Source organism: Ideonella oryzae, from assembly GCF_024055665.1.
GTDB lineage: Bacteria > Pseudomonadota > Gammaproteobacteria > Burkholderiales > Burkholderiaceae_C > Ideonella > Ideonella oryzae.
This window is the reverse complement of record NZ_JAMXMC010000006.1, coordinates 219,919-277,079: the sequence shown is the minus strand read 5'-3', so window position 1 is coordinate 277,079 and position 57,161 is coordinate 219,919. Positions and strand designations below refer to the sequence as shown.

Here is a 57,161-nt window from a genome sequence, read left to right as displayed (position 1 = left end):
GCGGTGGCGCCGGATGGCGGCGTCGCGCTCTTGCTTGATGGCCACCTCCATCAGGTCGCGGATGATGGTGTCCACATCCTTGCCCACATAGCCCACCTCGGTGAACTTGGTGGCCTCCACCTTGATGAAGGGGGCGTCGGCCAGTTGGGCCAGGCGGCGGGCGATCTCGGTCTTGCCCACGCCGGTGGGGCCGATCATCAGGATGTTCTTGGGCGTGATCTCGGCGCGCAGCTTGGGCTCGACCTGTTGGCGCCGCCAGCGGTTGCGCAGCGCGATGGCCACCGCGCGCTTGGCGGCGTTCTGGCCGACGATGTGGCGGTCGAGTTCGGAGACGATCTCCTGCGGCGTCATCATCGAGGGGGTGTCGGTGCTCGTGTCCGTGCTCATTCCAGCACCTCGATCGTGTGGTTCTGGTTGGTGTAGATGCAGATGTCGCCGGCAATCTCCAGCGACTTCTTGATGATGGTCGGGGCGTCCAGTTCGGAGTTCAGCAGCAGCGCCTTGGCGGCGGCCTGGGCATAAGCCCCACCCGAGCCGATGGCCACCAGGCCCAGTTCCGGCTCCAGCACGTCGCCATTGCCGGTGATGATCAGCGAAGCCTCGCGGTCGGCCACCGCCAGCATGGCCTCCAGGTTGCGCAGGACCTTGTCGGTGCGCCAGTCGCGCGTGAGCTCGATGGCTGCGCGCACCAGGTGGCCGGAGTGCTTCTCCAGCTTGGCCTCGAAGCGCTCGAACAGGGTGAAGGCGTCGGCCGTGGCGCCGGCAAAGCCGGCCAGCACCTGGTCATGGTGGAGCTTGCGGACCTTGCGCGCGCTGGACTTGACGACGGTGTGGCCGAGGGTGACCTGGCCATCGCCGCCCAGGGCCACCTGCCAGCGCCCGTCGGGCAACTGGCGGCGCACGCTGAGGATGGTGGTGCCGTGGTAGGTGTGCATAGGTGGCCGTAGGTAGGGATGACTCTCCCAAACACAAGGGGGGTCCAGGCCGAGATGTCACTGCGATGTGGGATTCCCCCGAAAGGGGGACCCGGAACAATGCCGGACACCTTATTGCAGGGAGTTCCTTTTGATACCCCAACAGCGTTCTTTCCGAACCCGGTGCCGGGTGCGTGGGGCCTGGGCCGGCCTGGGCGGGCTGGTGCTCGGCGCCCTGGGCAGCACCCCGGCATTCGCCACCCCGCCACTGAACGACACCGGCTACACGACTTGTGTCGTCAATGGACAGTACACCACCCAGTGCGCGGGCACCGGGCAGGATGCGGAATACGGCCGGGATGCCACCGCCCCCAACAACCGCGATGGCGTGGCGGGTTTCTCCTTCACCAAGGTCTGCCGCAGCGGCGAGGTGGCGGGGCAGGGCAGCTGCCCTGCCGATCCTCCGCGCGGCAGCGGGGAGAACGAATGGGCCTGCACCCTGGACAACGTGACCCATCTGCTGTGGCAGTTGGATGTGGGCACTCAGGTGACCCACTATCCGACCGGTCCCTACAACTACCGTGACTATGTCAAGCAGGTGAATGCCACCGGGCTGTGCGGCTACTCGGACTGGAACCTGCCGGCCACGGCCCAGCTCGAGACCTTGCTGCTGTACACCACGACCTACCCCGGTCCGGCCATCGACACCCGGTGGTTCCCGTCCACCGTGAGCAGCAGGCTGTACTGGGCCCGGGAGGCCCGCATCGACAAGCCTGACGAGTTCTGGGCGGTGAACTTCATGGATGGCACCGTGTATCCCATGAATCGCCAGTACAAGGAATATGCCCGCCTGGTGCACAAGAACCCATGACGAGGAACCTCTCGATGCGAATCCGAACCCTCTGGCCGTTGCTGGGCCTGTGTGCCCTGACCACGCTGCCCGCCGCGGCGGCCCCTTTCGCGCGCCTGCCCTCGGTCAACGGCGTGCCCGAGGTGCTGGACACGGCCACCGGCCTGGTCTGGCGCCGCTGCGCGGAAGGCCAGGCCTGGACGGGCAGCACCTGCGGCGGCACGCCCGTGACCCTCACCTGGCAGGCCGCGCTGGACCACGCGAAGCAGCAGGCCTCGGCCACGCATGCGGCCTGGCGGCTGCCCAACATCAAGGAGTTGTCCAGTCTGGTGGACCGCCAGCACACCTGGCCGGCGCTGGATCCGGTGGTGTTTCCGGGGGCGACCTCGGACAACTACCAGAGCTCCACCACGATGCGTTGGGACAATGACCCGTTCGGGGTGAACTTTGTCAACTTTGCCCTGGGCGAGATCCAGCCCTGGGACTTCCTGGATCTGGCCGCCGTGCGGCTGGTGCGCAACGCACGCTGAGCGGTCTCCGCCCGGGATATCCCATCCCGGGCGCCGGCCAGGCCAGGTCAGATCAGACCTGGCGCAGCTGCACCGGGGCGTGCTCGATGATGCCCATGGCGCGGAACATCAGCGCCACCAGGCGGTGCACCTCGGTGAAGCGGATCTGCCGACCCTCGGCCCGCTTGGCAATGACCCAGTTGAGCAGGTCACCGGCGGCGATGAAATCCACCCGGATCAGCAGCGCACAGGAGATGTGGATCAGCTTGGCTTCACCCAGGCGGCTGTCCAGCACACCCAGCAAAGCGCTGATATCGCCCGAGAGCTGGCCTGAGAGCTCCAGGGTGGTCAGGCTCTGGCTGCCCTCGCCCTCGCCCAGCTCCTGCAGGGTGGTGACGGCCTCGCCGATCACCGACAGCGGAGCGGCCTGGGTGCTGGCGCCAGCCCCATCCAGTCGCACCGCGCAGCGGGTGTTTTCCCAGCTGGGCGGCGAGACCTCGTAGGTGACGCAGTAGTCGATGGCCACCTCGTCGAACTGGTCGGGGCGGTTCACCAGGCGCAAGGCCTCCATGCGCGTCATCCAGTAGGCCGGGTCGGCGTCGCGCATGCCCACCGGGGCGGCATCCTGCAGCACCTGGAACAGCTGGTCCGTGCCCAGCCAGCGCATCTGCAGCGATTGCCGGGCCCAGCCTTGCATCAGTCGGTACAAGCGGGCCGCGGCGTCGGCGTCCAGATGCGCGAGCCGGCTCCAATCCAGCGCCCAGGGCTGGGGCAGTTGCAGGGTCTGGGAATCGAGTTGCCCCACCCCGTCCACATCCAGGTTGGCGGGGCAGACCCAGGCCACCTGAACCTCGCTGGCTTGGCCCCGCGCAGGCACGGCCGTGGCTTCGGCCACCAGCTGGGGCAGCGAATACCACTGCGGCGCCGAGCGCTGCAGCTGCATCACGTAGTCGTTGGTCAGCGTGTCGAAACTGGCCTGCTGGCCGGTGGCGCGGTAGAAATCGAACAGCACCAGCCAGGTGTCGTTGTGGGCGTGACGGATGCCGTGGCTGCCGGTCAGCTGACGCAGTGCCCGCTCGCACAGGGTGAAATCCGCATTGGCAAACGCGATCACCGCCTCGTCCAGCTCCTGGTCGTGGGAGATCTCGCTGACCTCGATGTCCGGCCCTTCCCCCAGGCTGATCGGGGATGTGGCGAGGACAGGGGCCGGCGTCGCGGAGGGCATGGCGGGTGCCGTCGCCTGGCTTGCGGCGCGGGCCGGCGCGGGCTCCAGCGGGGGCGGCAGGGTGTCGTGCAGCACGGGCACGGTGATGCCGGGTGGCAAGCCGGGCGGCAGCTGCTCGCCGCCGCGGGGCAGGCCGGTTTCCTGCCATTCCACCATCGGACGGGTGGCGTCGTCGTTGTGCGTCGGGATGGGGGCCGGTGTGGCCAGCTGCCGCACCGGCGGGCTGGGGGGCGGCAGGGGCGTGTTGAGGGTCGGCGGCGGGGTCACCCCCTTGGGCATGCGGGCCCCCGCGCTGCCGGCGATGCCCACCATCTGGCGCTCGATGGCGTCGATCTTGGCCTTGACGCTGCGGTCGGGGCCGCCGGGCAGCAAGGTGGCCTTGACGTCGCTGTCGTCGATGCGCGAAGACGCGCTCAGGGCCTGGGCCTGCTCGGCATTGAGCCCTTCGCGGCGGATGCGGCGCAGCATGTCCAGCTCGCGCTTGCGGACGAAATCGTTGCGCCGCTTGCGCTCGATCATGGCCTTGAGCTCGGCCTTCTCGATGTCGGCAAACTGGCTGGAGGCCGCCTCGGGCGGTCGGCTGATCAGCTCGCGCGCCGGATGGGCGACCAGCTTGACCATGCGGCGAAACACGCCGTCTCCGTTACCGCTGGCCATGGGTCCTGCCTTGCTGCTGGAGAAAAGGGGACATCAGTCCCCGAACATCTTCTGCTTCATCTCACGGCGTTGCTGGGCTTCCAGCGACAGCGTGGCGGTCGGGCGGGCCAGCAGGCGACCCAGGCCGATGGGCTCGCCCGTCTCGTCACAGAAGCCGTATTCGCCGGATTCGATGCGGGCCAGCGACTGGGAGATCTTCTTGAGCAGCTTGCGCTCGCGGTCGCGGGTGCGCAGTTCCAGCGCGTGCTCTTCCTCGATCGTGGCGCGGTCGGCCGGATCGGGGACGATGGACGTGTCTTCGCGCAGGTTTTCGGTGGTCTGGCCGGCGTTGGACAGCAGGTCGTCCTTCAGGGCCTGCAGCTTGGTGCGGAAGAACTCCAGCTGCTTGTCGTTCATGTACTCCGCATCCGGCATGGCCAGAAGCTCGGCTTCGGTGAGCTCGCCGCCCGCCTTGGTCTTCCAGGCGTTGGCGAGCTTCGGGTCGGCCTTCGTGGCGGTCTTCACTGCATTCATGGGTTCGTGTTCAGGTCGGGCCGGGGGAGGCGCTGGGGAAAAACGGTCGTTGAAACTGGCCGTGGATGCCATGGGCGCGGCAGCGGGACGCGGGGCGGCCGATTTCGCAGCGGCCCCCCGGGCGGAAGGCTTCTTGGCGGTGTCGTCGGCCTCGGGGTCGATGCTCCGGGGCGCCGTTTTGGCCGGTGTCTTGCTCACGGTCGGTCTCCTCACCATTGCGCGAGTGAAAGGGCTTTATACCCTTGCCGAACATGCTGGATGTGGTTCTGCCACCACTTCCACCACGGTCGGGCGCGCGGATTGTAGCCAGCCTGACCGTGCGCGCGGCTTTCACACCGCGCGTCGCTCAGGCGATGCAGCCTTCCAGGCCCTGCAGCAGGATTTCCTTGGGCAGGTCGATGCCGATGAACACCATCTTGCTCTCCTTGGCCTCGCCCGGGGCCCACTTCGGGCCCAGGTCGCTGCCCATGAGCTGGTGCACGCCCTGGAAGATCACCTTGCGGTCGCTGCCCTTGAGGCACAGCACGCCCTTGTAGCGCAGCATCTTGGGGCCGTACACCTGCACGATGGCGCCCAGGAAGTCCTCCAGCTTGGCCGGCGACAGCGGCTTGCTGGTGCGGAAGACGAAGGACTTCACATCGTCGTCGTGATGGTGGTGGTGCGGGTGGTCGCAGTGCTCGCCATGTTCATGGTCGTGATCATGGTCATGGTCATGGTGGTCGTGACCCTCGTCCGCCTTCAGGAAGTCGGGGTCGATGTCCAGCTTGGCGTTGAGGTTGAAGCCCTTGAGGTCGAACACCTCGGCGATGGGCACCTCCCCGAAGTGCACCCGGCGTTGCGGGGCGCGCGGGTTCATGTGCTTGAGGCGGTGCGACAGGGCCTCGATGGCCTCGTCCTTCACCAGGTCGGTCTTGCTGATGAAGATCTGGTCGGCGAAGCCCACCTGGCGGCGCGCTTCCTGGCGGGTGTCGAGCTGCTCGTTGGCGTGCACCGCGTCGACCAGGGTCAGGATGGAGTCGAGCTGGAAGCTCTCGGCCACCTCGTCATCCATGAAGAAGGTCTGGGCGACCGGGCCTGGATCGGCCAGACCGGTGGTTTCGATCACGATCCGCTCGAAGTCGAGCTCGCCCTTGCGGCGGCGCTGGGCCAGGTCCGACAGCGTGCTGCGCAGGTCCTCGCGGATGGTGCAGCAGACGCAGCCGTTGCTCAGCTGGATGATCTGTTCCTGGGTGTCGGACACCAGGATGTCGTTGTCGATGTTCTCCGCGCCGAACTCGTTTTCGATCACGGCGATTTTCTGGCCGTGGGCTTCGGACAGCACCCGCTTGAGCAGCGTGGTCTTGCCGGAGCCGAGAAAACCGGTGAGGATGGTGGCGGGGATGAGGGACATGGAAACAGGACTCCGTGAAGGGGCCGTCGGCAGGGTGTCTGCCTGGGGCCCGCCGTCGATCTTTCGACAATGTTCTGCGGTGATTTCCGCCGTGACGGCACCGCAGAAGGCCGGACACTCTCGGCCATGCCTCAAGACCTGTCAAGTGAATCGAGTATTCTTCGCCTTCCTCCACTGCCGGCACAAGCGACGTGTCCGAACCTCAGCCTAGTCGACCGCCCCGTGGCGGTTCCCACCGGGGTCACCGCCCCGGGATGTCCCATGGCGGCGACCGCCGCACCCTGCTGGAACGGGTGATCGAGTTCATCTCGCCCGGTCCCGATTCCAAGGACGAACTGATCGAGACGCTGGCCGAGGCCGAGCACCGCGAGCTGATCGAACCCCAGTCGCGGGCCATGCTCGAGGGCGTGCTGCGCATGGCCGACCTGGTGGCTGGCGACGTGATGGTGGCCGAGCCCCGCATGGACATGCTCGACATCGATGCGCCCTATGACGAGATCCTGGCCGCCGTGATCGACACCGGGCACTCCCGCTTTCCGGTCACCGAGGGCGACCGGGCCAACATCATCGGCATCCTGCTGGCCAAGGACCTGCTCAAGCTGCAGCGCGCGCCCGAGCTGAACCTGCGCACCCTGCTGCGGCCGGCCGTCTTCGTGCCCGAGTCCAAGGGCCTGAACGAGCTGCTGCGGGACTTCCGCAGCAACCGCAACCACCTGGCCGTGGTGATCGACGAGTTCGGCAACACCGCCGGCCTGATCACCATCGAGGATGTGCTCGAGGAGATCGTCGGCGAGATCGAGGACGAGTTCGACGATGCCGACGCCGAGAGCGGTGTCTACACCCTGGCCGATGGCAGCTACCGCGTGGCCGGCGACGCCAACATTCCCGAGGTCAACCAGGCCCTGGCGGTGCAGTTGCCCGAGGCCGACTTCGACACCGTGGGCGGGCTGGTGGCCCATGAGCTGGGCCGCGTGCCTCGCCGCGGGGAGGCCGTGCAGCTCCATGGCCTGGAGTTCAACGTGATGCTGGCCCGCGGCGGCGCCGTGCGCTGGTTCAAGGTCCATCGTCTGGCACCGGGCGAGACCGCCGCGTGAAGCCCGTGTCGAGTGAAGCCTCCGGGCGCTGGCCGGCCTGGGGCTGGGCCCTGCTGCCGGCCGCGGGGGCCCTGCTGACGGCCTCCACCGCGCCGCTGGGGGCCTGGTTCCTGCAGCTTCCCGCCCTGGCGGTCCTGGCCTGTGCCGTGGGCCGGCTGGCGCCTCGGCGCGCGGCGCTGGCGGGCTGGCTGTTCGGCCTGGGCTGGCTGGTGTCCTCGCTCTGGTGGCTCTACATCAGCATGCACGACTTCGGCGGCCTGGCGCCGCCGCTGGCCGGGGCCGCCGTGCTGCTGCTGGCGGCCTTCCTGTCGCTCTACCTGGCGGCCGCGATGGCGGCGGTGGCCCGCTGGCGCACGGGTCGCCATGCGGTGGACGCACTGCTTTACACCGGCGCCTGGTTGCTGGCCGAACTGGCCCGGGCCAGCTGGTTCACCGGTTTCCCCTGGGCCGCGCCCGGCTATGCCCACACCGACGGCCTGCTGGCGCCGCTGGCGCCCTGGCTGGGGGTCTATGGGTTGACGGCCGTGGCCGCCCTGTGGGGCGGTCTGTGGGGCCAGGGCCGGGCGCTGTGGCGCACATCCGGTGGGCGCGCGCTCGCGGTCCTGGCCGTGGCCCTGCCGCTGGCGGCCGCACTGGCGCCGTCGGACTTCACCCGCCCGACCGGGCAGATCTCGGTCAGCCTGCTGCAGCCCAATGTGCCGCAGGACATCAAGTTCGATCCCAACCGCCTGGCGGGCAACATGCTGGCGCTGCGCGAGCAGGTGCTGGCTGCGCCGGGGCAGCTGGTGCTCACGCCCGAGTCGGTGCTGGCCGTGCCCCAGAGCGACCTGGACCCGGTCTACTGGCAGAGCCTCATCCAGCCCTTCACCCGGGGCGACCGGGCGGTGCTGATGGGCACCTTCCTGGGCGACAACGACCGGGGCTATGTCAATTCGATGATCGGCGTGTCCGCCGCCACGCTGCAGGCCGGGCAGGCCTACAGCTACGGCAAGCGCCACCTGCTGCCCTTTGGCGAATTCATCCCGCCGGGTTTCCGCTGGTTCGTCGACCTGATGCACATCCCGCTGGCCGACCAGGCCCGGGGCCAAAGCGAGGCGCCGTTCGAGGTGGGTGGTCAGCGGGTGCGGCCGCTGATCTGCTACGAGGACCTGTTCGGCGAGGACTTCGCCGACAGCCTGGCCGGGCCGCAGTCGCCCACCGTGCTGGCCAATGCCAGCAACCTGGCCTGGTTCGGCCGCTGGATGATGCAGGACCAGCACCTGCAGTTTTCGCGCATGCGGGCGATGGAGTTCCAGCGTCCGCTGGTGCGCTCCACCAACACCGGTGCCACCGCGGCCATCGACCACCGCGGCGTGGTGACCGCCCGTCTGCCCGCCTGGACGCCCGGGCGGCTGGACGTGATCGTCGAGGGGCGCGAAGGGGTCACGCCCTATGCCGCCTGGCTGGCCCGCTGGCACCTGCTGCCGCTGTGGCTGACGGGCCTGCTGTGTGCCTTGCCCGCCCTGCTGACGCGGCAGCGGCAGTCCAACCGGCTCCCGCAACCCTAAAATGAACGGTTCGCTTCCCTGTTCCGGCTTCGGCCGGGGCGGCCGGAGGCGCCGTTCCAGCCCCTGAATGCCGGCGCAACGACCGGCCTGACGTGATGCTCACCTTCCAGCAACTGATTCTCCGCCTGCAGGACTACTGGGGCAGCCAGGGCTGCGCCCTGCTGCAGCCCTACGACATGGAGGTGGGTGCCGGCACCAGCCACACCGCCACCTTCCTGCGCGCCATCGGGCCGGAGCCCTGGAAGGCCGCCTATGTGCAGCCCAGCCGCCGCCCCAAGGACGGCCGCTACGGCCAGAACCCCAACCGCCTGCAGCACTACTACCAGTTCCAGGTGGTCCTGAAGCCGGCGCCGGCCAACATCCTGGAGCTCTACCTGGGCAGCCTGGAGGCCCTGGGCTTCGACCTGAAGAAGAACGACGTGCGCTTCGTCGAGGACGACTGGGAGAACCCGACGCTGGGCGCCTGGGGCCTGGGCTGGGAGGTCTGGCTCAACGGCATGGAGGTGACCCAGTTCACCTACTTCCAGCAGGTCGGCGGTATCGACTGCAAGCCCATCACCGGCGAGATCACCTACGGTCTGGAACGCCTGGCCATGTACCTGCAGGGCGTGGAGAACGTCTACGACCTGGTCTACACCGATGGGCCCGAGCAGGCGCCGGGCCGCTCCCAAGCCCGCGAGACCCCCTCGGGGGGCAACCCGGCGCGCAGCGGCGGGTCTGGGGGCCGGCTGACCTACGGCGACGTCTTCCTGCAGAACGAGATTGAGCAGTCGACCTACAACTTCGAACACAGCAACGTCGAGTTCCTGCTGCAGGCCTTCGGCGCGCACGAGGGCAATGCCCAGCAGCTCACCGCCGCCCAGCTGGCCCTGCCGGCCTACGAGCAGGTGCTCAAGGCGGCCCACACCTTCAACCTGCTGGATGCGCGCGGCGCCATCAGCGTGACCGAGCGGGCCGCCTACATCGGCCGCATCCGCAACCTGGCGCGCGCGGTGGCCCAGAGCTACCTGGACAGCCGGGCCCGGCTGGGCTTCCCGATGGCCCCCAAGGCCTGGGCCGACGAAGTCACCGCCCAGATCGCAGACAAGGCCGAGAAGGCCGCCCTGGCTGCCGCCAAGAAGGGGGCCTGAACACCATGACCGCACAGACCCTCCTCGTTGAACTGTTCGTCGAAGAACTGCCGCCCAAGGCGCTGAAGAAGCTGGGCGAATCCTTTGCCGGCACCCTGGCCACCAGCCTGCAGGCCCAGGGCCTGGCGCCAGTCGATGCGACCGTGACGCCTTTCGCCTCGCCGCGCCGCCTGGGCGTGGCCGTGAGTGGCGTGCTGTCCAAGGCCGCCGACCGCGCGGTGCAGCAGAAGCTGATGCCGGTGGCCGTGGCCCTGACGGCCGATGGCCAGCCCACCCCCGCGCTGCTCAAGAAGCTGGCCGCCGTCGGTGCCGATGCCTCCGTGCTGCCGCAGCTCAAGCGCCAGCCCGATGGCAAGGCCGAGGCCCTGTTCCTCGACAGTCTGGTGCCCGGCGTGCTGCTGCCCGAGGGCCTGCAGAAGGCCCTGGACGAGGCCATCGCCAAGCTGCCCATTCCCAAGGTCATGACCTACCAGCTGGGCGACGGCTGGAGCGACGTGAAGTTCGTGCGCCCGGCCCACCGCCTGCTGGCGCTGCACGGCGAGCATGTGGTCCATGTGCAGGCCCTGGGGCTGAGCGCCGGCCGCGAGACGCAGGGCCACCGCTTCGAGGCCACCACGCCGGTGGTCACGGTGGACGATGCCGAGAGCTATGCGCGCCAGCTGCGCGAGCAGGGTGCGGTCATCGCCAGCTTTGACGAACGTCGCGCCGAGATCATGCGTCAGCTGCAGGCCGCCGCGGCGAAGGAGGGCCTGCAGCCCATCGAGGACGAGGCCCTGCTCGACGAGGTCACCGGTCTGGTCGAGAAGCCCCATGTGCTGACCTGCCAGTTCGAGCCGGAATTCCTGGCTGTGCCGCAGGAGTGCCTCATCCTGACGATGAAGGCCAACCAGAAGTACTTCCCGCTGCTGGACAGCCACGGCAAGCTGACCCACAAGTTCCTGATCGTCAGCAACATCCACCCGGCCGATCCCAGCGCCGTGATCGGCGGCAATGAGCGCGTGGTGCGCCCGCGCTTGGCCGACGCCAAGTTCTTCTTCGACCAGGACCGCAAGAAGACCCTGGCCAGCCGCGTGCCAGGCCTGGCCAAGGTGGTTTACCACGGCAAGCTGGGCACCCAGGGCGAGCGCGCCGAGCGGGTGCGCCAGATCGCCCACGCCATCGTCAACCAGCTGCGCATGGCCACCGTGCCCTTCACGGTGGAGGCCAAGGACGAGTTCGACGTGCTCGACAGCAAGGCCCAGGAGGCCGCGCTGCTGGCCAAGACCGACCTGCTGACCGACATGGTGGGCGAGTTCCCCGAGCTGCAGGGCATCATGGGCGGCTACTACGCCCGCTCCGAAGGCCTGCGCGACGGCGTGGCCATCGCCATCGAGGACCACTACAAGCCCCGCTTTGCCGGCGACGCGCTGCCGCGCAACCACACCGGCACCGTGCTGGCGCTGGCCGACAAGCTGGAGACCCTGGTGGGCCTGTTTGGCATCGGCCAACTGCCCACCGGCGACAAGGATCCCTTCGCGCTGCGCCGCCACGCGCTGGGCGTGATCCGCCTGCTGGTCGAGAAGCACCTGCCGCTGGACCTGCCGGCCCTGGTGGCCGCGGCCGTGCCGGTGTTCGGTGAGCTGATCCAGAACCCGGCCGAGGCCCTGCTGGGCTTCTTCACCGACCGCCTGGCGGTGTCCCTGCGCGAGCAGGGCTACAGCGCCCAGGAAGTGGACGCGGTGCTGGCGCTGGCCCCGGCCCGCCTGGGCGAGGTGCCGCGCCGCCTGGAGGCGGTGCGTGCCTTCGCTGCGCTGCCCGAGGCCGCCTCGCTGGCGGCGGCCAACAAGCGCGTGTCCAACATCCTGAAGAAGGTCGAGGGCGAACTGCCCACGGCCATCGACAGCGCCCTGCTGCGCGAGCCCGCCGAACAGGTCCTGGCCGCCGCGCTGGCCGAAGTCGCTCCCCAGGCGGACGCCCGCTTCGCGGCCCACGACTACACCGGCTCGCTGCAGGCCCTGGCGGCCCTGAAGGCGCCGGTGGACGCCTTCTTCGAGGACGTGATGGTCAATGCCGAGGACGCGGCCCTGCGTGCCAACCGGCTGGCCCTGCTCAACGGCCTGCATGGGGCGATGAATCGCGTGGCCGACCTGTCCCGCCTGGCGAGCTGAGCCCATGCCGGTCACCGCGCCCAAGCTCATGATCATCGGCCGCGACGGCATCCTCAATCATTTCCGCGAGGACCACGTCAAGGAACCCGAGGAGCTCGAGCCCATTCCCGGCGCGCTGGAGGCCGTGGCCCAGCTCAACCATGCCGGCTGGCATGTGGTGCTGGCCACCAACCAGGGCGGCATCGGCCGCGGTCTGGTGGACATGGCCTCGGTCAACGCGGTGCACCTGCGGCTGATGAAGATGCTGGCCGCCAAGGGCGGCCGCATCGACGCGGTGTTCTTCTGCCCCCATGCGCCGGAAGAGGCCTGCGACTGCCGCAAGCCCCAGCCGGGCATGATGTTCGACATTGCCCGGCGCTACGGCGTGGACCTGAAGCAGGTGCCCATGGTGGCTGACACCCTGCGCGACCTGCAGGCCGCCCAGGCGGCCGGCTGCCCGCCGCACCTGATCAAGACCGGCCGCGCGGCCGAGGTCACCGAGGACGAGCGCCGTCAGTGGGTGCAGTCCGTTCCTGGCACCCTGGTCCATGAGGACCTGGCCGCCTTTGCCCGATACCTGCTCCAGCGCGACGCGGCGCCCAAGCCCGCCCCGAGCGACTCTCAAGGCCACTGAGGTTTTTCATGCAACGTCTGGGATGGGTCCTGCGTTCGACCCTGTTCTTTCTCTGGATGGCCATCACCGTCATCCCCTGGGGTTCCTTCGTGGTGCTGGTGTCCATCGTGCTGCGTGGCAACGCGCTGTACTGGATCTGCGCGGGCTGGCTGCGCGTAGCCCTGTGGGGTGCGCGCCTGATCTGCGGCGTGCGATGGCGCGTCACCGGCATGGAGAACGTGCCTTCCGCGGCCGATGGGCAGGCGGCGGTGCTGCTGGCCTCCAAGCACCAGTCCACCTGGGAAACCTTTGCCTACCCGGCGCTGATGCCGCACCCGCTGTGCTACGTCTTCAAGCGCGAGTTGCTGTGGATCCCCTTCTTCGGGTGGTCCATGGCCCGGTTGGACATGATCCACATCGACCGTTCGCGCCGCACCGAGGCCTGGAACAAAGTGGCCGCGCAGGGCCGACGCATCATGGGCCAGGGCAACTGGGTCATCATGTTCCCCGAGGGCACCCGCATTGCCCGCGGCGAGCGCGGTAGCTACAAGACCGGCGCGTCGCGGCTGGCGATTGCCGCAGGCGTGCCCATCGTGCCGATCGCGGTGAACTCGGCCCGCTGCTGGCCCCGCCGCAGCTTCCTGCTGCGCCCCGGCCTGGTCACGATCTCCATCGGCCAGCCCATCGCCTCCGAGGGCCGGGCCCCGGAGGAGTTGATGCGCCAGGTCGAGGACTGGATCGAGACCGAGATGCACCGGCTCGACCCCGAAGCCTACGCAGCCGGCGCCTGACAGGCGGGGACGGGCGCCCTAGAATCGCCGCCCATGGCCGCCCGTCGTGATGCCGCCCAGCCGGAACAGATGTCCTTGTTCGATGTGATCGACGCGGCATTCCCGTCGCTGGGCCAGATGCTGCGGCCTGCGCCCGTGGCCGGCAGTCCGGCGCCCGCGCGTCCCGCGCCGCCGGTGGCCACCGTGGTCCATGCCCATCCGCTGGCCGATCGTGAGATCCAGTTCGGCGACTGCCGGGTGGCCTACCAGCTGCGCCGCGCCCGGCGCAAATCCATCGGTTTCGTGGTCAGCCCCGACGGCCTGTCCGTCAGCGCTCCACGCTGGGTGGGGCAGGGCGACATCGACCAGGCCCTGCGCGCCAAGTCGGCCTGGATCCTGCGCAAGCTGGGCGAGCAGCGTGACCGTCGCCGCCATCTGGAGGCATCCCGGATCGAGTGGCGCGACGGTGCGAACCTGCCTTTCCTCGGCGAGCCCCTGATGCTGCGGCTCGACCCGCGGGCTGTGGGAACCCAGCTGGTGCTGACGCCGGAGGGCCAGCGTGAGCTGCGGATCGGCCTGGCGCCGGCCGCCGCGGTCAGCCAGATCCGCGACACGGTGCAGTCCTGGCTGCAGCAGGAGGCTCTGCGGCACTTCGAAGGGCGCTGTGCCCATTTCGCCGAGCGCCTGGGGGTCACGTTGCGCCGCCTGCGCCTGAGCGCCGCGCAGACCCGCTGGGGCAGTGCGTCGGCCGACGGCTCGGTCCGCCTGAACTGGCGGCTCATTCATTTCGGCCCGGCGGTGATCGACTACGTCGTGGCGCACGAGCTGGCCCACCTGCGGGAGATGAACCACAGCCCGGCCTTCTGGGACGTGGTGCGCTCGGTGATCCCCGATCTGGACGCCCGGCGGGCGGCGCTCAAGTCACCGGTTCTGCCCCTGTTCGATTGAGTTTTTCCTGATGGGCGATCCTCAAGATTGTGGAGTTCGATCACCCTGACAGGGGATAGGCTGGATGCACGTCAAGCGGCACACTGACCGCATTGCTGTCAACACGTGACTGAAGGCAATTCAGGGAAGGTCACACAGCTCAGCCAGCCAGGGCAACCCGGCTGGCTTTTTTTTGCCTCGCGCGCGCATCAGCCGCATCAGCGGCTGTGCGGGCGAGTTGCCGACAGGCCGGCCGCCGACACGGTCACCCAGAGCGTGCACACGCTGACGGCCCCTGCGGCCAGGATGTCTGGGGTGCGGGCCTCTGGGCAAGGCGGGGTGTCTTCACGTAGACTTGAAATTGACGTTGACGTAAACGTCATTTCTGCCGGTTCTCCGCCATGTCCTCTTTGCCCCGACCGATCCCTGCTGCGCAGCTCGTCCCCGAAGGCGAGCCGCGTCCTGCGCCGGTGAGCTACACCATCACCGAGCTGGCGCAGGAGTTCGAGATCACGCCGCGGGCGATCCGCTTCTACGAAGACCTGGGCCTGCTGCAGCCGCGCCGTGAAGGGCGCCATCGCATCTACAGCCACCGGGATCGCACCCGCCTGAAGCTGACCCTGCGTGGCAAGCGGCTGGGTCTGCCGCTGCAGGACATCAAGCAGCTGGTGGACATGTACGAGACGGGTACCGACACCCGTCCGCAGCTGGAGGCCTTCATCCAGGTGTTGCGAGCCCACCGTCGGCAGCTGGAGCAACAGCTGGAGGACATCCGCGTGACTTTGGAGGAGATTGATGAACATGAGCACAAATGCCGTCAACTCCTGGAAAAGTCGGTGAACGGGGTCGGGGGTGCCGGAGCCTGATCCGCGAGAACCCTGTCAGCCTGGGCAAGCGTGGCTGATTACACTGACAGTCAGTTGATGCACTGCAGCAAAACACCATGAATTTCCAACTGGACGAACTCTTCCAGAAGAACCGTGAATGGGCCGAGGCCACCGAGGCCCAGTCGCCCGGCTTCTTCACCCGCCTGCTCAAGCAGCAGACGCCGCAGTACCTGTGGATCGGCTGCGCGGACAGCCGCGTGCCGGCCAATGAGTTGGTCGGCCTGCTGCCCGGCGAGCTGTTCGTGCACCGCAACGTGGCCAATGTGGTGGCCCAGTCCGACCTCAATGCGCTGTCGGTGATCCAGTTCGCGGTGGATGCGCTCAAGGTGCAGCACATCATGGTGGTGGGCCACTCCAACTGCGGCGGCGTGCGCGCAGCCGTCTACAAGCTGCGCGTGGGGCTGGTCGACAACTGGCTGAGCCATGTGCGCGATGTGCGCGACCGCCACCAGGCCTTTCTGTCGCAGCTGTCGATGGAGCGCCAGGTTGAGGCGCTGTGCGAGCTCAACGTGCTGGAGCAGGTGCGTCATGTCTGCGACACCACCTTCGTCCAGGATGCCTGGACCCGCGGTCAGCCGGTGGTGATCCATGGCTGGGTGTATGGCCTGCACAATGGGATCATCAACGACCTCAACATCACCGCGACCTGTGCCGCGGAGGTGATGCCCGCCTACGACAAGGCCCTGGCGGCAGTGAAGTCGCGCTACCTGGCGGAGTTGGGCACCGGCGTGGCCCACTGAGCTGTTTCCCCTGGAAAGACCGAGACCGTGCCGACGTTCCCGACCCAGCTGAACGACCAGCAGGCCTTCGAGATGGCGAGGGCCCTGCTGGACGGCTTCAACAAGCATTACCGGCTGTTCCGGGAAAGCAGTGCGCAGGCGCAGCAGCGCTTTGAGCAGGCCGACTGGCTGGGCCAGCAGCGGGCCCAGCGGGACCGCATCGTCTTCTACGATCTGCGGGTGGGCGAGGCGGTGGAGCGGCTGCAGACCGAGTTCGGCGCTGGCAGCTTGTCGATGGAGGTCTGGCACCAGGCCAAGCTGCACTACATCGGCCTGTTGATCGACCACCACCAGCCGGAACTGGCGGAGACCTTCTTCAACTCGGTCACCACCCACATCCTGCACCGCAGCTACTTCCACAACGATTTCATCTTCGTGCGGCCGGCGGTCTCCACCGAGTACATCGAGAACGACGAGCCGGCCGCCACGCCGACCTACCGGGTCTACTACCCCTCGCCGGAATCCCTGCACGATGCCTTCCTGCGCATCGTCCACAACTTCCAGCTGCAGCGTCCCTTCGAAGACCTGGACCGGGATGTGGCGGACGTGGTGGCGGCGCTGCGCACCGAGCTGGGCGACTTCCGCCCCCGCGCGAACTTCCAGATCCAGGTGTTGAGCTCCCTGTTCTTCCGCAACAAGGGGGCCTACGTCATCGGCAAGGTGGTCAATGGCTACCGCGAACTGCCCTTCTCGCTGCCCATCCTCCACAACGAGGCGGGCGATGCGCTGGTGATCGACACCGCGCTGATCGGCGAGGACGACCTGCAGATGTTGTTCAGCTTCGCACGGGCCTACTTCATGGTGGACATGGAGATCCCCAGCGCCTTCGTGCAGTTCCTGCGCTCGATGATGCCGCGCAAGCCGCGCTGGGAGCTCTACAACGCCCTGGGCCTGCACAAGCAGGGCAAGAACATCTTCTACCGCGACTTCCTCTACCACCTGCGTCATTCCAGCGACCACTTCCGCATCGCCCCCGGTATCAAGGGCATGGTGATGCTGGTGTTCGACCTGCCCAGCTTCCCCTTCGTCTTCAAGCTGATCAAGGACTACTACCCGCCGCAGAAGGACACCACGCGCGAGCAGATCAAGGGCAAGTACCTGCTGGTCAAGCAGCACGACCGGGTGGGCCGCATGGCCGACACGCTGGAGTTCTCCGAGGTGGCTTTCCCCCTGGAGCGATTCGAGGACGAGCTGGTGGAGGAGATCCGCCGCTTCGCACCCAGCCAGCTGGAGATCTCCGACCGCGACGGCGACGGGCACACCGAGCTGATCCTCAAGCACGTCTACATCGAGCGCCGCATGATCCCGCTGAACCTCTACCTGCAGGAGGCCACGCCCACGCAGCTGGAGGAGGCCGTGGTGGAGTACGGCAACGCGATCAAGGACCTGGTGGCCGCCAATATCTTCCCCGGCGACATGCTGTGGAAGAACTTCGGCGTGACCCGCCAGGGCAAGGTCGTGTTCTACGACTACGACGAGATCGAGTACATCACCGACTGCAACTTCCGCCGCGTGCCGCCCCCGCGCACCGAGGAGGAAGAGATGTCCGGCGAGATCTGGTACTCGGTGGGCCCCAAGGATGTCTTCCCGGAGACCTTCGGGCCCTTCCTGCTGGGCAACCAGGCGGTGCGCCAGGTGTTCATGGCGCATCATGCAGACCTGTTGGATGCCGCCTTCTGGCAGGGCCACCAGGCCCGCATCAAGGCGGGCGATGTGCAGGACGTTTTCCCTTACGACCCAGGCCGGCGCTTTGCCGTGAGGCGCCGCCTGGCCGCCATTGGCGGACACTGATTCACGGCAACCCTAGGAGACTCATATGGCCGAATCCATCGTCATCGCAAGCGCCGCCCGCACCCCCATCGGCGCCTTGCTTGGAGACTTTTCTTCCCTTGCTGCCTGGGAACTGGGCGCGGTGGCGATCAAGGCTGCCGTCGAGCGCGCCGGCGTGCCGGGCGACGCCGTGGACGAGGTCCTGATGGGCAACTGCCTGATGGCCGGCCAGGGCCAGGCCCCGGCCCGTCAGGCCATGCGCAAGGCCGGCCTGCCCGACAGCACCGGCGCCGTCACCCTGAGCAAGATGTGCGGCTCGGGCATGCGCGCCATGATGTTCGCCCACGACATGCTGGCCGCCGGTTCGGCCAACGTGATGGTGGCCGGTGGCATGGAAAGCATGACCAACGCCCCGCACCTGATGTTCGCGCGCAAGGGCGTGAAGTACGGCGCCGCCACCCTGTACGACCACATGGCCATGGACGGCCTGGAAGACGCCTACCAGCGTGGCAAGGCCATGGGCGTGTTTGCCGAGCAGTGCGTGAGCAAGTACGACTTCAGCCGCGAGGCCATGGACCAGTTCGCGGTGACCTCGCTGGCCCGCGCCAAGGCCGCCAACGAGAACGGCAGCTTCGACTGGGAAATCGCCCCGGTGACGCTGGCCGGCAAGGCCGGCGACACGGTGCTCAGCAAGGATGAATCGCCCTACAAGGCCAAGCCCGAGAAGATCCCCAGCCTGAAGCCCGCCTTCACGAAGGAAGGCCGCATCACCGCCGCCACCTCGTCGAGCATCTCCGACGGCGCCGCTGCACTGGTGCTGGTGCGTGAATCCACCGCCGCCCAGATGGGCCTGACCCCGCTGGCCCGCATCACCGCCCACGCTGTGCACGCCCAGGCGCCGGAATGGTTCACCACCGCCCCGGTGGGCGCCATCCAGAAGGTGCTGGACAAGTCCGGCTGGACCGCCAACCAGGTGGACCTGTGGGAAGTCAACGAAGCCTTCGCCGCCGTGACCATGGCCGCGATGGCCGAGTTCAAGCTGCCCCACGAGATCGTCAACGTGAACGGCGGCGCCTGTGCCCTGGGCCACCCGATCGGTGCCTCCGGTGCTCGCATCGTCGTGACCCTGCTGGGTGCGCTGCGCAAGCAGGGCAAGAAGCGCGGCGTCGCGGCGCTGTGCATCGGCGGCGGCGAAGCCACCGCCCTGGGCCTGGAACTGATCTGAGCCCATGCCGACCCTGGGTGAACTGGGTTTGCACCAGCCAGCGCTGTTCGCGCTGGCCGTGCTGGTGCTCAACGCCACGCCCGGGGTCGATCTGTTGTACACGGTGAGCCGCACGCTGGCGGGCGGCTGGCGTCAGGGGCTGGCGGCAGCGCTGGGGGTCGGCGCCGGCTGCGTGGTGCATGCGCTGCTGGCGGCCTTCGGCCTGGCCGCCTTGCTGGCCGTGTCCGCCTGGGCCTTCACCGGGCTGAAGTGGGCCGGTGCGGCCTATCTGGTCTGGCTGGGCCTGGGCATGCTGCGCCAGGCCGCGCGGCCGGCGCCGGTGGCCGCGGCCACCGACACTCCGGCGGTCGCGCGCACCGGGGTGCAGGTGTTCCGCCAGGGCCTGCTCACCAATGTGCTCAACCCCAAGGTGGCCTTGTTCTTCCTGGCCTTCCTGCCGCAGTTCATCGCCCCGCAGGCTCCGCACAAGACCCTGAGCTTTCTGCTGCTGGGCGCCTGGTTCGTGCTGCAGGGCACGCTGTTCCTGGCGGCCGTGGTGTGGCTGACGCAGCGACTGCACCGCGCGGTGGGCGGCTCGGCCCGCCTGGGCCGTGGGCTGAATGCCGCGGGCGGCCTGCTGTTCCTGGGCTTGGCCCTGCGCCTGTCGCGGGCGGAGGTGCCCGCGTGAGTCCGTCCGTGCTGGTCATCGGGGCCTCACGCGGCATCGGCCTGGAGCTGGTGCGCCAGCACCGGGCCGAGGGCCGCGCGGTGCTGGCCACCGCCCGGGATGACGCCGGTCTGGCGCGTCTGCGGGCCCTGGGCGCACGGGCGCTCAAGCTCGACGTGGCCAGCCCGGTCAGCGTGTCCGGCCTGGCCTGGCAGATCGATGGCGAGTCCTTCGACACCGTCTGGTTCTGTGCCGGTGTCTACGGCCCGTCCACCACCGGCCTGCAGCCGCCCACGCTGGCGGATTTCGACCGGGTGATGCACACCAATGTGCTGGGCGCCATGCAGGTGCTGCCCCAGTTGCTGGACGCGCTGGCGCCCCAGGCGCGGGTGGGCCTGCTGTCCTCGCGCATGGGGTCCATTGGCCGGCGCAGCAGCCCCACGGGCTGGTTGTACCGGGCCTCCAAGGCGGCGCTCAACTCGGTGGTCAAGGACCTGTCGCTGGCCCTGGCCGGGCGGGCCCTGTGCGTGGCCCTGCACCCGGGCTGGGTGCGCACCGACATGGGCGGCGCCGATGCCGATCTGGACGTGGCGCGCAGCGCCGCCGACCTGCGGGCCACGCTGGCGGCCCTGACCCCGGCCGACCACGGCCACTTCCTGAACCACGACGGCCGGCCCCTGGACTGGTGATCCGTCGTTCCCAGAACGATTTCCGGAGACAAGAGACATGTTGCTCGACGACGACCACCGCGCCGTGCAGGACGCGGTGCGGGCCTATGTGCAGGACCGCATCGCGCCCCAGGCCGCGCGCTGGGACAAGGAACACCACTTTCCCGCGGCGGAGCTCAAGGGCCTGGCCGAACTGGGCTGCTACGGCGTGGCCGTGCCGCCCGAGTACGACGGTGCCGGGCTGGATTACCTGGCCCTGTCGCTGATCCTGGAGGAGATTGCCGCCGGTGACGGCGGCACCTCCACCGTGGTCAGCGTCAACAACTGCCCGGTCTGCTCCATCCTGATGGCCTGCGGCAACGAGGACCAGAAACAGCGCTTCCTCAAGCCCCTGGCGCGCGGCGACATGCTGGGCGCCTTCTGCCTGACCGAGCCGCATGTGGGCTCGGAGGCGGGCGGGCTGAAGACCACCGCCGTGCGCGACGGCGACCACTACGTGCTCAATGGCGTCAAGCAGTTCATCACCAGCGGGAAGAACGGCCAGGTCGCCATCGTGATGGCCGTGACCGACAAGGCCGCGGGCAAGAAGGGCATCAGCGCCTTCCTGGTGCCCACCGACACGCCGGGCTACATCGTCGCGCGGCTGGAGGACAAGATGGGCCAGCACAGCTCGGACACCGCGCAGATCCTGTTCGAAGGCTGCCGCGTGCCGGTGGCCAACCGGCTGGGCGAGGAGGGGCAGGGGCTGAAGATCGCCCTGTCGGGCCTGGAGGGCGGGCGCATCGGCATCGCCAGCCAGTGCATCGGCATGGCCCGCGCGGCCTTCGAGGCGGCGCTGAAGTACAGCAAGGAGCGGGTGGCCTTCGGCGTGCCCATCTTCGAACACCAGGCCCTGCAGCACAAGCTGGCCGACATGGCCACCCAGATCGAGGCTGCGCGCCAGCTGATCTGGCATGCCGCCAGCCTGAAGGACGCCGGCCGGCCCTGCCTGAAGGAGGCGGCCATGGCCAAGCTCTTCGCCAGCGAGATGGCCGAGCGCGTCTGCTCCGCCGCCATCCAGGTGCACGGCGGCTACGGCTATGTCACCGACTTCCCGGTGGAGCGGCTCTACCGCGACGTGCGGGTCTGCCAGATCTACGAAGGCACCTCGGAAGTGCAGAAGATCCTGATCGGAAGGGCGCTGGTCTGAACCGTGATCGTGTGGGGCGCCAGCGCCCCGTGACGGGCCAGGCCCTGCGCTGGCTGCGGGCCGAAGGCTCGCTGACCATGCACCTGCGCCGGGCCCGCGCACCGCTGACGGTGCAGGTGCTGGGCCAGGCCCGCGAGCCAGCCCGGGCGGAAGACGCCTGGCCGCTGGGCCTGCGCCCGGGCACGGCGGTGCTGGGCCGCACCGTGCTGCTGGTGGGCGATGGCCGGCCGATGGTGCTGGCCCATTCGGTGGTAAGGGCCGCGGTGGCCCGCGGGCCCTGGCGGGCGCTGGGCGGCCTGGGCAGTCGCCCGCTGGCCGAGCTGCTGTTCACCCGCGCCGATGTGGACCGCTCGCCGCTGTGGCAGGCCTGGCTGCCGCCGGCGCATCCGTTGGCGCGCTGGGTGGCACGCACCTGGCAGCAGGCCACCGGCCAGCCCTTCCCGGGGCGGGGCGTGTGGCGGCGCTGGTCCTGCTTCGAGCGCCAGGGCCAGTCACTGCTGGTCAATGAGTTCTTCGTGCCCGGCGAGGTGGCGGCTTGGCCGGCGCGAGCCCGTCAGCGCGCAGGCAGGTACAGGCGGTCGGAGTAGGTGGCCAGCCATTGCGGGCGGAAAGCCACAAAGATCGACACCAGCATGCCGGTCAGGAAGGCATCGCCCCAGGCCGCCAGCCAGCGGCCGATCAGGATGTCGCCCGCCTCGCTGCCGCTGGGCACGCCCTGCACCCACAGGGCCAGGGCGCCGGAGAGCCACATCGCCAGCACGGAGGCGAAGAAGCCCCGGCCCAGGATGTAGACGAAGAGGTGGTGGGGTAGCCAGCGCCGCACCGCCAGACCCAGGCCGAAGGCCAGGCTGGCCGGCACGATGCCCAGCCAGACCAGGCGCGACAGGCCCACGGCCCAGTCCAGGTCGCCCAGCACGGTGGTCAGCAGCGCCACCGGCAGCAGCGACAGCATGGCCAGCGGCCAGCCCGCCATCAGGGCCAGCAGGCAGGCGCCGGACAGCGGCTGCAGCAGCGGCACATGGGACACCTGGTCCGCGCCCCAGAGCAGGGGCATGACCGCACACCAGCCCAGCCAGGGCCAGGGCGGGCCGGCCAGCGGCAGCGCGCGCCAAGGCCTCAGCAGCAATGCCAATGCCATCACGCCCACGACCATGACCGCTTCGAGTGCCATGGCCGGCATCCTAGCCCCCGCGCGGGCCCACCGCGTGACCGCGGTCAATCCGGGCGGACCCCTCCCGCAGCCCGGGGAGGGCAGGGCGGCGCGCTTTGGCGTATCTTTGAACAATGAACACCGAGAGCCGTACCCCGATCGACTTCTACTTCGACTTCTCGTCGCCGTATTCGTACATCGCCAACGAGTGGATTGACGCGCTGGCCGCGCGCCATGGGCGCGTCGTGCGGCGCCGGGCCATCCTGCTGGGTGTGGCCTTCCAGGCCGCCGAGCTCAAGAGTCCGGTGTCCCACCCGATCAAGCGGGACTATGCGCTGCGCGACTTCGCCCGCTCGGCCCGGTTCGAAGGCCTGCCCTACCGCATGCCCTCGACCTTCCCCATTCCCACCCAGAACGCCGCCCGGGTGTTCTGGTGGCTGCAGGAGACCCAGGGGGCCGAGGCTGCCGCAGCCTGGACCCGCAGCGCCTTCCGGGCCTTCTTCACCCGCGACATCGTGCTGAGCGATCCCGCCGCGCTCAAGGCCCTGCTGGTCGAATCGGGCGTGGACGCCGAGGCCGCCGAGGCGGCCTGGAACGACCCGGTCTGGAAGGACCGGCTGCGCCAGGCCAACGAGCAGGCCATCGCTGCCGGCGTCTTCGGTGCACCCTTCTTCGTGATCGACGGCGAGCCCTTCTGGGGCAATGACCGCAAGCTGCAGATGGAGCGCTGGCTGGGCCAGGGGCCGTACTGAGGCGGGCACGGAGCCCCGCCGGCCGCTGGGGGCAGGGTCGCTGCGAGACAATCCGAGGGTCCTGATCTGCTGCTGCCGCGCCGGGCGCGGCCGACCGAGCCATGTCCACCACAGCTCCCCTGGCCGACGAGGCCCCCGATGATGTCCCGCACGAGGGCTATGCTCTGGTGCGCCGGGTGCTGGCCGAACAGGGCCACGGCGCCGCGCCCCGCTGGCTGACCGTGCCGGCCCGCACCTGCCAGGAGGCCGCCGAGGCCCTGGGCGTGTCCACCGGCCAGATCGCCAAGAGCGTGATCTTCCGCCGCAAGGCCGACGACGTGGCGGTGCTGGTTGTGGCCTCCGGCGACCTGCGGGTGGACGAGCGCAAGGTGGCGGCCATCGTCGGCCCCATCGGCCGGGCCGACGCTGCCTTCGTCAAGGCCCGCACAGGCTTCTCCATTGGCGGTGTGTCGCCGGTGGGGCACGCCACGCCGCCGGTCACGCTGCTGGACCGCGAGCTCTTCCGCTTCGACACCGTGTGGGCCGCCGCCGGGCACCCGCACGGCGTCTTCCCGGCCCGCCCGGACGAACTCCAGCGCCTGACCCAGGCGCCGGTCGTCGATGTGATGCAGCAGGGATGAGCATGCGCCCCTGCCCGCCACCGCCTGTGCCGGCGGCGACCTCCGTGCCTTCGCCTTGCATCGGCATCTGCCAGATCGACCCGCGCACCGGCTGGTGTGCCGGTTGCTGGCGCACCCTCGACGAGATCGCGGGCTGGTCGACGGCCGACGACGCACACAAGCGCGCAGTCTGGGCCCTGCTGCCTGGTCGCTGCGCCGAGGCCGGCGGCGATCCTTCGCTGTTCCTGCCGGACGGCGCGGCATGAAGCACTGGGTGCTGCACCTGGACCTGGCCTCGCCCGAGGCCTGGCCTTGCTTCCAGCGCTTGCCCGAACTGCTGGTCGGCCAGCACGGCTGGGTCGAGATCTGCCCGGCCGGCGAGCCGGACCAGGCCCTGGCGCCCCTGTGGCGCCACGCGCTGGCCTGCGGCGAACCCGGGGCCCTGCCCAACCGCTGGCTGGCCGAGCAGGTGCTGTGCGCCGTCTGGCAGGACGCACCGGCCGCCGGCCGTGCGGCCCTGCCGGCGGTCGAACGCCTGGCTCAGGTGCTGACCCCGACCCGCGATCCTGACAGCCCGGCGGTGCGCCAGGAATGGGCGGCGCTGTGCGAGCGCTCGCGCCAGCTGGGCGTGGGCCGCGCACCGCTGCTGCACCGGCCCGCCGATGGCGCCCGCTGGGTGGGCGAGGCCGCGATCTCGCAAGCGGGTCGGGCGCAGGCTCCAGCTCAGGGTTTGTGAGGACCCGACCACGCCCTGGGACTTACCCAGGGATAAACGGCGATTTACCGCATCGCGCAACGGGTCGTCAGGGTTGCAACGGAGTTTGTCAGGATCCGTTCAGTTCGCCGTCAGAGAGGGGTCAGAGCCTCCTCGAATAGTCCGCTCCACGCGCTGCCGATGGGGTGGTGCACGGTGGATTCGAGGAGACGAAACATGGCTACTGTCGCGGTGTCGAACGCACCGATGACCCGGGAAGAGAAGAAGGTGATCTTCGCCTCTTCGCTGGGCACGGTGTTCGAGTGGTACGACTTCTATCTGTACGGTTCGCTGGCGGCCATCATCGCCAAGCAGTTCTTCTCCGGGCTCGATTCGGGGTCGGCCTTCATCTTTGCGCTGCTGGCCTTTGCCGCGGGCTTCCTGGTGCGCCCCTTCGGCGCGCTGGTGTTCGGCCGCCTGGGCGACATGATCGGCCGCAAGTACACCTTCCTGGTCACCATCCTGATCATGGGCCTGTCGACCTTCATCGTCGGCATCCTGCCCAACTACGCCTCCATCGGCGTGGCCGCTCCGGTCATCCTGATCGCACTGCGCCTGTTGCAAGGTCTGGCGCTGGGCGGTGAGTACGGCGGTGCCGCCACCTACGTGGCCGAGCACGCCCCGCACGGCAAGCGCGGTGCCTACACCTCCTGGATCCAGACCACCGCGACCCTGGGCTTGTTCCTGTCGCTGCTGGTGATCCTGGGCACCCGTCTGAGCCTGGGCGAAGAAGCCTTCGGCGCCTGGGGCTGGCGCATCCCGTTCATCGTCTCGGTCTTCCTGCTGGGCATCAGCGTGTGGATCCGTCTGTCGATGAACGAATCGCCCGCCTTCAAGAAGATGAAGTCCGAGGGCAAGACCTCCAAGGCCCCGCTGACCGAGTCCTTCGGCCAGTGGAAGAACCTGAAGATCGTGATCCTGGCGCTGCTGGGTCTGGTCGCAGGTCAGGCCGTGTGCTGGTACACCGGTCAGTTCTACGCCCTGTTCTTCCTGACCCAGGCCCTGAAGGTGGATGGCGCGACCGCCAACATCTTGCTGGCGGTGGCCCTGCTGATCGGCACGCCGTTCTATGTGATCTGGGGCACGCTGTCCGACAAGATCGGCCGCAAGCCGGTGATCATGGCCGGCCTGCTGCTGGGCGCCCTGTGCTTCATGCCGGGCTTCAAGGCGCTGACCGTGGCCGCCAACCCGGATCTGGCTGCGGCGCAGGCCAACGCCAAGGTGGTGGTGACGGCGGACCCGAACGAGTGCTCGTTCCAGTTCAACCCCACCGGCACCAAGAAGTTCACCTCCTCCTGCGACATCGCCAAGCAGATGCTGGCCAGCAGCTCGGTGAGCTATGACTCCGTGGACGGCGGCGGCGCGGCCAAGATCGCCATCGGCGACACCGTGATCGAGAGCTTCTCCGCCCTCGGTCTGCCGGCCGACGAGGCCAAGAAGAAGGAAGCCGATTTCAAGAAGGCCGTGGGCGAAGCCCTGAAGGCCCATGGCTACCCGACCAAGGCCGACCCGGCCAAGATGGACAAGGTCAAGATCGTCCTGATCCTGGCGGTCATGATGATCATCGTGGCCATGTCCTACGGCCCGCTGGCGGCCATGCTGGTCGAGATGTTCCCGACCCGCATCCGCTACACCTCGATGAGCCTGCCGTACCACATCGGCAACGGCTGGTTCGGCGGCCTGCTGCCCACCACCTCGTTCGCGATCGTGGCGCAGACCGGCAACATGTACAACGGCCTGTGGTATCCGATCATCATCGCCGGCGCCACCTTCGTCATCGGCATGCTGTTCGTGCGCGAAACCAAGGACATCGACATCTACGCCGGCGACTGACGCCAGCGCGAGGGTGTTCTCTCACGACCAAGGCGGCCTGCGGGCCGCCTTTTTTATGAGAGGCCCTTTTTCGGGCCGGATGACCATTCCAACCCTCAAGGAGCCCCTGTCATGTGGAAGCTGATCCTCGCCTTCGTTCTCTTCGCCGCGCTGGCCCTGTGGGTCGTCTCCAAGGGTGGCAACCAGCTCGACATGGGGGGCGAGAAGCACGGCGCCGAGGTGCATGAGAGCGCGCCGGCCGCCTCCGACGCGGCCAGCATGGCTCCGGCCGCCTCCGAAGTGGCCAGCGCCGCGTCGAACTGAGCCCGCTCAGCCGATCAACCGGCCGCTGGCATCGAGCAGGGTCGGGTTGACGAACTGGCTGCCGCGGCGGCCGTCGCGGAAGTCCACCGTCCATCCGCCCAGCGTGAGCGGCCGGCGTTTGGCCACACCCTCCAACAGGCGCTCGCGCGTCAGCGGCGTGCCGGCCTCGCGCACCAGCGCCGCCGTGTACTGGCCGGCCAGGTAGCCGGCCAGGCTGATGGTGGAGGGGGGCTCGTCGTAGAGCTCGCTCAGGCGGCTGCGGTAGGTCTCCACCACCGACAGGCGGCTGCGCAGCGGGCTGGGCACCACCTGGGTCAGGATCACCGGCACGCCGCGTCCCGGCGTGAATTGCATCAGCGAGGGCGCGTCCACATCGCCCAAGGCCAGCACGAAGCGGTGGTCGCCGCGCCGGGCCATGGCCTGGGTGAACTGGGCCACCTCGGCGCTGGTGGCCAGGAACAGGATCATCGTGCCGCCGGCCGGCAGGCGCGCGGCCAGCGCGGCCGGCTGGGTCACGCTGCTGCCGGTCAGCCGACGCAGCTTCAGGCCCAGGGACTGGGCCATGGCGCTCACCTCGGGGTCGTAGAGCCGCTGGTCCTCCGGCGTGCTGTAGACCACGATCAGCTCGTTCACGCCCATGCCGTAGGCGCTGCCCAGGGCCTTGCGCAGCTGCATGCTGCGCGAGGCGAAGAGCAGCGCCAGGGTGTCGTCGCCGTCGTGGCGGCCGTCGGCCATCCAGGGCCCCAGATGGGGCAGCTTCAGGCCGCGCTGGGCCAGGCCGTCCTGCACCCGCACGGCCAGCGCATCTCCCACCGTGCCCACCAGCGCGAGGATGCCGGCGTCCTGGGCGATGCGGTCCAGCGCCGCATTCACGGCCGCCGCGCTGCCATCGGTGTTGACGGTCTCCAGGCTGATGCGTGACAGCGGGCGGCCCTTCTGCCCCTCCACGGCCCAGGCCAGGCGCACGCCGGTGGAGTAGTCGCGCGAGAGTTCCTGCTGCGCGACCGACAGGTCCAGCAGCTGGACCATGCGCGCTTCGGTCCGTCCCCCGCCGTCGCCCTTGCCTTGGGCGAAGACGGGAGGGGACAGGGCCAAGCCAGCGGGCAGGGCCCACCGACGCAGCCAGCGTCGGCGGCCCGGATCGGTCGGGTACTGCATGGCGCCGGATTCTCGGCACCGTGCATGTCAGGTCGGCGACAGACCCTGGGCCGGACCGGTGCTTCCGGCCAGGTTGGCCACCGTCTCGCCGATGGCCAGGGCCGCCGTCAGCCCCGGGGACTCGATGCCCAGCAGGTTGACCAGCCCGGCCACGCCATGTTGCGCCGGGCCGTCGATGTGGAAATCGGCGGCGGGTGCATCGGGCCCGCTGATGCGGGGCCGCACCCCGGCATAGGCCGGCTGCAGGCTGTGCGCGGGCAGGCTGGGCCAGTAGTGGCGGATGGCCTCCTCAAAGCCGGCCGCTTCCTCCGGCGAGACGCTGTAGTCGATCGCGTCCACCCAGCGGAAGCTCGGGCCGAAGCGAGCCTGGCCGCCCAGGTCCAGCGTGAGGTGCACACCCAGGTGGCCGCTGTCGGACGGGGCCGGGTAGACCAGGTGGGAGAAGGGCGCCCGGCCCGCCAGGCTGAAGTAGGCGCCCTTGGCGTAGTGCGGGTGCGGCACCCAGGGCGAGTCGGGGCCGAGCACCATCGCGGCCACCTGGCAGGCTTGCAGTCCGGCGGCGTTGACCAGCGTCCGGCACCGCAGGGACATGGGGTCGGCACCGCCGGTGCGCAGGACCAGACCGTCACTGTTGCAGTGTGCCTGGGCCAGGGGGGTGCGCAGCACCAGGGTGGCCCCCGCGGCCTCGGCATCGGCCCACAGGGCCTGCATCAGGCCATGGCTGTCGACAATGCCGGTGCTCGGCGACTGCAGCGCGGCATGGGCCGCCAGCGCCGGCTCCAGGGCCTGCACCGCCGCGGCATCCAGCCACTGCAGGTCGTCCACGCCGTTGGCCCGGGCCCGGGCCCGCAGCGCCTGCAGGGCCGGCACCTCGTCGGGCGCGCTGGCCACCACCAGCTTGCCGCAGCGCCGGTGCGCCACATGGCGCGCCGCGCAGTAGGCATAGAGCAGATCGCGTCCGCGCACGCATAGCCGGGCCTTGAGCGAGCCGGGCGGGTAGTACAGCCCCGCGTGAATGACCTCGCTGTTGCGGGCGCTGGTGGCGGTGCCGACGGCCGACTCCGCTTCCAGCACCAGTACCTCCCGCCCAGCCTCGGCCAAGGCCCGGGCACAGGCCAGTCCCACGACGCCCGCCCCCACCACCACACAGTCCACGTTCTCCATGCCGCCGATTGTGCGTCTTGCGTCTTGTTACCACGCTGCGATTGAACTGCTTGCGGATCTCACGCTTTGCCACATAGAGTCGCCCCGGGCGTGTCATGTACGGACCGTTGGGAGGACGTGCATGCAAGGCAAGACGCCCCACAACCCACAAGAGGAGCCTTCATGTCTCATGTCATGAGCGACACAGCGCCCGGGATGGGCGCTGCGCGTCCGTCGTTGCTGTCCAAGGAGCGCACGGTTGCGTCTCCCGGTTTCAACCGCTGGCTGGTGCCGCCCGCGGCCCTGGCCATCCACCTGTGCATCGGGATGGCCTATGGCTTCTCGGTGTTCTGGCTGCCGCTGTCCAAGGCCATCGGCGTCAAGGAAGCACTGAAGTGCGGCCCCGACGTGGGCTTCTTCCAGCAGCTGTTCACCACGAGCTGTGACTGGCCCATCGCCACGCTGGGCTGGATGTACACCCTGTTCTTCGTCTTCCTGGGCCTGTCGGCCGCCATCTGGGGCGGCTGGCTGGAACATGCCGGTCCCCGCAAGGCCGGTGTGGTGGCGGCGGTCTGCTGGGGCGGCGGCATGCTGTTCTCGGCCCTGGGCGTCCACCAGCACCAGTTCTGGATGATGGTGCTGGGCTCGGGGATCATCGGGGGCGTCGGCCTGGGGCTGGGCTACATCTCGCCGGTCAGCACGCTGATCAAGTGGTTCCCGGACAAGCGGGGCATGGCCACCGGCATGGCCATCATGGGCTTCGGCGGCGGCGCGATGATCGGCTCGCCCCTGGCCGCCGAACTGATGAAGGCCTTTGCCACGCCCACCAGCGCCGGCGTGTGGGAGACCTTTATCGCGATGGGCCTGCTCTATCTGGTGGCCATGTTGCTGGGGGCCTTCGGCTACCGCGTGCCGGCCCATGGCTGGAAGCCCGAGGGTTGGACACCGCCCGTGCAGGGGCAGGCCAAGGCCATGATCACCCACGGCCATGTGCACGTGAAGAAGATCTGGGGCATCCCGCAGTTCTGGCTGGTCTGGATGGTGCTGTGCATGAACGTCTCGGCCGGCATCGGCGTGATTGGCATGGCCAGCCCGATGCTGCAGGAGGTCTTCGGCGGCAGCCTGATCGGTGTGCCGGCCAAGTTCGGTGAACTCGACAAGACCCAGCTCACCGCCATCGCGGGCGTGGCCGCCGGCTTCACCGCGCTGCTGAGCCTGTTCAACATCGCCGGCCGCTTCTTCTGGGCCAGTCTGTCGGACGCCCTGGGCCGCAAGCTGACCTACACCATCTTCTTCGTGCTCGGCGGCGTGCTGTACGCCAGTGTGCCGGCCAGTGCCGGCATGGGCAGCAAGCTGCTGTTCGTGGGCGCCTTCTGCATCATCCTGAGCATGTACGGCGGCGGTTTCGCCACCGTGCCGGCCTACCTGGCCGACCTGTTCGGCACCCAGATGGTGGGCGCCATCCACGGCCGCCTGCTCACCGCCTGGGCCACCGCCGGCATCATCGGGCCCGTGGTCGTGAACTACATGCGCGAGTACCAACTGGGCCTGGGCCTGCCGCCGGACCAGGTCTACAACCAGACCATGTACATCCTGGTGGGTATGCTGGGCGTGGGTCTGCTCTGCAATCTGCTGGTGCGACCTGTGGATCCCAAGCACTTCATGAGCGACGAGGAACTGGCCCTGGAAAAGCGCCTGGCCCGCGAGCGCGACCAGGAAGAGGCCCAGCACGAGCAAGGCAGCCACACCTACCACCGCAGCAGCACGGTGGTGGTGGCCCTGGCCTGGCTGGCCGTGGGGCTGCCGATGGCCTGGGGTGTCTATCGCACCTTCCTGAGCGCGGCCAAGTTCTTCCATTGACCTTGCCGCGCCGCCATCTCAGGTTGTCCGCCGCGTGGCCAGGATCGCCATCACGCTAGAGTGCGAGTTCTGCATGTCCTTGCCGGGGGCCGGACAAGGACGCACACACCAAGGTGCCTGAGATGGGATTCGAACGTCTGGAACTGATCAGCGCGCACGCCTCGTTCGGCGGCGAGCAGCGCTTCTACCACCACGCCTCGCGCGAGATCGGCCTGCCGATGCGCTTTGGCCTGTACCTGCCGCCCCAGGCCCTGGCCGGGCAGGCCGTGCCGCTGCTGACCTGGCTGGCCGGCCTGACCTGCACCGAGGAGACCTTCGCCATCAAGGCCGGCGCCCAGCGGGTGGCGGCCGAACTGGGCCTGGCTCTGCTGACCCCCGACACCAGCCCGCGTGGCGCCGGGGTGAGCGGCGAGGCCGACCACTGGGATTTCGGCGTCGGCGCCGGCTTCTACCTGGATGCCACCCAGGTGCCCTGGTCCGGCCACTGGTGCATGGAGAGCTACCTGCTGAAGGAACTGCTGCCGGAGGTGCAGGCCGCCTTCGGCCTGGCCACTGACCGCCAGGGCCTGTTCGGCCACAGCATGGGTGGGCACGGGGCGCTGACCCTGGCGCTGCGCCACCCGGGTGTGTTCACCAGCGTCTCGGCCTTTGCGCCTATCTGCGCACCCAGCCGCTGCCCCTGGGGGCACAAGGCCTTCACCGGCTACTTCGGGCAGGACGAAAGCACCTGGGCCGTGCACGACGCCAGCGCCCTGATGGCGGCCCAGCCCCGAGCTCCGTACCCGGGTGGTCTCCTGGTCGACCAGGGCCTGGGTGACAAATTCCTGGCCGACGGGCAGCTGCTGCCCGAGGTCTTCGAGGCTGCCTGCGCCGCCGTGGGGCAGCCGCTGACCCTGCGTCGCCAGCCCGGCTATGACCATGGGTATTACTTCGTGGCCAGCTTCATCGAGGACCACCTGCGCCACCACGCGGCCCGGTTGAACCCCTGAGCGTCCGCCCGGGAGGGCTTCTGAAGACTTGATGCCGCTCAAGACGCGGCAGGGCGGGGCGCGCTACGCTCCGACACCTTTTCTTGCAAGTCTGTGGGCCTTTCGATGAACGCTGCTGTCACCCCGGTGGATACCTCCCATGTCGACGCCGGGTTGGCCGGTCTGCTCTCGCGCAGCGGGCTCAAGCCGCTGCAGGTGGCCGGACGCTGGCTGCTGCCCATCGTGCAGGGCGGCATGGGCGTGGGGGTCAGCGCCCACCGCCTGGCCGGCACCGTGGCCGCCGAGGGTGGCGTGGGCACCATCAGCTCGGTGGACCTGCGCCGCCATCATCCGGACCTGATGGAGGCCACCGAAGGCCTCTCCGCCCGTCCCGGCATGGACGAGGACTCCAAGGTCCGCATCAACGCAGCCAATGTCGAGGCACTCAAGCGGGAGATCCATGCCGCGCGCGGCATCGCCGGCGGCAAGGGCCTGCTGGCCGTCAATGTCATGCGCGCCATCAGCGACTACGCCGCCCATGTGAAGACCTCGCTGGAGAGCGGGGCGGACATGGTGGTGGTGGGTGCGGGCCTGCCGCTGGACCTGCCGGACCTGGCCGCCGAGCATCCCAATGCGCTGATCGTGCCCATCCTGTCCGATTCGCGCGGCGTTGCGCTGATCGTGAAGAAGTGGGAGCGCAAGAAGCGCCTGCCCGACGCCATCGTCATTGAGCACCCCCGTCTGGCCGCCGGCCATCTGGGGGCGGCCAAGATCGCCGACCTGGATGACACCCGCTTTGACTTCGAGCGCGTGCTGCCGGAGGTGCGCGACTTCCTGCGCAAGGCTGGCATCGAGAAGGAGATCCCGCTGATCGCCGCCGGTGGCATCCGCACCCATGCGGACATCGCCCGCGTGCAGTCGTTGGGGGCCGATGCCGCCCAGTTGGGCACGGCCTTCGCGGTGACCGAGGAATGCGACGCCTCGCCCGAATTCAAGCGGGTGCTGGCCGAGGCCCGTGACGAGGACATGGTGACCTTCACCAGCGTGGCCGGCCTGCCGGCCCGCGCCGTCAGGACGCTGTGGATGAAGAGCTATCTGGCGGCCGAGCAGAAGCTGCAGGCCGTGGCCCATGCCAAGGCGCGCTGCACCAAGGCCTTCGACTGTCTGGCCCAGTGCGGCCTGCGCGACGGCTTCAAGGACTGGGGCCAGTTCTGCATCGACAACCAGCTGGCGGCCGCCCTGCGCGGCGATCTGAAGAAGGGCCTGTTTTTCCGCGGCGTGGGCGCACTGCCCTTTGGCCAGCAGATCCGCAGTGTGCGCGAGTTGATGGAGCGCCTGCTGACCAGCGACATCGCGCAGGCTGAAGCCGAAGCCCCGGCCCTGGCCGCCCAGTTCGCCTGAGGCGGTCGGTCACGCTTGCTGCATGGCAGACTGCGGGGCTCATCCGCAGGAGCCCGCCATGTCCCAGAACCTTTCCAGCCCATCCCGCATTGCCCTGGTGACCGGGGCGGGCCGGGGCATTGGCCGGGCCTGTTCGCTGGCGCTGATCGAGGCTGGCTGGATCGTGGTGCTGGCCGGCCGCCAAGCCGAGGCGCTGGAGGCCGTGGCCGAGGCCAGCGCCGCGCCCGAGCGGGCCTGCCCGGTGGTGGCGGACGTGCGCGACGAGGCCTCGGTGAAGGACTTGTTCGCCGTCCTCCACGGGCGCTTCGGGCGGCTGGACTTCCTTTTCAACAACGCCGGCATCTTCACCGCTGGCGTGCCGCTGGAGGATCTGCCCCTGGCCGACTGGCAGGCGGCGGTGGACGTCAACCTGACCGGCGCCTTCCTCTGCACCCGCGAGGCTTTCCGGCTGATGAAGGCCCAGGCCCCGCGCGGCGGGCGCATCCTGAACAACGGCTCGATCTCGGCCCATGCGCCGCGGCCGAACTCGGTGGCCTACACCGCCACCAAGCATGCGATGACCGGGCTGACCCGTTCGGCGGCGCTCGACGGCCGGGCCTTCGACATCGCGGTGGGTCAGATCGACATCGGCAACGCCGCCACCGACATGACCACCACCATGGCCAGCGGCATGCTGCAGGCCGATGGCCAGGTGCGCGCCGAGGCCCGTATGGATGTTCAGCAGGTGGCCGACATGGTGGTGCACATCGCCGGGCTGCCGCTGTCGGCCAATGTGCTGTTCACCACCGTGATGGCCACGGCCATGCCCTTCGTGGGTCGGGGCTGATCAGCCCTTCAGGGCGTCCAGCCCCGCGGCCACCTGGGCCACGTCGTAGGCGGTGATCTCGAAGGCCGCCACGCCGGTCGTGGCGTAGGGGTCGCGGGCCACGAAGGCCTCGACCGCGGCCAGGCTGTCGGCACGCATCATCACCAGGCCGCCCGTGCGGTCCTGGCGCCGGGCGGTCATCAGGATGCCGGCGGCCTCGGGGGCCTCGCGCAGGTAGGCGCGGTGGGCCTCCAGCTCTTGCTCCACCTCGGCCAGCGGGCGCGTGTAGCGGATCTGGATCAGGTACATCGGTCGGGTTCCTGCGTCAGGCGCCCGTGGCCGCGATGGCCTGTGGCTCGGGTGCCAGATCGCGCCAGGGCCGGCGGGCGAGTTGCCACAGCAGTGCGGCGGTGAGCACCGGGATCAGGTAGAGCAGGCCGTGGCCCAGGGCTTGCACAGGGGCCGGGGTGTCTTCCAGGAACTTGCGCAACAGCAGCAGGGCGCTCAGGATCGAACACCACATCGCCGTCCTGGCCAGTGCGGGCCGCTCCTTGAGCAGCACCGCGCCACCGGCCAGCAGCACCACCGCGCTGCCGACGAAGACCAGCGAGAACAGCACGCCGGCGATCGGCTGGGCCGGGCCCAGCAGCGATTCCTCGTAGTGCACCGGCAGCCAGGCCAGGCACATCAGCGCCAGACCCAGGGCGAGCTTGCGGGCGCGCTGCGGGGCCAAGGCGTCGGTGAAGCCCTCGGGGTCGCCCGGGCGACGGCGGGTGAAGGGCAGCAGCAGCAGGTAGGCCAGGCCGAAGAAGCCGTCGATCACCATGGTGGTCGGATAGCCCCAGGATTCGATGCCGATGCCCTGCCAGATCGAGCTGTAGGAGATGGCCAGGTTGGCCATGGCCATGTAGGCGGTGAACTGGGTGGCGGCCACGGCCGGGTTGGTCACGTCCATGAAGATGGCGTTGGCCGTGCTGTACATCATGCCGTTGAAGAGGGCATAGGTGAGGGTGGCGACCCAGAAGGCCAGCACCAGAGAGCCCAGCGCGGCGTTGTGCAGGCCGGCCTTGTTGGCGTCGGCGGTGATCCAGCCTTCTCGCTGCAGGAAGAAGGCCAGCACCAGCACCGGTACGCTCATCAGCAGGATGTAGATGTTGAGCGCCTTGCGGCGGTCCACTCGGTCCGAGATGAACCCGCCCAGCACGCAGCCGGCGGCACCGATGACGGTGGACCACAGGTTCAGCCAGGCCACCTGGTCATCCGGCAGGCCCAGTTCCACGGCCAGATTGCTCTGCAGCGCCAGGCCCAGGCACAGGGCCCCCGGCGGCAGCAGGGCCATGCCCAGGCCGGCAAACGCGCCGCGCGTGCCGACGAAGGAGCGGAAGGCGTTGACCACGAAGCTCAGCATCTCGCGCAGGGCCGCATGCAGGCCGCCACCGCGTCTGGCCTCCCAGGCCGGGTCCGGGGCTTCCTTCAGGGGCAGCACCACGAACAGCGTCACCAGCAGGATGGCGCCGCAGACGAAGTAGAAGGAGCTCTGGAAGCCGAACTGGGCCGCCACGAACAGGGCGCCGCTGCCCCCGACCGCCTGGCCCAGGCTGGCGCCGGCGAACATCATGCCGTTGGCCGTGGCGCGCTCATGCTCCTGCAGCGTGTTGACGGCCAGCGCGTCGATGGCCACGTCCTGGGTGGCCGAGAAGACGTTGTGCACCAGCAGGATCAGGGTGAACAGGCCCAACTGACGCGGCAGGTCCAGCATCACGGTGGACAGCAGGGTCAGCACCATCATCACCTGCATGCCCAGGATCCAGCCGCGGCGCCGGCCCAGCCGGGCCGAGGCGAACACGTCCACCACCGGGCCGTAGGCCCACTTGAAGGCCCAGGGCAGGTAGAACGCCCCGACAAAGGCACCGATCTCGGCCGGCCCCACGCCCTGTCGGCGCAGCTGGGTGGCCACCGCGGTGGCGGCAAAACCCAGTGGAATGCCCTCGGTCAGGTACAGCAGGAAGAACGCGGTCAGGCGGCCGCGTGCGGTCGCCAGCAGGTTGGGAAGACGCATCATGAAACCACGGGATGACGCCAAAAATGGTGCGCCACTCTACCCGGTTTGGCACCCCTTCCAGGCCGGCCGCGCGCCTGCGGCCTAGGGATCAGGGGCCGGGGTTGGGGAAAGTCCGGCTGAACCAGTCGCGCAGCATCTTCTGCTCGTAGCGCAGAGGGGTGCTGTCGATCAGCGTGGTGATGCTGTCCTGGTAACCCATGTCCTTGATCTCGGCATCTCCGGCCTGGAGGTCCCGGCCCGAGGCGTCCTTGAGCTGGTAATGCAGGTCGATGCGGGGCCAGCTTGCGGGGGTCATCACGCGGACCTCCAGGCCCAGCCGGGGCGGCGGACGCCAGTCGCCGGCCAGATCGATGTCGCTGACCTGGATGACCAGCGTTCGGTCGGCCGGCAGGCGCTGGCCCAGGCGCTTGAGGCCCTGCGCCAGGGGCTGCAGGACCTGCACGTTCACGTCGCCCTCGACATGGACGTCTGTGTAGCTTTCCGGGTGGAGGAATTCCACCGTCACGGTGCCGGCATGGGCGGCCGGCAGGGCGCCGAGCAGGGGCACAAGCAGGGCTGCCTGGCGCCAGGGCTGTGAACGCATCATGGGGTGTCTCCTGAAGCGGGTGGACGCGAAGTGTCCTCCTGCTTCAACGTCGCGGCCCCGGCTTGGCTGACAGCATCGGCCTCGGGGCCCGCTTCTTCGTCCATCCAGGAGCCCATCAGGGTGTAGGTGACGGCCAGCACCACCGGGCCGATGAAGATGCCCAGCAGGCCAAAGGCCACCAGGCCGCCAATCACGCCAGCGAAGATCAGCAGCAGCGGCAGGTCCGCGCCCTTGCGGATCAGCCAGGGGCGCAGCAGGTTGTCGATGGTGCCCACCACCCCCGACCACAGCAGCAGGCCGATGGCTGCGCCCGTGTGGCCGGACCACAGCAGCCAGCCGCAGCAGCTCAGCAGCACCGGCAGCGGGCCGATCTGGGCGATGGTCAGCAGGAACATGATGGTGGTCAGCACCATGGCACCCGGCACGCCGGCAATGGCCACGCCGATCCCCCCCAGCACGGCCTGGGCGACCGCGGTGACCACCACACCCAGGGCCACGCCCCGGGCGGCATGGGCAGCCAGGTGCACCATGCGCACGCCGCGCTCACCGGCCAGGCGGTGGGCAAAGCGGGTCGCCCCGCGCGCGCCGATCTCGCCTTCCAGGTACAGCACGCCGCAGATGGCCACGGTCAGCAGGAACTGCAGGCCCACCGCCCCCAGGGCGCCGACCTGGCGCAGGGCCGCCTTGGCCAGCGTACCGGCATAGGGGGCCAGCTTGGCGGCCAGGGCCGCGCCGCCGCCCTGAAAGGTGTCCCGCCAAGTTTGGGCCACGCGCTCGCCCACCATGGGCAGGGCCGCCACCCAGGTGGGCGGATTGGCCACCTGGGATGGATCCAGTCCCTTGATCCACTCCAGTGCTTCGTCGGCGTGGCTGACCAGCGTCACGATGGCCAGGGTCAGGGGCACGAACAGGCCCAGCAGCAGCAGCAGCAACATGGCCAGGGTGGCCAGGCCGCGGCGGTTCCCCAGGTGGCGCTGCAGCCACAGCAGGGTGGGCCAGGTGGCCACCGTGATCATGGCGGCCCAGATCAGTGGCGCCACGAAGGGTTGCATCACCCACAGGCTGCCTCCGATCAGGACCAGCAGGGTGAGCACCGACAGCAGTTGCCGGATCAGGTCCGGCGGGCGGTGGGAGGTCATGCGCGACAGGGGAGCCGAGGAGCCCGCAGTATCAGGCAGCCGGGCCGCGCCGGCGTGCTCAGCTGGCGTGCCGCACGTAGATGTCGGTGTCGGGCAGCAGGCGCCGCAAGGTGTCGAAAGCAGCGTCGGCCAGCAAGGCGCCGCCGCAACGCGGGGCCACGGCCAGCGTCAGTTCGGCCTCACCATCGGCCAGATGCAGGGAGCGAACCAGGGCCAGCGCCGAGTTCGTCGTTTCGTTCTGGCCTTGCAGCGGCCCCAGCGCGTGTTCCAGCGCATGCAGCACGCGCTGCACCGTGTCGCTCGGGCCACTCAACGCCGGCACGGTCTCGAGCGGGTGTTCGCAGGCGGAGTGGCACACCGGGCCCATGCTGCTGTGAAAGCAGGCGCCGCAGCCTGCGGACACCTCGGAAAGAGGCTCTGACTTGATGGGGATCATGGACGCCATGACCGAGAGTGTGGGGCCGGACGGCCCGGTTGACCAGTCGGTCGAGACTTGGATTGACGAATATCAAGGCATAACCCCCCGAAGCCAGGGGTCTTGCAAGCGGGGTCACCGACACGAACGTCATCCCGCAACTCTTTGCGCTGGGCCAACTTCTGGCGTTCCGGACGGGCCGATCGGAATGTCAAGACTGTCCGGCGAGCCCCGATTGGCGCATCATCCCCGGCTGGTTTTTTGAACAGTCCGAGACGCCACGCCCATGAGCAAAACCCGCAACGCCGCCCCCCGTCAGGGATCCCTGCTGGATGCCCTGCCTGCCCAGCCGATCAGCGAAGAGGTGCTGATTGAAAAGTACGCCAAAGGCGATGAGCGGTCTCTGGAGGAAGTGCGTGCTCGCATCGCCCGTGCGCTGGCGGCCCATGAGCCGGCCGAGCAGCGGGCCCACTGGGAAGCCCGTTTCCTGGAGGCGCAGCGCCGCGGCTTCGTGCCGGCCGGTCGCATCAACTCCGCCGCAGGTACCGACCTGACCGCCACCCTGATCAACTGCTTCGTCCAGCCGGTGGGGGACTCCATCGCGTCGGACGAGGAGGGCTTTCCGGGCATCTATACGGCACTGACCGAGGCCGCCGAGACCATGCGCCGTGGCGGCGGGGTGGGCTACGACTTCTCCCGCATCCGACCCAAGGGGGCCTGGGTGGGCTCCACCCAATCCAGCGCCTCGGGCCCGGTGAGCTACATGCGGGTGTTCGATCGCTCCTGCGAGACGGTGGAATCCGCCGGCGCCCGTCGCGGTGCCCAGATGGGCGTGCTGCGCTGCGACCACCCGGACATCGAGGAATTCATCCACGCGAAGGACCAGGGCGACCTGCGCAACTTCAACATCTCGGTGGGCGTGACCGACGAGTTCATGAAGGCGGTGCAAGCCAGCGCCGACGTGGAGCTGGTGCACCGCGCCGAGCCGGGCGACAAGCAGAAGCAGGCGGGCGCCTACCAGCGCGGCGACGGCCTGTGGGTCTACCGCAAGCTGCCGGCCACCACGCTGTGGGACCAGATCATGCGGTCCACCTACGACCACGCCGAGCCGGGTGTGCTCTTCCTGGACCGCATCAACCAGGACAACAACCTCAGCTACTGCGAGGCCATCTCGGCCACCAACCCCTGCGCCGAGCAGCCGCTGCCGCCCTATGGCTGCTGCTGCCTGGGTTCGATCGACCTGACGCACTTCGTGCGCCAGCCCTTCGAGGGCGACGCCAGCTTCGACGAGGCCGCCTTCGTCGAGGTGGTGAAGGTGGCCACCCGCATGCTGGACAACGTGCTGGACGTGACCGTCTGGCCGCTGGAGCGCCAGCGCCAGGAGGCGGCCAACAAGCGCCGCGTCGGTCTGGGCTTCACCGGCCTGGGTGACGCCCTGGTAATGCTCGGCCTGCGCTACGACACGCCCGAGGCGCGCGACATGGCCCGCCGCATCTCCGAGGTGATGCGTGACGGCGCCTACAACGCCAGCGTGGACCTGGCGGCCGAGCGCGGTGCCTTCCCGCTGTTCAATGCCGACATGTACCTGTCGCGCGGCACCTTCGCCTCGCGCCTGCCGCAGGCGGTCAAGGACCGCATCCGCACCCACGGCCTGCGCAACTCGCACCTGCTGTCGATCGCACCGACCGGCACCATCAGCCTGGCTTTTGCCGACAACGCCTCGAACGGCATCGAGCCGGCCTTCAGCTGGACCTACACCCGCAAGAAGCGCATGCCCGATGGCGGCTTCAAGGAATACGCGGTGGAGGACCACGCCTGGCGCCTGTACCGCCACCTCAAGGGCGTCGAGGCGCCGCTGACCGAGGCCTTCGTCACTGCGCTGGAGATGAGCGCCGAGGCCCACGCCCTGATGGTGGCCGCGGTCGCGCCCTGCATCGACACTGCCATCTCCAAGACGGTCAACGTGCCGGCCGACTACCCCTATGCCGACTTCCAGGACCTGTACCTGATGGCCTGGCAGAGCGGCCTCAAGGGCCTGGCCACCTACCGGCCCAATGCGGTGCTGGGCTCGGTGCTGAGCGTGGAACCCAGCAGCAGCACGGCCGCGCAGCCCGCGCCGCTGACCACCGACGGTGCCAACCAGCGCCTGAAGCTGGAGAAGCTGCCCAAGCCGGTGCTCACCTCCATGCGCTGGCCGAGCCGGCCGGAGATGCGCGCGGGCAACCCGGCCTGGAGCTACATGATCCAGCACCCGCACGGCGACTTCGCGCTGTTCGTCGGCGAGACCCCGGCCGAGGGGCCGGACGGCGGCCTGTTCGGCAAGAACCTGCCCTTCGAGGTCTGGGTGAACGGCGCCGAGCAGCCGCGTGGCCTGGGCGCGCTGGCCAAGACGCTGTCGATGGACATGCGGGTCAACGACCCGCAGTGGCTCAAGCTCAAGCTCGACGCTCTGGCCACCGTGGCCGAGGAGCGCTCCTTCGAGATGGCCTTCCCGCCCTCGGGCGAGAAGCGCCTGTTCCCGGGCGTGGTGGCGGCCACCGCGGCCGTGATCCGCTGGCGCTGCGAAGAGCTGGGGGCGCTGGAAGAGGGCGGCCCGACCCCGGTGCTGGACGCCATGTTCAGCCGCGAGGAGCCCCGCACCACCACCGCCGGCACGCTGGCCTGGGCGGTCGACGTGGACAACCCCGCCACCGGCGAAGCCTTCACGCTGACGCTCAAGGAGGTGGCCCTGGCCAGCACCGAGTCGGCCTCGGGCTACGTCACCCGCCCCTGCGCGGTCGGCTTCTCGGGCAACTACCCCAAGGCGCTCGACGGCCTGGCCCGCCTGCTGTCGCTGGACATGCGGGTGATCGACCCCGCCTGGATCGGCATGAAGCTGCGCAAGCTGCTCAATGTCGGCGAGCCGCTGGGCCACTTCATGGCCCCGGTGCCGGGTGAGAAGCGCCAGCAGGTCTGGCCCAGCACCGTGGCCTATGTGGCCCGGTTGATCATCCACCGCTACGCCATGCTGGGCGTGCTGGACGACCAGGGCTTTCCGTTGCGCGAAATGGGCATTCTGCAGGCGCCCGCGGCCAAGGCCCATGCGGCTGAAACCGTGACGCCGATGGCCGGAAAGCCCTGCCCGGAGTGTGGCAACAGCACCCTGATCCACAAGGACGGCTGCGACTTCTGCACGGCCTGTGGCTACGTGGGGCAATGCGGCTGAACAGGCGGGCCGGATAAAATCCGACCCTTTTGTTCGCGGGAGTGCGCTCGCCGTACTCCCTCATCCATGCGCCACAACCTCAAGACACGCCTGGGCCGGTGGATTGCCCGCCTCGACATGTACCTGGTGGACCACGGTGCTTTCCGGGCGCTGTACAACAACCTGCACCACCTGGGCGGCGGCATGTACCGCCTGAGCCAGCCCAGCCCGGCGCAGCTGCGGCGCTACCGCAAGACCCTGGGCATCCGCACCGTGCTCAACCTGCGTGGCGAGAACCTGGGCCAGGGTTCCTACGCGCTGGAAGCCGATGCCTGCCGCCGCCTGGGCCTGAAGCTGATCAGCTTCTCCCTGGGCTCACGGCGCATGCCCCGCGTGGACGAGGTGCTGGCCTTGCGCGACGCCTTCCAGACCATCGAGTACCCGGCCATGCTGCACTGCAAGTCCGGGGCGGACCGGGCCGGCCTGGCCTCGGCGCTGTACCGTCACTTCCATCTCGGCGAGCCGATCGAGAAGCTCACCGAACTGAGCTGGCGCTATGGCCATTTCCAGTTCGGCAACACCGGGCGGCTGGACTATTTCTTTGAGGCCTACAAGCGGGCCCATCAGACGCGTCCGATCGAATTCCTCGACTGGGTGCAGACGGCCTACGATCCGGAGGCCCTGCAGGCCGAATACGACCATCGGCGCAAGTCCCGTCTGGGCATCTGGTTCGTCGACAAGGTGCTGCGCCGAGAATGAGCGACTCCGTCCAGGTCTACCGCCGCCTGCTGGGCTACGCCCGGCCTTACTGGCGCACCGCGGCCGTGGCGCTGCTGGCCATGGGCGCGGCCGCCGCGCTGGAGCCGCTGGTGCCCACGCTGCTGCAGCACCTGGTGGACAAGGGCCTGATCGGCAAGGACCCGCAGGCCGGCTGGCGTCTGCCGCTGCTGCTGGCCCTGACCTTCGCCGCCAAGGGCCTGGTGGACTATGTGGCCAACGTGGCCAGCCAGGCGGTGGCCCAGCACGCCATGTCGGATCTGAGGCAGGAGGTCTTCCGCCACCAGACCGGCCTGCCGCTGGCCGAGCACCAGTCGCGCTCCCACGGGCGCATGCTCAGCAGCATCCTCAACGACATCCCGCTGCTCAGCCAGGCCCTGTCCTCGGCCTGGATCATCGTCATCCGCGACACGCTGATCATCGTCGGCCTGACGATCAAGCTCTTCCTGCTGGCCTGGCACCTGACGCTGCTGATCCTGTTGGTGGCGCCGGTGGTGGCGGTGCTCATCCGCGTGGCCAGCCGCAAACTGCGCATCTCCAACGAGACCATGCGCACCCTGGCCGGGCAGCTGGCCGGCCAGCTGGAGGCGGGCCTGAGCGGCGTCAAGGAGCTGAAGATCTTCGGTGCCCGGGACTACGAGTCGGGCCGCTTCAACCAGCTCAGCGAGGACCTGCGGCGCGCCAACATGCGCACGGTGCGGGTGCAGTCGGCCAATGTGCCGCTGGTGCAGGTGCTGGCGGCGCTGGCGGTGTCGGGCGTGATCTTCGTCGTCATGACGCTGTCGGCGCGCAACCTGCTCACGCCGGGCGAGTTCTTCGGCTTTGTCACGGCCATGTCGCTGCTGTTCGAGCCGATCCGCCGCCTGACCAACATCAACGGCACCATTCAGAGCGGCCTGGCCTCGGCGCGTGGCCTGTTCGACCTGCTGGACCAGCCGCTGGAGCCCGAAGGGCAGGGCACGCCGCTGCCGGCCACCACGCCGCTGCAGCCCATCGTCTTCGACCACGTCACCTTCTCCTACCCGGGCCAGGACCGGCCGGCGCTGGAGGACTTCTGCCTGACCCTGCCACCGGGCCAGACCGTGGCCCTGGTGGGCAGCTCGGGCAGTGGCAAGACCACGGTGGCCCAGCTGCTGGCGCGTTTCTACAGCCCGCAGCAGGGCGCCATCCAGTACGGCCCGCACGACATCGCTGCGCTGGAGCTGCGCAGCTGGCGCGAGCAGCTGGCCTGGGTGGGCCAGCAAGTGGTGCTGTTCGACGACACGGTGGCGGCCAACATGGCCTATGGCCGGCCGGACCTGCCGCGCGAGAAAATTCTGGAGGCCGCCCGCGCCGCCCATGCCTGGGAGTTCGTGGAGCGTCTGCCCCAGCAGCTGGACGCGCCCTGCGGCCACAACGGGGTGAACCTCAGCGGCGGCCAGCGCCAACGCATCGCCATTGCCCGCGCCTTCCTGAAGGACGCGCCAGTGCTGATCCTGGACGAGGCCACCTCGGCCCTGGACAACGAGAGCGAGCGCCAGGTCCAGGAGGCCCTGGGCACGCTGGCCCGCCACCGCACCACCCTGGTCATCGCCCACCGCCTGTCCACCATCGAGTCGGCCGACTGGATCGTCGCGATGGACCAGGGCCGGGTGGTGGAGCAGGGGCGCCATGCCGAACTGCTGGCCCGCGGTGGCCTGTACGCGCGCCTGCACCAGTCCCAGGCCCAGGGGGGCGATAGTCCGGACTAATTGGTCACATTCGATCAATCAATCCACGAAATGATCACGGCGGCCTAACATCCCTCCTGTACTGTTTCCCACCCAGCAACCAACACAGAGGAGTGACGCATGTCCCTGATCAACACCCAGGTCCAACCGTTCAAGACCACCGCTTTCGTCAACCGTGGCGGCAAGGGCGAATTCATCGACGTCTCTGACGAAACCCTGAAGGGCAAGTGGTCCGTCCTGATCTTCATGCCGGCGGCCTTCACCTTCAACTGCCCGACCGAGATCGAAGACGCGGCCGACAACTACGCCGAGTTCCAGAAGGCCGGTGCCGAGGTCTACATCGTGACCACCGACACCCACTTCTCGCACAAGGTGTGGCACGAGACCTCCGCCGCCGTCGGCAAGGCCAAGTTCCCCCTGGTCGGTGACCCGACCCACCAACTGACCAACGCCTTCGGCGTGCACATCCCGGAAGAAGGCCTGGCCCTGCGCGGCACCTTCATCATCAACCCGGACGGCATCATCAAGACCATGGAAGTGCACTCCAACGAGATCGCCCGCGATGTCAAGGAAACCGTGCGCAAGCTGAAGGCCGCCCAGTACACCGCCGCCCACCCGGGCGAAGTGTGCCCCGCCAAGTGGAACGAAGGCGCCAAGACCCTGGCTCCCTCGATCGATCTGGTCGGCAAGATCTGATCCCCTCCCGATGACCCAGGGCAAGGCAGGCGCCTCGCCTGCCTCCTACCGTCACCACCGCGAGGGTGCAGAGCCCTCGCGCGGGCCCCTCAGGCCCTGTTGAAAGCGTCCCCGGCCACGTCCTGCGGGTGCTTTCAACGGGGTCGGAACGACCACGCCTGAACACCGCCAAGAAAGGACACCGCCATGTTGGACGACAGCATCAAGACCCAGCTCCAGGCCTACTTCGAGCGCATCACCCAGCCCATCGAGCTGATCGCGAGCCTCGACGACCGCCCGGCTTCGGCCGAGATGCGCGAACTGCTGGGCGAGATCGCCGCCATCGCGCCGGCCAAGATCACGGCCCGCTTCGACGGCCAGGACGCCCGCCGTCCCTCCTTCCAGATCACCCGCGCCGGGGCGGACATGGGCATGCGCTTCGCCGCCATCCCCATGGGCCACGAGTTCACCTCGCTGCTGCTGGCGCTGCTGTGGGCCGGCGGCCACCCGCCCAAGGTCGAGGCCGACGTGATCGAGCAGATCCAGGCCATCGAAGGCGACTTCGTCTTCGAGACCTACATGTCCCTGACCTGCCACAACTGCCCGGACGTGGTGCAGGCCCTCAACCTGATGGCCATGCTCAACCCGCGCATCCGCCACGTGGCGATCGACGGCGGCCTGTTCCAGCAGGAGATCGAGGAGCGCCAGATCATGGGCGTGCCGGCGGTCTACCTCAACGGCCAGATGTTCAGCTCCGGCCGCATGGAACTGCCCGAGATCCTGGCCAAGATCGACACCGGCGCCGCCGCCCGCGATGCCGCCAAGCTGTCCACCAAGGCCCCGTTCGACGTGCTGGTGGTGGGCGCCGGCCCGGCCGGTGCGGCCGCGGCCATTTACGCGGCCCGCAAGGGCATCCGCACCGGCATCGTGGCCGAGCGCTTCGGTGGCCAGACCCTGGACACCCTGGGCATCGAGAACTTCATCTCCGTGCCCGAGACCGAAGGCCCGAAGTTCGCCGCCGCGCTGGAAGCCCATGTGCGCGTCTATGACGTGGACATCATGGCCAACCAGAAGGTGGACCAGCTGGTGCCGGCGGCCCAGCCGGGGGGCTATGCCACCGTCAAGCTCAACAACGGCGCCGAGCTGAGGAGCCGCACCGTGATCGTGGCCACCGGCGCGCGCTGGCGCAATGTCAACGTGCCCGGCGAGCAGGAATACAAGACCAAGGGCGTGGCCTACTGCCCGCACTGCGACGGCCCGCTGTTCAAGGGCAAGCGCGTGGCGGTGATCGGCGGCGGCAACTCCGGCGTCGAGGCGGCCATCGACCTGGCCGGTGTGGTGGCCCATGTCACCCTGGTCGAGTTTGCCGACCAGCTCAAGGCCGATGCCGTGCTGGTCAACAAGCTCAAGAGTCTGCCCAACGTGGAGATCCACGTGAACGCCCAGACCACCGAGATCACCGGCGACGGCCACAAGGTCAACGGCCTGAAGTACAAGGACCGCGTCTCGGGCGAGGAGCACACGGTGGCGCTGGAAGGCGTGTTCGTGCAGATCGGCCTGGTGCCCAACAGCGAGTTCCTCAAGGGCACGCTGGAGCTGTCCAAGTTCGGCGAGATCGTGGTGGACGCCAAGTGCCACACCAGCGTGCCGGGCGTGTACGGCGCGGGCGACGTGACGACCGTGCCCTACAAGCAGATCGTCATCGCCACCGGCGAAGGGGCCAAGGCGGCGCTGTCGGCCTTCGACCACCTGATCCGCACTCCGGCACCTCAGGCCTGAACGATGGCCTGAGTTCTCGGCTCCGCGTTCACTTCAGGCGGCGGGCGGCTCCAGCGGGGCCCCCGCCGCCAGTGCTTTCAGGCAGGCCAGGCACAGGCAGCCGCTGTAGAGCGTGCGCAGCACGGCCTGCAGCTCGGCGCTGAGCGTCAGCGTGCTGCAGGGGCAGGGCGTGCTGTCCTGCACGCCGCAATGGAAACCGCCGCCACACCGCGGGCAACGGTCGGTGGCGGTCGACGAGGTGTCACCGGGAAAGGCCATGGCCCAGTGTGGCACAGGCCCGACGGCGGGCGGGATTGGCGGGGAGTTCCGGTCCACTTGTCCGGTTTGGAACTGGCCCAAGCCACCAAGAATCGTCCGAATTCCACATTGGACCTGGGGTTGCCATGAGCTGTCCTGAAGACCTGGTCGCGCACATGCGCCGGGTGCTGGTTGCCGAGCGGGATCTGCACGATCTCGGCATGACCTGGCGCTGGATCGAGTCCAGCGCCGCCATCAGCTGCCCCCGCGAGGTGGCGCCCATCCTGCCCACGCTGGAGGGCACGCGCACCCGCTTCGAGGCGATGCAGGCCCGGCTGATCACCCAGATGGCCGACGAGACCCTGGCGCAGCTGAGCGACGACCTGGGCGCCAAGGCGCGCTGCGCCATCGACATCCTGGTGCGCAACCTGTACGAGCGCACCGCCGACGTCGGCTTCCTGGCCACCGACGACCCGGTGCGGGCCTTCTGCGCGGCCACCCCGGCACAGCGCGACGCCGAGCGAGCCGTCCTGCTGGCGCGCCTGCGCGAGTACCAGAGCAAGTACAGCGTCTACGACGACATCGTGCTGTGTTCGACCGCAGGCGAGATCCTGCTGCGTCTGTCGGGCGGTGAGGCGCCCGGCACGTCCGATCCGATCGTGGCCGAGGCCCTGACCGCGTCCGCCCATGTGGAACGGTTTGGCCCCAGCGACCTGGCGGCCGAGGGCCAGCCGGCCGCCTTGTGCTACGCCCACCGCATCCAGTCACCCCAGGGCGCCGTCCTGGGCGTGCTGGTGCTGCGGTTTCGCTTTGCCGACGAGATGGTCCGTCTGTTCGCCGAGGCCGGGGGCCGCCAGCAGGTGGCGCTGGTGCTGCTGGACCCGGCGGGTCGGGTCATCGCCAGCAACGACGAGGACCATGTGCCCCTGGGGGTGCACCTGGCCTGCGGGGAAGGCGCTGCGGTGCAGCTGATCAACTTCGCCGGGCGGGAATACCTGGGGCTGGCCTGCCGTGGCACGCCTTATCAGGGCTATCCGGGGCCGGCCGGCTGGCGGGCCGTGGCCATGGTCTCGCTGCTGACGGCCTTCAGTGCGCGGGCCCCGGACGGGACACAGGAGGCGACGCCCCAGGCCGCGACGGCCGATGCCGAGTTGCTGGCCATCCGTGACGACGCCGATGCGATCAACCGCGACCTGCGCCGGGTGGTCTGGAACGGCCGCCTGATGGCGCGCGGCGAGCATGACGACCGCTTGCGGCTCAACGCCGTGCTGCGCCAGGTGGCCGAGGCCGGCGTGCGCACCCGCGCCCGGGTGGAGCAGGCCATCCAGGACATCGGCCACACCGCGCTGGCGCGCGGGCGCCAGCGGGCCCAGGAGCTGGGCCGGCTGATGAGCGACATCCTGGACCGCAACCTCTACGAACGCGCCAACGACTGCCGCTGGTGGGCCCTGTCGCCGGTGCTGCGCCAGGCCCTGGCCCGGGACGACCGCGAGGCGGGGCGTCCGGCCATGACGGCGGTGCTGGAGCACATCAACCGCCTCTACACGGTCTACAGCCGTCTGGTGGTGTTCGACGCCCAGGGCGTGATCCAGGCCCACTCCGGCGAGGCGCCGCCGGGCGGTTTGGTGGGCCGGGCCGTGCCCGAGGCTCTGCGCCGGCAGGTGCAGGGTCTCAACTCGTCGCAGGCTTATGCGGTCACGGGTTTCGAAGACACCGACTGGCATGCCCATGGGCCCACCTACACCTACCTGGCCGCGGTGCGGGACCCGGTGGAGGAGCGCCGCATCGTCGGCGGCATCGCCATCGTCTTTCATGCCGAGCGCGAGCTACGCGCCATCCTGCAGGACATCCTCGGGGACCGTCCCGGCCTGGCCGCTTTCGTCGACGCGCAGGGGCGCGTGCTGGCCCATGTCGGCACCGTCGATCCCGTGTCGGCGCTCACGGGGTTCGATGGCGCCCAGGCCATCGTCACGCAGGGCGATACGCAGCTGTGGTGTGCCCGCGTGGCCGGGCGGGGCTACCGGGAGTTTCGGCAGACCGACGGCTACGACCATGGCGTGCAGGTGGTGGTCGGGCTGTTGCTCGGGCCGGTGGAGCGCCGCCGCCGAGCCTACAGCGACGCCGCCCTGAAGCCCCCGGCCCTGCGGGTGGACAGCCGCAGTCAGGAGCTGGCCATCTTCCAGGTGGGCGCGGGTTGCTATGCCTTGCCCAGCGCGGCGCTGGTCGAGGCCAGGACGCCGCAAGGGCTGGTCAGCCCGCCCCAGGCGCAGGACGCGCGGGCCGGGTTGCTGGAGGTGGACGAGGCGGCCGGCGGTCGGCTGGTCCATGTGCTGTGCGCCCGCCGGCTGTTCGGTGTCTCGCATGCTCCGCGGGCGGGCGATGGCACGGTGCTGGTGTTGCGCCACCCGCGGCAGCCCGAGCAGGCCCTGCTTGGCCTGCGGGTGGACGATGTGCTGTCCGTGGTGGACGCCGACCCGCGGGATCTGGGGCAGGCGCCGGCCGGCTTTCGGCCGTTTGCGCCCTGGGTGACGCACCTGCTGCGCTGCGACACCGCCTGGGGCGAGCCGCTGCTGGTGCAGGTGCTGTCACCCGACGTGCTGCTGGCGCAGGCCGGCCTCGATCTGGGGCGGGTGGCCGCCGCCCCCGGGGCTGATCTCTCGCGGGCGGGTGGCCAGGCGGTGCCCGCCTGGGCCTGAGCGCGGCCGGCGGGTGCGCCGCCTCACTCGGCGCTGGCGTCCTCGCTGACCCGCTGGGCCAGGTGCGCCAGGGCTTCTTCCACCTGGTCCACCAGCACCAGACACAGGTCGCCCGGCTGCAGGCGGCTCAGCGCGGTGTCGATGGCCACGAACTCGCCGTGGATCTCTTCCGTGTGGGTGGTGCGGGGGGCGCCCTTCAGGCCCTGGCGCAGCAGGGCCAGCACCTCTCCATCGGCCCGGCCGCGCTGGCAGGCATCCTGGTAGAGGATCACGTCGTCAAAGGCCTTGCCCAGGATCTGGGTCTGCTCGCGGATGTCCTCGTCGCGGCGGTCGCCCGCCCCGGAGATGACCACCGAGCGTCGGTTGCCCGGCATCGCTTCCACCGCCTGCACCAGGGCGCGCATGGCGTCCGGGTTGTGGCCGTAGTCGGCGATCACGGTGGCGCCGCGGTAGTCCATCACGTTGAAGCGGCCCGGCGCGTTGTCGGCGTCGTTGACGAAGCTGGCCAGACCGGCGCGAATGGCGTCCCAGCTCAGGCCGGCGCCCCAGGCGGCCGCCACGGCGGCCATCGCGTTCTCGACCTGGAAGCCGATCGCGCCGCCCCGGGTCAGCGGGATGTCGGCCAGGGCCACGGTCTCGCGCCAGTTGCCTTCGGCGGCCACGATGCAGCCCTCGTCCACGAAGACGCTGCGCTGGCCCTGGGCACGGTGGGTGGCCAGCACCGGGTGGTGGCGGTCCGCCGCGAAGTAGATGACGCCGCCCGGGCAGGTGGGGGCCATCACCACGCAGTGCGGGTCGGTGGCGTTGAGCACCGCATAGCCCTGCGGGGCCACGTTCTGCACGATGACCCGCTTGAGCACCGTCAGGTCCTCGACCGTGGTGATGTAGTTCAGGCCCAGGTGGTCGCCGGCGCCGATGTTGGTCACCACCGCCACCTGGCAGCGGTCGAAACCCAGACCCTCGCGCAGGATGCCGCCGCGGGCGGTCTCCAGCACGGCGGCCTCCACGTCCGGGTGCATCAGCACATTGCGTGCGCTGCGCGGGCCCGAGCAGTCGCCCGAGTCGGTCTGGCGACCGTCCACATGCACGCCGTCGGTGTTGGTCATGCCCACCTTCAGGCCGCTGGCCGCGAACAGGTGGGCGATCAGGCGGGCGGTGGTGGTCTTGCCGTTGGTGCCGGTCACGGCCACCACCGGGATGCGGCCGTCTTCGCCGGCCGGGAACAGGTGGTCCACGATGGCTTCGCCGACCAGCCGGCCCTTGCCGAAGGAGGGCGTCAGGTGCATGCGCAGGCCGGGGGCCGCGTTCACCTCGACGATGCCGCCGCTCTGTTCTTCCAGCGGCCGGCCGACGCTTTCGCACACCACGTCCACGCCGCAGATGTCCAAACCGATCATCTGGGCGGCGGCCACCGCGCGGGCGGCCACGTCCGGGTGGACCTCATCGGTCACGTCGGTGGCGGTGCCACCGGTGGACAGGTTGGCGTTGTTGCGCAGCACCACGCGACGGCCCTTCTCGGGCACCGACTCCGGGGTCAGGCCTTGCAGTTCCAGCCGGGCCACCGCGATGTCGTCGAAGCGGATCTTGGTCAGCGAGGTGGCATGGCCGGTGCCCCGGCGCGGGTCGGCGTTGACCTCGTCCACCAGCTGGCGCACCGTCTGCACGCCGTCGCCGATGACATGCGGGGGGTCGCGTCGGGCGGCCGCCACCAGCCTGTTGCCGATCACCAGCAGGCGGAAGTCACTGCCCGGCAGGAACTTCTCGACCATCACGTGGCCGATCTCCTCGGCCGCGCGGTAGGCGATCTCCAGGTGCTCGCGCGAGGCGACGTTGACGGTCACGCCCTTGCCCTGGTTGCCGTCCTGGGGCTTGAGCACCACCGGCAGGCCGATCTCCAGGGCCACGTCCCAGGCCTCGTCCACGCTGTCCACCGGGCGGCCGGTGGGCACCGGCACGCCGGCCGCGCTCAGCAGGGTCTTGCACAGGTCCTTGTCCTGGGCGATGGATTCGCTCACGGCGCTGGTGGAGTCGACCTCGGCGGCCCAGATGCGGCGGGCCTTGGCGCCCCAGCCCAGCTGCACCAGCGAGCCGCTGGTCAGGCGCCGGAACGGGATGCCCCGTGCCACGGCGGCATGCACGATGCAGCCGGTGGAGGGGCCCATGCGGAGGTCCTCGTCCAGTTCGCGCAACTCGGCGATGGTGCCGGCCACGTCGAAGCTGCCACCGGCCAGCGCGGCCTGGATCAGCCCTTCGGCGGCGGACAGCGCCTTGCGGCCCACGGCCTCTTCGCTGTACTGCACCACGACCTGGAAGGTGCCGCGCTCCACCGTCTCGGTGGTGCGGGAGAAGGTCACCGGGCAGCCCGCCTGGATTTGCAGCGCCAGGGTGGCGAGCTCGAGCACATGGGCCAGCGAGGCCTGGTCGGGCTGGCGGCGCAGCGGCCCCAGGGCGGGGAAGAGGGCGCGCAGCCGGGCTTCGAAGTCCGGCAGGGTGGTCAGGGCATGCTCGGCCTCGTCGCAGGTGACGATGGCCTCGATGGCGGTGTGGCGGCTCCACAGGTTGGGGCCACGGAGAGCGCGGATGCGGGAGATGTCCATGTTCGGGTCTTGTCCGACGTCGGTGGGCAGGAGACTCAGGCGAGCGGCTGTTCGAAGGTTTCGATGCCGGCGGCGATCAGCTCGGGTGAGATGCCAAAGGCCCAGGCCGTGGCCACGGCGGCCAGCAGGGCCTGCAGGCGGGCCGGTCCGGCCGGTTGGCCGCGGCGGTGCAGGATCTGGCCCAACTCGATGGCCCCCTGTTCGCTGGCACCGCTGCGCAGGCTGACCCGCTGCCCGGTCATCACGGCGGCACGGCCGCCCTGGGCCAGGTGCTCGGTCACGGTGGCGGGCAGACCTTCGGTCCCCTCACGGGCGTAGAACAGCACCTCGCCGTCGCACAGGCTGGCCATCTCGGCGACCCGCGCGTCGTCCCCGTTGAGCACGCCCACGCCATCGGAGAGCACCACGTCGATCTGGGTGCGCAGCACGCGATAGAGCTGGTCGGTCTCGGTGATGTCGTGCCGCGTCAGATCCTCGTGGCCGCCCAGGTCGGTCACCAGGCCGACGTGGCAGCGGTCGTAGGGCAGGCCGTTGTCCAGGATCAGGGCGGCCGGGTTCTCGAACACGGCGGCCTGGGCCTCGCGGTTCATCAGCAGGCGGTGGCAGGCGTCCCAGTATTGCTTGCCGGCCTTCTCGGTGCGGCGGTGGCCCAGGAACAGGCCGTCGGCGCAGGCCAGCGCGGTGGGGCGGCCGCTCAGGTGCAGCAGGCGGGCCACCAGGCGGGCGATGAAGGTGCTGTCGGCGCTGCCCGCCACCCCGACGATGGGGATGCGGCCGGGGCGGGCATCTTCGTCGTCGGACGGGAACAGGTGCTCGACGATTTGCTGGCCCACCGGACGCGGCGTGCCCTCGGCGGGCTTGAGGTGCATCAGCAGGCCGGGGCCGGCATTGACCTCGACGATGGCGCCACCCTGCTCGGCCAGCGGTCGGCCGATGTCCTCGCAGACCAGGTCGACGCCGGCGATGTCCAGGCCCACGGCGCGGGCGGCCAGGCTGACCACGTAGGCCACCTCAGGGTGGACCTCGTCAGTGCAGTCGATGGCCACGTTGCCGTTGCGCTGGACCAGCAGCCGGCGGCCCGCGGGCGGCACGTCGCGCGGGGCGAAGCCCTGGCGCTGCAGGTCCAGACGGATGACCTCGTCCTCTTCCACGCTCAGGCGGTTGAGCGGGTGGTCTTCGGTGGTGCCCCGGCGCGGATCGGCGTTGATCTGGCTGTCGATCAGCTGCACGACGGTGCTTCTGCCGTCACCGGTGATCCAGGCGCTCTCGCCGCGGGCGGCGGCCACGACCTCGCCGCCGACCACCAGCACCCGGTGCTCGTCACCGGGAATGCAGCGCTCGACGATCACCTCGCTGCCATGGCTGTCGGCCAGCGCGAAGGCGGCCTCGATGTCGACCTGCTGGCGCAGGTCCAGGGCCACGCCCCGGCCGTGGTTGCCGTCGCTGGGCTTGACCACCACCGGCAGGCCGATGTCCTGCGCGGCTTCCCAGGCCTCGGCGGCGCTGGCCACGACCTGGCCTTCGGGCACCGGCACGCCGCAGGCCTTGAGCAGCATCTTGGTGAGGTCCTTGTCGCAGGCGATGTTCTCGGCGATCGCGCTGGTCAGGTCGGTCTCGGCCGTCCAGATGCGGCGCTGGCGGGCACCGTAGCCCAGCTGCACCAGGTTGCCGTCGTTCAGGCGGATGTGCGGGATGCCGCGCTCGGTGGCGGCCGCCACGATGCAGGCGGTGGACGGGCCCAGGTAGCAGTCGTCGATGGCCTCGCGCACGGCGGCCACGGCGGCCTCCACGTCGAAGGGCTCATCGTTGATGGCCGCCATCAGCAGGGCGTGGCCCTGGGTCAGGGCGGTGCGGCCGACCTGCTCGTCACGGGCGCGGAAGACCATGCGGTACACCCCGCGCTGCGAAACCGCGCGCGTCTGGCCGAACCCGGTGGGCATGCCCGCGCGGTTGAGCAACTCGATCACGCAATGCTCCAGGATGTGGCCGGCCCAGGTGCCTTCGCGCAGGCGCTGGATGAAGCCGCCCCGCTCGCCGACGCCGCAGTGGTGCTCCTCCAGGGCGGGCAGCAGCTTGAGCAGCCGGTCGGTGAAGCCGGGCAGCAGGTGGGAAGGACAGTCTTCCAACTCGCCGAGGTCCAGCCAGACCTCCATGGCGGGACGGTACGTCCAGATGTTGGGGCCGCGCAGGTAGGTCGTGCGCAACAGCTCGATGGCCTTTTTCTTGTCGCTCATGGGGTGGGAGGACGGGGATCGGACGGATGGAAGGAAATGTGCGGACTGTGGCCGCGACATGACAATTGTGCGCCGTCAAAGGCCTTTGCTGCGTGGCGAGGGCCGGGAAGCTGCACGGTCGGGCTTGGGTCGCGTGGCGGAATCGCTGAAAATCGGCTCACACCATGCACCACGCCCATCCAGAACAAGAACAGCCCGCCGGCGCGCCGGCCGGGGCCATGCCCATGCTGAACCCCGGGGAAAACGTCCTGGCCAGCCTCACGGTTGACCTCACCGAGGACCAGCGCTTCGGCAGCGGCGAGCTGCGGCTGACCGAGCGGCGGCTGCTGGCCCGGGCCCAGGACGCGGCCGATTGGACGGCCTACCCCCTGCAGCCCGGGCTGCAGCTGCGCCACCGGGACCACGCGGGCGTCGGCACGCTGGAGCTGCAGTCGCCCGCGGCACGGCTGGCCCTGTGGCACTTCACCCTGGCGGTCAATGTGCAGGCCATCCGCTTCGCCCGCCGGTTCGAGCAGGTGATGGAGGCGCTGGTGACCGGCCAGGCCGCCCAGGGCGAGGACCCGACCCGCTGCCCGTCCTGCCACGCGCCCCTGCCGCCCGACAGCGACGAGTGCCCGATCTGCACCCGCGAGCTCAACACGCCGCCCTCGACCTGGGTGCTGCTGCGGCTGTGGCGCTTCGCCAGACCCTACCAGGGGCAGCTGCTGGCCGGCTTCCTGCTGATGCTGGCCTCCACCGCGGCGACGCTGGTGCCGCCCTACCTGACCATCCCGCTGATGGACGAGGTGCTGATCCCCTTCCAGAACGGCCAAAAGATCGAGCCGCACTATGTGATGCTGCTGCTGTCGGGCCTGCTGGGCGCGGCCCTGCTGGCCTGGGGCCTGGGCTGGGCCAAGACCTACCTGCTGGCGCTGGTGTCCGAGCGCATCGCCGCGGACCTGCGCACCACCGCCTTCGAGCACCTGCTGGGCCTGTCGCTGGACTACTTCGGCGCCAAGCGCACCGGCGACCTGATGGCCCGCATCGGCTCCGAGACCGACCGCATCTCCGTCTTCCTGTCGCTGCATGCGCTGGACTTCATCACCGACGTGTTGATGATCGGCATGACCTCGGTGATCCTGTTCTCGATCAACCCCTGGCTGGCACTGGTCACGCTGGTGCCGCTGCCCTTCATCGCCTGGATGATCCACACCGTGCGCGACCGCCTGCGCACCGGTTTCGAGAAGATCGACCGGGTCTGGGGCGAGGTCACCAACGTGCTGGCCGACACCATTCCCGGTATCCGGGTGGTCAAGGCCTTCGCCCAGGAAAAGCGCGAGGCCACGCGCTTCAGGGAGGCCAACCAGGCCAACCTGGTCGTCAACGACAAGCTCAACAAGACCTGGAGCCTGTTCACCCCCACCGTCTCGCTGCTGACCGACATCGGGCTGCTGGTGGTCTGGGCCTTCGGCATCTGGCAGGTCAGCCAGGGCCAGATCACGGTGGGTGTGCTCTCGGCTTTCCTGGCCTACATCGGCCGCTTCTACGGCCGGCTGGACTCGATGAGCCGCATCGTCAGCGTGACCCAGAAGGCCGCGGCCGGCGCCAAGCGCATCTTCGACATCCTGGACCATGTGTCCAACGTGCCCGAACCGGCCCAGCCGGTGTCGGCCGAGGGCCTGCGCGGCGGGGTGACCATGGAGTCGATCGGCTTCCGTTACGGCACCCGCTCGGTGCTGCGCGGGCTGGACCTGACGATCCGCCCGGGCGAGATGATCGGCCTGGTGGGCCACAGCGGCTCGGGCAAGAGCACCCTGGTCAACCTGATCTGCCGCTTCTACGACGTCACCGAAGGCACGATCCAGGTCGACGGCATCGACATCCGGCGCTTCAAGGTGGCCGACTACCGCCGCCACATCGGCCTGGTGCTGCAGGAACCCTTCCTCTTCTTCGGCACGGTGGCCGAGAACATCGCCTACGGCAAGCCCGAGGCCACCCGTGACGAGATCATCGCCGCGGCCCGTGCCGCCCATGCCCACGACTTCATCCTGCGCCTGCCGCAGGGCTACGACTCGGTGGTGGGTGAGCGCGGGCAGGGCCTCTCGGGCGGCGAGCGCCAGCGCATCTCCATCGCCCGCGCCCTGCTGATCGACCCGCGCATCCTGATCCTCGACGAGGCCACCTCGGCGGTGGACACCGAGACCGAGAAGGAGATCCAGAAGGCCCTGGACAACCTGGTGCAGGGCCGCACGACGATCGCCATCGCCCACCGCCTGTCCACCTTGCGCAAGGCCGACCGCCTGGTGGTGATGGACCGCGGCGAGGTGGTGGAGGTGGGCCCGCACGACGAGCTGATGGCCCGCCAGGGCCACTACTGGCGCCTTTACGAGGCCCAGGCCCGCCGGGCCGAGGCCGACGAGGACGAGTCGGACCACGACGCGGCCCTGCTGGCCAGCCATCTGCCCCAGCCTGCCGCCCACGGCACGGCGGCCTGAGCGGGAACCACGAGATGACCTCCATGACGTCCGATCTCTCTGTCTTCGAACTCCGGCGCAACGCCCTGGGCCGGCTGGTCTACACCGGCGCCGATGGCGTGGCCCACGAGGGCATCACCCCGGTGCGGGCTTTTCCGCTGTCGGCCCCCGACGAAGGTTTGTCCCTGGTCGCCACCACCGGGCAGGAACTGGCCTGGCTGCCCCGGCTCTCCGAGGTGCCCCAGCCTGCACGGCAGTTGCTGGAGCAGGAGCTGGCGGGCCGCGAGTTCATGCCGGTCATCCGGCGCCTGCTCAGCGTTTCCACCTTCTCCACCCCCAGCACCTGGACGGTGGACACCGACCGTGGGCCCGCCACCCTGGTGCTCAAGGTGGAGGAGGACATCCGCCGCCTGCCCCAGCGCGGGCACCTGCTGATCACCAGCGGGCATGGCATCGTCTTCCT

General features: G+C 69.4%; 51 protein-coding genes (2 of these 51 only partly in view). 35 read left to right on the top strand and 16 right to left on the bottom strand.

Annotation, left to right across the window (positions count from 1 at the left end; translation table 11 throughout):
• Together hslU and hslV are read right to left on the bottom strand one after the other, a co-directional pair.
• Positions 1-387, bottom strand: partial view of an ATP-dependent protease ATPase subunit HslU gene (gene hslU / locus M0L44_RS12105; protein WP_435526418.1) — the start only. Its footprint begins 987 nt before the window's first position; the window shows 387 of its 1,374 coding nt (coding positions 1-387); the start codon lies at positions 385-387; the stop codon falls past the left edge of the window.
• Positions 384-935, bottom strand: a complete 552-nt coding sequence (hslV, locus tag M0L44_RS12100; RefSeq protein WP_252769952.1) for an ATP-dependent protease subunit HslV — start codon at positions 933-935, stop codon at positions 384-386. The genes hslU and hslV overlap by 4 nt, the downstream gene beginning before the upstream one ends.
• Before the next feature lie 169 nt (positions 936-1,104).
• Between hslV and M0L44_RS12095 the strand changes: the two genes are divergently transcribed.
• Entirely contained in the window at positions 1,105-1,785 is a 681-nt protein-coding gene (locus M0L44_RS12095; protein WP_252769951.1) for an Lcl C-terminal domain-containing protein, read from the top strand.
• Positions 1,786-1,799: 14 nt separating this feature from the next.
• Entirely contained in the window at positions 1,800-2,294 is a 495-nt protein-coding gene (locus M0L44_RS12090) for an Lcl C-terminal domain-containing protein (RefSeq protein ID WP_252769950.1), read from the top strand.
• Positions 2,295-2,346: 52 nt separating this feature from the next.
• On the opposite strand, the gene M0L44_RS12085 is transcribed toward M0L44_RS12090, so the two are convergent.
• The 3 genes from M0L44_RS12085 to M0L44_RS12075 form a co-directional block, all read right to left on the bottom strand.
• Positions 2,347-4,155: an STAS domain-containing protein gene (locus M0L44_RS12085; protein WP_252769949.1), complete on the bottom strand. Its 1,809-nt coding sequence runs from the start codon at positions 4,153-4,155 to the stop codon at positions 2,347-2,349.
• Between the two features lie 33 nt (positions 4,156-4,188).
• Positions 4,189-4,884: an RNA polymerase-binding protein DksA gene (dksA, locus tag M0L44_RS12080; protein ID WP_435526417.1), complete on the bottom strand. Its 696-nt coding sequence runs from the start codon at positions 4,882-4,884 to the stop codon at positions 4,189-4,191.
• A 130-nt stretch (positions 4,885-5,014) separates the two neighbouring features.
• Positions 5,015-6,058 carry a CobW family GTP-binding protein gene (locus tag M0L44_RS12075; protein ID WP_252769947.1) on the bottom strand — a complete coding sequence of 348 codons (1,044 nt, stop codon included), beginning with the start codon at positions 6,056-6,058 and terminating at the stop codon, positions 5,015-5,017.
• Positions 6,059-6,249: 191 nt separating this feature from the next.
• Here M0L44_RS12075 and M0L44_RS12070 point away from each other — a divergent pair, with 191 nt between their 5' ends.
• From M0L44_RS12070 to M0L44_RS12000, 15 genes are all read left to right on the top strand, one after another.
• On the top strand, positions 6,250-7,152 hold the full coding sequence (locus tag M0L44_RS12070; RefSeq protein WP_435526416.1) for a CorC family transporter: 903 nt from the start codon (positions 6,250-6,252) through the stop codon (positions 7,150-7,152).
• Positions 7,149-8,699 carry an apolipoprotein N-acyltransferase gene (gene lnt, locus M0L44_RS12065; protein ID WP_252769945.1) on the top strand — a complete coding sequence of 517 codons (1,551 nt, stop codon included), beginning with the start codon at positions 7,149-7,151 and terminating at the stop codon, positions 8,697-8,699. Before M0L44_RS12070 ends, lnt begins: the two co-directional genes overlap by 4 nt.
• 95 nt (positions 8,700-8,794) lie before the next feature.
• Positions 8,795-9,829, top strand: coding sequence for a glycine--tRNA ligase subunit alpha (gene glyQ, locus M0L44_RS12060; RefSeq protein ID WP_252769944.1), 1,035 nt, complete (start codon positions 8,795-8,797; stop codon positions 9,827-9,829).
• Positions 9,830-9,834: 5 nt separating this feature from the next.
• The gene (glyS, locus tag M0L44_RS12055) at positions 9,835-11,976 is read left to right on the top strand and encodes a glycine--tRNA ligase subunit beta (RefSeq protein ID WP_252769943.1); all 2,142 of its coding nucleotides are present in this window, start codon (positions 9,835-9,837) and stop codon (positions 11,974-11,976) included.
• Positions 11,977-11,980: 4 nt separating this feature from the next.
• The gene (gene gmhB / locus M0L44_RS12050; RefSeq protein WP_252769942.1) at positions 11,981-12,589 is read left to right on the top strand and encodes a D-glycero-beta-D-manno-heptose 1,7-bisphosphate 7-phosphatase; all 609 of its coding nucleotides are present in this window, start codon (positions 11,981-11,983) and stop codon (positions 12,587-12,589) included.
• Positions 12,590-12,597: 8 nt separating this feature from the next.
• Positions 12,598-13,359 (top strand): lysophospholipid acyltransferase family protein, encoded by a 762-nt coding sequence (locus M0L44_RS12045; protein WP_252769941.1) that lies wholly within the window; start codon positions 12,598-12,600, stop codon positions 13,357-13,359.
• Positions 13,360-13,392: 33 nt separating this feature from the next.
• On the top strand, positions 13,393-14,286 hold the full coding sequence (locus M0L44_RS12040; RefSeq protein ID WP_252769940.1) for a M48 family metallopeptidase: 894 nt from the start codon (positions 13,393-13,395) through the stop codon (positions 14,284-14,286).
• Between the two features lie 380 nt (positions 14,287-14,666).
• Positions 14,667-15,131, top strand: coding sequence for a MerR family transcriptional regulator (locus tag M0L44_RS12035; protein ID WP_252769939.1), 465 nt, complete (start codon positions 14,667-14,669; stop codon positions 15,129-15,131).
• A gap of 77 nt (positions 15,132-15,208) precedes the next feature.
• Positions 15,209-15,892 carry a carbonate dehydratase gene (can, locus tag M0L44_RS12030; protein ID WP_252769938.1) on the top strand — a complete coding sequence of 228 codons (684 nt, stop codon included), beginning with the start codon at positions 15,209-15,211 and terminating at the stop codon, positions 15,890-15,892.
• 27 nt (positions 15,893-15,919) lie between these two features.
• A complete protein-coding gene (aceK, locus tag M0L44_RS12025) occupies positions 15,920-17,722 on the top strand; it encodes a bifunctional isocitrate dehydrogenase kinase/phosphatase (RefSeq protein WP_354004125.1) in 1,803 nt (600 codons plus the stop codon).
• Between the two features lie 25 nt (positions 17,723-17,747).
• On the top strand, positions 17,748-18,926 hold the full coding sequence (locus M0L44_RS12020) for an acetyl-CoA C-acyltransferase (RefSeq protein ID WP_252769937.1): 1,179 nt from the start codon (positions 17,748-17,750) through the stop codon (positions 18,924-18,926).
• A gap of 4 nt (positions 18,927-18,930) precedes the next feature.
• Complete coding sequence (locus M0L44_RS12015; RefSeq protein WP_252769936.1) at positions 18,931-19,593, top strand: LysE family translocator; 663 nt, start codon at positions 18,931-18,933, stop codon at positions 19,591-19,593.
• Positions 19,590-20,261, top strand: a complete 672-nt coding sequence (locus M0L44_RS12010; RefSeq protein WP_252769935.1) for an SDR family oxidoreductase — start codon at positions 19,590-19,592, stop codon at positions 20,259-20,261. Before M0L44_RS12015 ends, M0L44_RS12010 begins: the two co-directional genes overlap by 4 nt.
• 37 nt (positions 20,262-20,298) lie before the next feature.
• On the top strand, positions 20,299-21,429 hold the full coding sequence (locus tag M0L44_RS12005) for an acyl-CoA dehydrogenase family protein (RefSeq protein ID WP_252769934.1): 1,131 nt from the start codon (positions 20,299-20,301) through the stop codon (positions 21,427-21,429).
• A gap of 29 nt (positions 21,430-21,458) precedes the next feature.
• Entirely contained in the window at positions 21,459-22,016 is a 558-nt protein-coding gene (locus M0L44_RS12000; RefSeq protein ID WP_252769933.1) for a chorismate--pyruvate lyase family protein, read from the top strand.
• On the opposite strand, the gene M0L44_RS11995 is transcribed toward M0L44_RS12000, so the two are convergent.
• Entirely contained in the window at positions 21,983-22,600 is a 618-nt protein-coding gene (locus M0L44_RS11995) for a hypothetical protein (protein WP_252769932.1), read from the bottom strand. The two genes, M0L44_RS12000 and M0L44_RS11995, sit on opposite strands and share 34 nt — an antisense overlap.
• A 113-nt stretch (positions 22,601-22,713) precedes the next feature.
• Between M0L44_RS11995 and M0L44_RS11990 the strand changes: the two genes are divergently transcribed.
• The 6 genes from M0L44_RS11990 (at position 22,714) to M0L44_RS11965 (ending at position 26,820) form a co-directional block, all read left to right on the top strand.
• A complete protein-coding gene (locus tag M0L44_RS11990) occupies positions 22,714-23,331 on the top strand; it encodes a 2-hydroxychromene-2-carboxylate isomerase (RefSeq protein ID WP_252769931.1) in 618 nt (205 codons plus the stop codon).
• Between the two features lie 101 nt (positions 23,332-23,432).
• On the top strand, positions 23,433-23,951 hold the full coding sequence (locus tag M0L44_RS11985; protein WP_151123865.1) for a YbaK/EbsC family protein: 519 nt from the start codon (positions 23,433-23,435) through the stop codon (positions 23,949-23,951).
• Between the two features lie 44 nt (positions 23,952-23,995).
• On the top strand, positions 23,996-24,196 hold the full coding sequence (locus M0L44_RS11980; RefSeq protein ID WP_435526415.1) for a DUF1289 domain-containing protein: 201 nt from the start codon (positions 23,996-23,998) through the stop codon (positions 24,194-24,196).
• Positions 24,193-24,666, top strand: coding sequence for a hypothetical protein (locus M0L44_RS11975; protein ID WP_252769930.1), 474 nt, complete (start codon positions 24,193-24,195; stop codon positions 24,664-24,666). The genes M0L44_RS11980 and M0L44_RS11975 overlap by 4 nt, the downstream gene beginning before the upstream one ends.
• A gap of 195 nt (positions 24,667-24,861) precedes the next feature.
• Positions 24,862-26,517 (top strand): MFS transporter, encoded by a 1,656-nt coding sequence (locus M0L44_RS11970; protein ID WP_252769929.1) that lies wholly within the window; start codon positions 24,862-24,864, stop codon positions 26,515-26,517.
• A 111-nt stretch (positions 26,518-26,628) separates the two neighbouring features.
• On the top strand, positions 26,629-26,820 hold the full coding sequence (locus M0L44_RS11965; RefSeq protein ID WP_252769928.1) for a hypothetical protein: 192 nt from the start codon (positions 26,629-26,631) through the stop codon (positions 26,818-26,820).
• Between the two features lie 6 nt (positions 26,821-26,826).
• On the opposite strand, the gene M0L44_RS11960 is transcribed toward M0L44_RS11965, so the two are convergent.
• Positions 26,827-27,978 carry an ABC transporter substrate-binding protein gene (locus M0L44_RS11960; protein ID WP_252769927.1) on the bottom strand — a complete coding sequence of 384 codons (1,152 nt, stop codon included), beginning with the start codon at positions 27,976-27,978 and terminating at the stop codon, positions 26,827-26,829.
• Between the two features lie 27 nt (positions 27,979-28,005).
• Positions 28,006-29,142, bottom strand: a complete 1,137-nt coding sequence (locus M0L44_RS11955; protein ID WP_252769926.1) for an NAD(P)/FAD-dependent oxidoreductase — start codon at positions 29,140-29,142, stop codon at positions 28,006-28,008.
• A 162-nt stretch (positions 29,143-29,304) separates the two neighbouring features.
• Here M0L44_RS11955 and M0L44_RS11950 point away from each other — a divergent pair, with 162 nt between their 5' ends.
• From M0L44_RS11950 to M0L44_RS11935, 4 genes are all read left to right on the top strand, one after another.
• Entirely contained in the window at positions 29,305-30,981 is a 1,677-nt protein-coding gene (locus M0L44_RS11950; protein ID WP_435526414.1) for an OFA family MFS transporter, read from the top strand.
• Positions 30,982-31,103: 122 nt separating this feature from the next.
• Entirely contained in the window at positions 31,104-31,970 is an 867-nt protein-coding gene (fghA, locus tag M0L44_RS11945) for an S-formylglutathione hydrolase (RefSeq protein ID WP_290429053.1), read from the top strand.
• Between the two features lie 105 nt (positions 31,971-32,075).
• A complete protein-coding gene (locus tag M0L44_RS11940) occupies positions 32,076-33,350 on the top strand; it encodes an NAD(P)H-dependent flavin oxidoreductase (RefSeq protein WP_252769925.1) in 1,275 nt (424 codons plus the stop codon).
• Positions 33,351-33,408: 58 nt separating this feature from the next.
• On the top strand, positions 33,409-34,176 hold the full coding sequence (locus M0L44_RS11935) for an SDR family oxidoreductase (protein WP_252769924.1): 768 nt from the start codon (positions 33,409-33,411) through the stop codon (positions 34,174-34,176).
• Here the strand turns inward: M0L44_RS11935 and M0L44_RS11930 are convergent, their stop codons facing one another.
• The 5 genes from M0L44_RS11930 to M0L44_RS11910 form a co-directional block, all read right to left on the bottom strand.
• Positions 34,177-34,464 carry a YciI family protein gene (locus M0L44_RS11930; protein WP_252769923.1) on the bottom strand — a complete coding sequence of 96 codons (288 nt, stop codon included), beginning with the start codon at positions 34,462-34,464 and terminating at the stop codon, positions 34,177-34,179. It lies immediately after the preceding gene.
• 16 nt (positions 34,465-34,480) lie between these two features.
• Positions 34,481-36,217 (bottom strand): MFS transporter, encoded by a 1,737-nt coding sequence (locus M0L44_RS11925; protein ID WP_252769922.1) that lies wholly within the window; start codon positions 36,215-36,217, stop codon positions 34,481-34,483.
• 88 nt (positions 36,218-36,305) lie between these two features.
• Positions 36,306-36,803, bottom strand: a complete 498-nt coding sequence (locus M0L44_RS11920; protein WP_252769921.1) for a DUF3016 domain-containing protein — start codon at positions 36,801-36,803, stop codon at positions 36,306-36,308.
• Positions 36,800-37,942, bottom strand: a complete 1,143-nt coding sequence (gene ydiK, locus M0L44_RS11915; protein WP_252769920.1) for an AI-2E family transporter YdiK — start codon at positions 37,940-37,942, stop codon at positions 36,800-36,802. The genes M0L44_RS11920 and ydiK overlap by 4 nt, the downstream gene beginning before the upstream one ends.
• A gap of 58 nt (positions 37,943-38,000) precedes the next feature.
• Positions 38,001-38,387, bottom strand: coding sequence for a hypothetical protein (locus tag M0L44_RS11910; protein WP_252769919.1), 387 nt, complete (start codon positions 38,385-38,387; stop codon positions 38,001-38,003).
• Positions 38,388-38,643: 256 nt separating this feature from the next.
• On the opposite strand from M0L44_RS11910, the gene M0L44_RS11905 reads away from it, so the two are divergent.
• From M0L44_RS11905 to ahpF, 5 genes are all read left to right on the top strand, one after another.
• Entirely contained in the window at positions 38,644-41,562 is a 2,919-nt protein-coding gene (locus tag M0L44_RS11905; RefSeq protein WP_252769918.1) for an adenosylcobalamin-dependent ribonucleoside-diphosphate reductase, read from the top strand.
• 66 nt (positions 41,563-41,628) lie between these two features.
• Entirely contained in the window at positions 41,629-42,300 is a 672-nt protein-coding gene (locus M0L44_RS11900; RefSeq protein WP_252769917.1) for a protein-tyrosine phosphatase family protein, read from the top strand.
• Positions 42,297-44,048, top strand: coding sequence for a lipid A export permease/ATP-binding protein MsbA (gene msbA / locus M0L44_RS11895; protein WP_252769916.1), 1,752 nt, complete (start codon positions 42,297-42,299; stop codon positions 44,046-44,048). Before M0L44_RS11900 ends, msbA begins: the two co-directional genes overlap by 4 nt.
• A gap of 99 nt (positions 44,049-44,147) precedes the next feature.
• Positions 44,148-44,723, top strand: a complete 576-nt coding sequence (ahpC, locus tag M0L44_RS11890) for an alkyl hydroperoxide reductase subunit C (RefSeq protein WP_252769915.1) — start codon at positions 44,148-44,150, stop codon at positions 44,721-44,723.
• Positions 44,724-44,909: 186 nt separating this feature from the next.
• Entirely contained in the window at positions 44,910-46,481 is a 1,572-nt protein-coding gene (gene ahpF, locus M0L44_RS11885; protein WP_252769914.1) for an alkyl hydroperoxide reductase subunit F, read from the top strand.
• 33 nt (positions 46,482-46,514) lie between these two features.
• Here ahpF and M0L44_RS11880 read toward each other — a convergent pair whose 3' ends face one another.
• Entirely contained in the window at positions 46,515-46,739 is a 225-nt protein-coding gene (locus M0L44_RS11880) for a cysteine-rich CWC family protein (RefSeq protein WP_252769913.1), read from the bottom strand.
• 125 nt (positions 46,740-46,864) lie between these two features.
• Here M0L44_RS11880 and M0L44_RS11875 point away from each other — a divergent pair, with 125 nt between their 5' ends.
• Positions 46,865-49,414: a chemotaxis protein CheW gene (locus M0L44_RS11875; RefSeq protein WP_252769912.1), complete on the top strand. Its 2,550-nt coding sequence runs from the start codon at positions 46,865-46,867 to the stop codon at positions 49,412-49,414.
• 23 nt (positions 49,415-49,437) lie between these two features.
• Here the strand turns inward: M0L44_RS11875 and cphA are convergent, their stop codons facing one another.
• Entirely contained in the window at positions 49,438-52,011 is a 2,574-nt protein-coding gene (gene cphA, locus M0L44_RS11870; protein ID WP_252769911.1) for a cyanophycin synthetase, read from the bottom strand.
• 35 nt (positions 52,012-52,046) lie between these two features.
• The gene (locus tag M0L44_RS11865; RefSeq protein ID WP_252769910.1) at positions 52,047-54,245 is read right to left on the bottom strand and encodes a cyanophycin synthetase; all 2,199 of its coding nucleotides are present in this window, start codon (positions 54,243-54,245) and stop codon (positions 52,047-52,049) included.
• Between the two features lie 164 nt (positions 54,246-54,409).
• On the opposite strand from M0L44_RS11865, the gene M0L44_RS11860 reads away from it, so the two are divergent.
• Positions 54,410-56,719, top strand: coding sequence for a cyanophycin metabolism-associated ABC transporter (locus tag M0L44_RS11860; RefSeq protein ID WP_435526413.1), 2,310 nt, complete (start codon positions 54,410-54,412; stop codon positions 56,717-56,719).
• Positions 56,720-56,742: 23 nt separating this feature from the next.
• On the top strand, positions 56,743-57,161 hold the 5' portion of the coding sequence (locus M0L44_RS11855; protein ID WP_252769909.1) for a cyanophycin metabolism-associated DUF1854 family protein. Its footprint extends 61 nt past the window's final position; 419 of the gene's 480 nt are visible here — the first part of the coding sequence; it begins with the start codon at positions 56,743-56,745; its stop codon lies off the right edge, out of view.

Coding starts and splice junctions, on each gene's coding strand:
- hslV (WP_252769952.1), bottom strand. CDS start 935: ATGCACACCTACCACGGCACCACCATCCTCAGCGTGCGCCGCCAGTTG.
- M0L44_RS12090 (WP_252769950.1), top strand. CDS start 1,800: ATGCGAATCCGAACCCTCTGGCCGTTGCTGGGCCTGTGTGCCCTGACC.
- M0L44_RS12085 (WP_252769949.1), bottom strand. CDS start 4,155: ATGGCCAGCGGTAACGGAGACGGCGTGTTTCGCCGCATGGTCAAGCTG.
- dksA (WP_435526417.1), bottom strand. CDS start 4,884: ATGGTGAGGAGACCGACCGTGAGCAAGACACCGGCCAAAACGGCGCCC.
- M0L44_RS12075 (WP_252769947.1), bottom strand. CDS start 6,058: ATGTCCCTCATCCCCGCCACCATCCTCACCGGTTTTCTCGGCTCCGGC.
- glyQ (WP_252769944.1), top strand. CDS start 8,795: ATGCTCACCTTCCAGCAACTGATTCTCCGCCTGCAGGACTACTGGGGC.
- glyS (WP_252769943.1), top strand. CDS start 9,835: ATGACCGCACAGACCCTCCTCGTTGAACTGTTCGTCGAAGAACTGCCG.
- gmhB (WP_252769942.1), top strand. CDS start 11,981: ATGCCGGTCACCGCGCCCAAGCTCATGATCATCGGCCGCGACGGCATC.
- M0L44_RS12045 (WP_252769941.1), top strand. CDS start 12,598: ATGCAACGTCTGGGATGGGTCCTGCGTTCGACCCTGTTCTTTCTCTGG.
- M0L44_RS12040 (WP_252769940.1), top strand. CDS start 13,393: ATGGCCGCCCGTCGTGATGCCGCCCAGCCGGAACAGATGTCCTTGTTC.
- M0L44_RS12035 (WP_252769939.1), top strand. CDS start 14,667: ATGTCCTCTTTGCCCCGACCGATCCCTGCTGCGCAGCTCGTCCCCGAA.
- can (WP_252769938.1), top strand. CDS start 15,209: ATGAATTTCCAACTGGACGAACTCTTCCAGAAGAACCGTGAATGGGCC.
- M0L44_RS12020 (WP_252769937.1), top strand. CDS start 17,748: ATGGCCGAATCCATCGTCATCGCAAGCGCCGCCCGCACCCCCATCGGC.
- M0L44_RS12015 (WP_252769936.1), top strand. CDS start 18,931: ATGCCGACCCTGGGTGAACTGGGTTTGCACCAGCCAGCGCTGTTCGCG.
- M0L44_RS12005 (WP_252769934.1), top strand. CDS start 20,299: ATGTTGCTCGACGACGACCACCGCGCCGTGCAGGACGCGGTGCGGGCC.
- M0L44_RS11995 (WP_252769932.1), bottom strand. CDS start 22,600: ATGGCACTCGAAGCGGTCATGGTCGTGGGCGTGATGGCATTGGCATTG.
- M0L44_RS11990 (WP_252769931.1), top strand. CDS start 22,714: ATGAACACCGAGAGCCGTACCCCGATCGACTTCTACTTCGACTTCTCG.
- M0L44_RS11985 (WP_151123865.1), top strand. CDS start 23,433: ATGTCCACCACAGCTCCCCTGGCCGACGAGGCCCCCGATGATGTCCCG.
- M0L44_RS11975 (WP_252769930.1), top strand. CDS start 24,193: ATGAAGCACTGGGTGCTGCACCTGGACCTGGCCTCGCCCGAGGCCTGG.
- M0L44_RS11970 (WP_252769929.1), top strand. CDS start 24,862: ATGGCTACTGTCGCGGTGTCGAACGCACCGATGACCCGGGAAGAGAAG.
- M0L44_RS11965 (WP_252769928.1), top strand. CDS start 26,629: ATGTGGAAGCTGATCCTCGCCTTCGTTCTCTTCGCCGCGCTGGCCCTG.
- M0L44_RS11960 (WP_252769927.1), bottom strand. CDS start 27,978: ATGCAGTACCCGACCGATCCGGGCCGCCGACGCTGGCTGCGTCGGTGG.
- M0L44_RS11955 (WP_252769926.1), bottom strand. CDS start 29,142: ATGGAGAACGTGGACTGTGTGGTGGTGGGGGCGGGCGTCGTGGGACTG.
- M0L44_RS11950 (WP_435526414.1), top strand. CDS start 29,305: ATGTCTCATGTCATGAGCGACACAGCGCCCGGGATGGGCGCTGCGCGT.
- fghA (WP_290429053.1), top strand. CDS start 31,104: ATGGGATTCGAACGTCTGGAACTGATCAGCGCGCACGCCTCGTTCGGC.
- M0L44_RS11940 (WP_252769925.1), top strand. CDS start 32,076: ATGAACGCTGCTGTCACCCCGGTGGATACCTCCCATGTCGACGCCGGG.
- M0L44_RS11935 (WP_252769924.1), top strand. CDS start 33,409: ATGTCCCAGAACCTTTCCAGCCCATCCCGCATTGCCCTGGTGACCGGG.
- M0L44_RS11930 (WP_252769923.1), bottom strand. CDS start 34,464: ATGTACCTGATCCAGATCCGCTACACGCGCCCGCTGGCCGAGGTGGAG.
- M0L44_RS11925 (WP_252769922.1), bottom strand. CDS start 36,217: ATGATGCGTCTTCCCAACCTGCTGGCGACCGCACGCGGCCGCCTGACC.
- M0L44_RS11920 (WP_252769921.1), bottom strand. CDS start 36,803: ATGATGCGTTCACAGCCCTGGCGCCAGGCAGCCCTGCTTGTGCCCCTG.
- ydiK (WP_252769920.1), bottom strand. CDS start 37,942: ATGACCTCCCACCGCCCGCCGGACCTGATCCGGCAACTGCTGTCGGTG.
- M0L44_RS11910 (WP_252769919.1), bottom strand. CDS start 38,387: ATGGCGTCCATGATCCCCATCAAGTCAGAGCCTCTTTCCGAGGTGTCC.
- M0L44_RS11905 (WP_252769918.1), top strand. CDS start 38,644: ATGAGCAAAACCCGCAACGCCGCCCCCCGTCAGGGATCCCTGCTGGAT.
- M0L44_RS11900 (WP_252769917.1), top strand. CDS start 41,629: ATGCGCCACAACCTCAAGACACGCCTGGGCCGGTGGATTGCCCGCCTC.
- msbA (WP_252769916.1), top strand. CDS start 42,297: ATGAGCGACTCCGTCCAGGTCTACCGCCGCCTGCTGGGCTACGCCCGG.
- ahpC (WP_252769915.1), top strand. CDS start 44,148: ATGTCCCTGATCAACACCCAGGTCCAACCGTTCAAGACCACCGCTTTC.
- ahpF (WP_252769914.1), top strand. CDS start 44,910: ATGTTGGACGACAGCATCAAGACCCAGCTCCAGGCCTACTTCGAGCGC.
- M0L44_RS11880 (WP_252769913.1), bottom strand. CDS start 46,739: ATGGCCTTTCCCGGTGACACCTCGTCGACCGCCACCGACCGTTGCCCG.
- M0L44_RS11875 (WP_252769912.1), top strand. CDS start 46,865: ATGAGCTGTCCTGAAGACCTGGTCGCGCACATGCGCCGGGTGCTGGTT.
- cphA (WP_252769911.1), bottom strand. CDS start 52,011: ATGGACATCTCCCGCATCCGCGCTCTCCGTGGCCCCAACCTGTGGAGC.
- M0L44_RS11865 (WP_252769910.1), bottom strand. CDS start 54,245: ATGAGCGACAAGAAAAAGGCCATCGAGCTGTTGCGCACGACCTACCTG.
- M0L44_RS11860 (WP_435526413.1), top strand. CDS start 54,410: ATGCACCACGCCCATCCAGAACAAGAACAGCCCGCCGGCGCGCCGGCC.